Here is a 57671-nt window from a genome sequence, read left to right as displayed (position 1 = left end):
ATTAAAAAAATCAGAAAAAAAATTAAAACAGTTAATTAAACAATTTGGTAGTGAAAAAGATGTTAAAAAAGCTGCAAAACTAAGTTTACAAATTGAAACTTTACAAGAAAAAGTAGAATTTTTAAAAGACCAAATCGAAGTAATTAAAGAGCGTGAGCAAACTGCTAATTTAAAAGTTAAAAAATTACAAAACAAAATTAAATTATTAAAACAAGATTTATCTCAAGAACAAAAACCTTCTAAAAAATTAATTAATTGATACAATAAAAAAATTAAATACTTTGAAGAATGAATTATTGAACTTGAAGAAGGTAAAGATTATTACAAATTAAAATTAGTTGTTGAAAAATTAAAAAACTTACAAAATATTAAAAAGAATAAAATTAATGAATTGACTGATCAATTAAATATATTAATTAGTAAAATCTATATTCCTGTTTTAATTACTAAAGATATTGACTTAAAAATTCAGAGCACAACAGATTTAGAAGCTTTAAATAATTTAAATCAAAAAAGACAAGTTATCATTGATAAATTTACTAAAATCTATAGTCAAAAAATTGATAAAACCACAATTTTAATTCAAAAAATTAATCAAAAAACTGATAAGCTAAAAAATAAATTATTACCAAGTCAAAATGAAAATGTGTCTCATTTTAGATCATTTTTTTCAAGATCTTGAAAAGCTATTTTAATTTCATTTATTGGAATTGGAGCTTTTAGTGGGTTGACTGCTGCTTATGTTTTAAATAATATTTATGATTTAGTTGTTGCTAACTGAGGAGAATATATTGATCCTTCACTAATTGGTGAATTTGAACAACAAGCAAGTAAGAAACATAATAGAAGAATTAGAATTAATTATCAAATTTATAACTCAAATGAAATTTTATATAATAAACTTCATACAGTTGATTATGATATTATGATCCCAAGTGATTATATGGTTCAAAGACTAGCTTCAGAAAATTACTTACAAAAAATTGATTACAGTAAGTTAAATATTTGAGGAGAATTTAATAGTCAGAATTTCAATAAAAATCATGAAAATAATAATGATTATAAAAAACTAAAAGTAAATAAAAGCTTATTAGAATTAATGGCTAAATCTCCTATTAATAGAGAAGATGAAACTAAAGAAATAATAACAAATAACCCTAAAGGAACATATTTAAATACTAACTCTATTCTAGATTATTCAATTCCATATCTATGAGGTGATTTAGTAATTGTTGTTAATCCAACTGAATCAAATATAAAATTCCTAGAAGATTCTGGAATTAAGTTTAAAAACAATAATAATACTAGTGATAATAAAAATAAAATAGAAATTGATAACACTAGTTTATCTTGAGATATTTTATGAAAAGCTGCAAAAGTTGGTAAAAAAGTAGCTTTAAATAATGATCCAAAAAATGTATTTATGTTAGGATCACAAAAACTTTATCAAAAAGTTAACTTAACAAAAAAATCTGAAATTGATGCTGTTGGTAAAGAATTATCTGATTTATTATCAAATACTGGTGTTTCATTACATAGTGATGATCTAATAAGTTTAGTAGTTAGAGAAAAATTTGATTTTGCTGTTATGTATAATGGTGATGCTGCTTATGCCAATTATGTTCATAATGAAGGTGATGAAGATTATGAAAAAGCAGAAAAATCTATAAACTATATTTATGGAAGACCAAATAAAAAACATGATTCAAACAATAGATATGAATCAACTAATGTATTTTCAGATAATATAGTTATTTATAAAGATGCTCAAAATTTAGATTTGGCATATGAATTTATTAATTTCTTATATGATAATTCAACAAAAATAACCGAATATGTTGGAGTAACTTCACCATTAGATTCAACAATTGAAGAAATGACATCCGCTCCTTCTAGCAAAAATGAAGAACAAGAAGATGGTGAAGAAAATGAAGGTGGAACTTATCACAACTTCAAAAATCTTTACGATCCAATAACTCATCAAAATGCAAATAATTATCAAACTAATAATGAACAATTATCATTTACATATAATGGTAAGATTGATGAATACCTAGTTAATAGTTTTAATAATTTACTTGCTAATAAATAGAAAAAAACCTGGAAACTCCAGGTTTTTTATATGTTTTTCCTTTTATTTAGTAATCTACTGGAATCTAGGACCAATAAAAAATAGGAGAATAAAATACTTTTAAAAATAAAAAAAGGGTCGGGGTGACGTACACTTAGCCGACACTTGTTGCCGGGGTGACGTACACTTAACCGGCATGAACCTTACTTTTATACTAATATAATATGTAAAAAAATAAATACTTTTTTTACTTTTTATTAATAAAATTTTACAATTTATAAAAATCTTCCAATTTTATTCCCATTTCATTCAATATTTTATTAAATAATACAGTTTCAAATTTGTGATTAAATTTAGTAAAAAGCATAATTATTTCTTCTTTTAACGAGATAAAATTATTTCTAGTCAAAATCATTTTTAAAAATACAAAGACAATTGCTAGCTTTAAATCTCCATAAAAACTATAACCTATCATTTCTGAAATATCTTTTGTTGAAACTCTATCAAATTTTATGTTATACATTCTTTCTTCATGAGTACAAACATTTCTTACAATATTTAAAATTTTTAATAATGATAAAAAAGAATCACTTCTAAATCATAAATTATTTTCTTTATTATTTTGTTCTAAGAATCTATTTACATAAAAAAGTATAATATTGTTTTTGTCATCATCTTTTAGAATTCTAAACATATATATCATATTACCAAAAGATAAAATATTAACAACCACTCATAATAGGGCATGACCATATTGTTTTATGTAATGTTTAATATAATTAGTTTTTTCACTCTTTGAAACTATTGTTTGATTGATAGTTGATATAAAATTAAAACATCTATATAATTGTCTTTATAATTTTCTGGATATAAATATGTGTCCTATTCTATTATTTTTATTATATTTTTTACTAAAATTATATGCAATTATAGTCTTAAAATCTCTTTCAAAAATTAATATGTATTTTAATAAAATAGATCTTAATTCTCTATCAAATAAAAATAATGAATATAGTTCGTCAAAATTTGTATTTTCAATGAATATATCTTGATTATCATCTAAAGACTTTTTTAAAAATAAATCTTTATAACCATTAACAATATTATAATAATTTTCTTGTTTTAATATTTCTATTGATTTTTGTTCATTTGAAATTATTAATCCACGAGATTTTAAAATTTCAATTTGCTCTTCAAAAGTTTTAAATTCTTTTGGTGTTTTCATTTATATCTCCATTCTGTCAAACTATAAAATTTTATGTTTCATATTAAAAATATTTTTACCTTTTCTTTATTTACTATATTTAATAAATAGAAAAAAACAACTCCTAGAAGTTGTTTTAGTCAATCTTTTGATTAAAATATCTAAAATTTAAATTAATACAAAAAAATAATGTATGTTGCTAATTTAATATAAAAAGTTCTAGTTAAAATGTATTTTATGAACTTAATCAAGAATTATAGTATTATAAAATTTTAATATATATTTTTATACTTATCCTAATCATGGTTCAAATAATACTAAACAAAATATAATGTTTGCAAATATTAACCCCAAAATAGGAACTTTTTTAAGATATAAAAATAAACTTATAATAATTCCAATTGGAACATAACAATATAATGCAATTAGTCTTCAGCCTGTAAAAAACTTCATACTTTGATTTGGTTTATTTTGATTTATAAACTTTCAATATTCACTAACTGATTCATTAAATACAAAGTATGGAAACATACAACTTATAAATATTTCAATAGCCAAAGCAATAATAATTCCAGCTACAACTGGATTCATAATATCAATTAATTTTTTGAAAAATGTTGATTGATGAAATTTTTGAGAATATTTTATAGCAATCATCATCATAAAAATAGCAGGTAAAACGAATGCTAAATAAGTAAAAATCATTGCAACAAATCCTCATCATTGCCCTTGAGCGATCATATAACCAGTAATTGCTGCAAACTTTGGACTTAAAATTCCTGGTGTTGAATTTGATACAGCAAAAACTGTATTTATAAATTCTTCAGAAATTTCAATTTTAAATCAACTATTTAATGATTTTCATAATCACACAAATATTGGCATAAATACTTGGCCACCACCAAATACTGATAATGAAACAAATATTAATAAAACTAATGTAACTAAAAAAGCAATAAAACTTAACATTATTCTATTCCTTTCTTAATTTCATCTGAATCAACTTTTTTTGTGTTTTTACTTCTAATTATAAAAATAGTTGAATAAATTGCTATTACTAAAATCATTACTAATATTGGAACATTATAAGGTGTTGGAACAAATAATGAAAAAAGTAAAGTAGTTAAAAATAAAACTAATCATAAGCTTAAGTTCATTACTTTTTTTCCCTTTTTAAAATAGTTATAACCAAATCCTAATAACGCTCCTGTAATTGCAATTAATACCCCAAGTTGAACAACTATTAAATATTGAGTAGGTATTTTATTAAAAGCAAAAACTAATCCTACAGCAAAAAAAGTATGTGGCATTGAAGCTAAACTAACAACTAAATAAGCTTTAAATTTAGATAAAGATTTAAAAGCAATATATGCTGTTGTTTGAATAGCAGCTGGTCCTGGTAACATATTTGTTAAAACTACATTTTGATGAAATTCATCTTCATCTAGTCATTTATATTTATCAACTGCATATCTTTTAATAACTGGCATAATTGCATTACCACCACCAAAACCAACAAAAGTAATTAGTAGTATAAATAAAAAGATATTTCAAAATGTTGGTGGTTTTATATATTCTTTTTTATTCATAAAAAATCCTATGCTTTATTTTATCTATATTAAATATTATAAAAATGTAATATCAAATTGTTAAAAACATCTTGATTAATAGGCTAATACTAATATGTTTTTTAGATTTAATTTTAAATATATGCAAGGAAAAAGTGTGTAAATACACAGAAATTCCTTATACTTAAAACTAGCTAATCTTACTTTTTAGTATAATAATAAGGAAAAAGTGTGTAAATACACAGAAATTCCTTGAGGTGCTTATGATAATAAATAGAGATTTTTACTTAAAACAGTTAATAAATAAAATGAACAACAGCAAAGTAAAAATAATTACTGGAATTAGAAGATGTGGCAAATCATTTTTATTATTTAATTTGTTTTATAAATATTTAATTTCTATAAATATTCCATCTGATCAAATTATAAAAATATCTCTAGATGGCTATGATAATAGAATGTATAGAACACCAACTACTTTAAATAACTTTATACAAAGTAAAATAACAAATAAAAATAAAAAATATTATTTGTTAATTGATGAAATTCAATATTGCGAACCAGAAATAAATGAGTTTGCTCCAAATACAGAAAAAATTACTTTTGTAGATGTTCTTTTAAGTTTTTATAATAATCCAAATCTTGATGTTTATGTAACTGGAAGTAATTCAAAAATGCTATCTACAGATATACTTACTCAATTTAGAGGTAGGGGTGATGAAATATCTTTAAATACTTTATCTTTTTTTGAAATATATGATTTATTTGAAAATAAAGACAAAGCATTAAAACACTATATGTTATATGGTGGGTTGCCAGCTATTTATAATCTAAAAACAGACGAAGAAAAACAAAAATATTTAAAAAATACATTTGATGAAACATATATTAAAGATATATTGGAAAGAAATTCTCTTACTAGTGAAACTGGTGAAATTCTAGATACTTTATTAAATTTTATCTCTTCAGCAATTGGATCATTAACAAATCCCTTAAGACTTGCAAATCGTTTTATATCAGAAAAAAATATTAAAATTAATTCCACAACCATATCAAAATATTTAAACATCTTTAAAGAATCCTTTTTAATTAGAAGCTCTATTAGATATGATGTAAAAGGTAATAAATATTTTAACACTCCTTTAAAGTATTATTTTACTGATATTGGTTTAAGAAATGCAAAGCTAAGCTTTAGACAATATGAAGAAAACCACATTATGGAAAATATTATTTATAATGAACTTTATAGAAGAGATTTTAATATTGATATAGGAATTGTTGAAATACAACAAAATCAAAATAATAAAAGAACAAGAACAACACTAGAAATAGATTTTATAGCAAGTAAAAATCATCAAAAATATTATATTCAATCAGCATATAGTATTTGAGATTCTCAAAAAAAAGAACAAGAAACAAGATCACTAAATAATGTAAATGATAGTTTTAAAAAAATTGTTGTTGTATATGAAGATATAATTCCATGACATGATAATAATGGTATTTATTATGTTGGTTTAAAAGAATTTTTATTAGATGAATCTATTTTAAATAATTAAAAAACATATGTTAAAAAAGCACATGTTTTTTATATTGATTTTAACAATAATATTAAACTTTATAATACTAATTAAATTTCTTTATAATTAATGTTAAGGTCAAATCATTTTTAAAATAGATAGGAGAATATATGCTTAAATTTAATGATAAAAAAGAAGAATTAACTTTAGTTTGTTTAACTGATGTTAAAGATAAAAAGTATGTAGTAGATACTGATTTATCAACCTCATTTATTAGTGAAGAAAAAACTTTTTATATGGTAATTAAAAAAGATCAAAAGGATTTATTTAGAAAGCTAAAAATTGCTTTTAAAAATTTTGTTTTAGAAAATAAATACAATATTAATATTGATGTTGATTCATTTTTTAATTTATTAAATGAATGTGATTGTAAAGAAAAATTAATTAACACAATTTATGAAACAATTGCTTTTGAAACATATGATAAAGTAAGTTATAGAAAAGATAATAAGCCAAATCAAGTAGTATATAACTTATTAACTAGTTTTAATGTTAAGAATTTAGAACAAAAAGAAGCTATTAAAATGGAATTTGTAAACTTTACAAGAACTTTACAAGATACTCCATCAAACATTGCAACAAGTGAATATTTAGCTGAAAAAATAATTCAAAAAGCAAAAGAAATAGATGGACTTAAAGTTACTGTTTTAGGTAAAAAAGAAGCTACTAAACTAGGAATGAACTTATTTTTAGCAGTTAATTCAGGATCAATATATGAACCACAAGCTGTAGTTTTAGAATATGTTGGTGATGAAAATGAACCAAAAAAAGCTCTAGTTGGAAAAGGAATTACTTTTGATAGTGGTGGGTATAATTTAAAACCAACTAAATATTTAGAAGGTATGAAATTTGATATGTCTGGAGCTGCTATTATGCTTTCAACTGTTATGGCATTAGCTAAGATCAAAGCTAAAGTTAATATTGTTGGAATTGGTATGTTTACAGATAATAGAATCGGATCAACTGCAACCTTGCCTCAATCAGTTGTTAAATCTATGAATGGGTTAACTGTTGAAATCGATGATACTGATGCTGAAGGAAGATTAGTATTAGCTGATGGGATTACTTATGTGATAAGAGAAAAGCAAGCAACTGAAATTTGAGAAGCTTCAACTCTAACTGGATCTGTTGTTTCAGCTTTAGGAAGTTATGCTACTGGAGTATTTACTCATTGTGATAAAAGATGGGAAATAGTTAAAAATGCTTCAAAATTTAGTGGTGAAAGAATGTGAAGATTACCACTATATGAAGAACACTTAGAAGAAGTTAGAAATGACGCAATTAATGCTGATATTACAAACGCTACAAAAAACTATGAAGCAGAAAGTTCAAAAGCAGCTAGTTTTTTAAATGAATTTAGAGAAGATAAACCTTATGTTCATTTTGATATTGCTGGAACTGATAGTATTAAAGGTAGAGGTCAAGGAGTTTTAGTTAAAACTCTATTTGAAATATTTAATAAATAAATTAAGGAAAAATATTATGAAATTAAAAAACTGAACATTTTATAAAGCAAAACAATTTGTAAAATTAAACGAATCTAATCAAGTTTTAAAAGATACAGCTGTTTTAATTTTAAGACCAGATATTAATAAAGAAAAAACACTTCTAGCTATTGGTTTAGATAAAAAAGTAGTTAATTCATTAATTATTGATTTACAAAATAAAACATTTGAAGAAAATGAATTATTTGAAATTTTTAAAGAAAACATTGGATTTGTTTCAACTGAAGAGATTAGTGAAATTGATGCTAAGGGATTAAATTTATCAACTCCAATTCATCAAGATAACATTAAATCAATTATTAAAATTTATAACTTATTTTTAAATGTAGAACCAATTGAATTTGATACTAAAGACTATCAAGATTTAGAAACTATTCAAAACCAAGAAGATGTTTTTACTAATGTTGATTTTGAAAACATTCCATTACCTGCTTTATTACAAACTTTAAATGTTGGTATGAAAAATTATAAACAAAGAGTTGAAGAAATTTTTGAATTAGATGGAAAAGAATCTATAAACAAAAAATTAGAACTAGTTAATATTCAATCTAATTTAATTGCTTTTTTTGATCAAGCATTAAGAAAAATGGATGAAATTATTACTAAACTAAGTGAACAAAATGCTGAGTTAATTAAAAAATTAGAAAGTCAGGAAAAATAATGAAAAGACCTGAAGCCTTAAAAGAATATAAATGAGATTTTGATTATTTGTATAAAAATCAAGATGAATGAAAAAAAGATTTAGATTATTTAGTTGAGATTTCTAAAGAATTTAAAAATTTTAAAAATAAATTACATCAAAAAGAAACTTTTTTAAAATGCTTAGATTTAGATGAAAAAGTTAATTTTATTACAAACAAACTTTCAACTTATACAAGAATGGGAGACACTAATCAAGCTGATGAAGTTTATAGAACTTTAGAAGCTTTATTAATGAATGTCTTACAAGATATTGAAATTGAAACTTCTTTTATTTCACCAGAAACTAAAAAAATTGGTTTTGAAACTATTTCTAAATGACTAAAAGAAACTAAAGATTATCAAAAATATTTATATGGTTATAAAAAATTTTTTGAACAAGCAAAACACATTTTAAGTGAACACGATGAAGAATTATTATCAAAAATATCTAAAGGTTATACTGCAATTTCAGGAATGTATGATACATTAGCTTATGCTGATAGACAAGAAGAAACAATTAACTATAAAGGTATTAATCAAACATTAACTAATTCTTTATTTTTAGAAATTCTACAAGATTCAGATCCAGTTAAAGATCAAGATTTAAGATTAAAAGCAAGTGAAATATTTTCTAAAAACTTTAGTTCTAAAAAACATAGTTTTGCTTTAATTTATGAAGGAATTTTACAATCAGATCATCAAGATACTAAATTAAGAAATTATGACTCAAGTTTACAAGCTAGTTTAAGTTCTGATTCAATTCCTGTTGATATTTATTTAAAACTTTTAGAAATTGGTAAAAAATATATTAAACCTTTAGAAGACTTTTTATTACTAACTAAAAAACACTTTAAATTAGATAAATTTTATCCAAGTGATAGACAATTAAAACTAGTTAAAGAATATGATCAAACTTTTACAGTTGAACAAGCAAAAGAACATATTAGAAAGGCTTTAAGCATATTAGGTGAAGAATATTTAAAAAATTTAGAAATTGCTTGAGGACCAAACAAAATTGATTATTATGAAGATACTAATAAAAGAGATGGTGCTTATTCAACTGGTGGACATGGTGTTGATCCAATTATTTTAATGAACTGGGATGATAAACTAAATTCAGTCAATACTTTAGCTCATGAATGCGGGCATTCTGTTCACACTTTATTTTCAGAACAAAACCAAGTTTATCCACTAAGTCAATATCCAATCATTTTAGCTGAAGTGGCTTCAACTATTAATGAACATTTATTATTTGATTACATGTATAAAAATGCTAAGTTAAAAGAAGAAAAAATTTACTTATTACAAGAAAGAATATTTAATTTAGTTTCAACATTTTATAGACAAATTCAATTTGCTGATTTTGAATATAGAGCAAGTCAACTAGTAAGTAAACAAACTCCTTTAACTAGTGAAGTTTTAAATAATCTATTTAAAGAAGTTGAAAATGATTATGGTTATAAAGTATTTGACAAATTAGATGATAATACTAAATCAGGTTATGGATGACCTAGAATTAGTCATTTTTTCCACTCACCATTTTATGTTTATAAATATGCAATTGATGTAACTGCTAGTTATAAATTATATGATGATATTAAGAATGGAAATATTCAAACCACACTAGACTTTTTAAAAGCAGGTGGTCATAAAGAACCTTTAAAAATTATGCTAGATGCTGGTATTGATTTTAATAAAGAACAAACTTATTTACCTTTAATTAATGGAATTAGTGATTATATTAAAGAATTACAATCTTTATTAGAAGAATAATAAAAAATCTCGGGGGAGCCCCGAGATTTTTTTTACAAATATTTAATTGAAGAAGTTTCAAAATGATCTAGATTAATAGTATGTTGAGTAATTTCAATAATATTATTATTTTTATCATATAAAATTGAATATCTACAAATCACATAATCTTGATGATTATCAACTAAAAAATTTCTAGTCATTTGATCTTTTAATTTAGCTTCTATTATAGAAGTTAATTTAAAAGGTTTAATAGAATTTTCTTCAAGATATTCTATTAAAGACTTTTTAATCTTTTCAACATCTATATTGTTAGTAAAAAGATTTTTATTTAAAAATGACTTTGCATATCTTACTGGTAAATCATTTACATAAAATACTTTAATATATGAAAAATAATCATCAGGATTAAAATCAATACTTAAATGTAATTTATTCATAATAGCAACTAAATTACTAGTATCTAATTCAGTTTTAATAAAAACTTCTTGCTTATTTGTAAATAGTTGATTTCTAATTGATTTAATTCTATTAAATGAAAAGTCAGGATTTATAAAATAGCCTGCTCCTTTTTCTGATTTAATTAAGCCTTTTGTTTTTAAATCTGAAAAAGCACTTCTTACAGTTCCTCTACTTACTTTAAATTTAGTTACTAAAAAGTATTCACTTGGTAAAGGAGTTTTAAAATCAACTTTTTTATGCTCAATCAAATCTAATAAATAGTTAACAATTTTTTGACGTTCTGTAATTTCTTTATTTTTCTTATCTTGCATAAGTTTTATTATAAACTAATTTATTCAACAATAATTGTTTGTCAAGGTTTTAAAGTATTTTGATCAAAATCAATTTCAGTATTTAAAATAATCTTATTATTTTGATTAATTAAATGACTAATATTAACTTGTTGATCGCTTCAATTAGCAATTATTTTAATTGATCTATTTTGATCAATTCTACTATAAGCAAACAATTTATTATTATTTGGATCTAATAATTCAAATTCTGCATCAATAATTAATTGAGAATAATCACTTTCTTCTCTAAATTTAATTAATTTTTTTAAATAATGATAAATACCATTTGGATTATTTAACTCATTTTTAGCATTAATTTCTTTGTAATTATCATTTACATCAATTCAAGGTTGATAATTACTAAATCCTGCATATTTACTATCATCTCATTGATATGGTGTTCTTGCATGATCTCTACTATTTTCTAATATTCCTTCTATAAACTGATCATAAGTTAAGGTTTTATTTTTTAAAACTTCTGATTGATAGGTATTTTTAATTTCAACATCTTTATATTTGTTTAAATCAGTTCAATTAACATTAGTCATTCCAATTTCATCACCTTGATGAATAAAAGGAGTTCCTTGCATTAAAAAAATAGTAGTTAATAAAGTTTTTGCTGATTGAATTCTATATTTTTGATCATTTCCATATCTTGAAACCATTCTAGGTAAATCATGATTTGATAAAAATAAACCAGCTCAACCTTTATTATGTAAACCTTGTTGTCATTTTTTATAAATTTGTTTAAGTTCTAAAAAATCAACAGCTTTTTTCTTATACTTATTATCTTTATTAAAAAAAGAAGTAACTGGTTCAAAATTAAATATCATTGAAAATTCTTCATTTTTTTCATTTGAATATTGAATTGCATGATCAATATCTGCTGATCAACACTCACCAACTGTTAAAAATTCATTTGAATTTCAACTATTTTTTCTTAGGTCTTGAATGTATTTATGTAACATTGGACCATTAGATAAAATCTTTTGATCAATTCTTTTACCAAGCAATTCAATTACATCTAATCTAAATCCTATTATTCCAAAATCACATCATCACTTGACCATTTTTGCAATTTCTTCTCTAACTTTAGGGTTTTGTCAATTTAAATCAGGTTGTTCTTTTGCAAACATATGAAAATAATATTGGTTTGTAGTTTGATCATAAGTTCAAGCAGATCCACCAAAAGCTGATTGAATATCATTAGGCTGATCTCTTCAAATATAATAATCACGATATGGATTAGTTTTAGATGATCTTGATTGTTTAAACCATTCATGTTGATCTGAAGTATGGTTTAAAACTAGATCCATAATTATACCAATATTTAACTCATTAGCTTTATCAACAAATTTTTTAAACTTTTCTAATCCACCATAAATTTGATTAATAGATTGATAATTTGAAATATCATATCCATTATCTACAAGTGGAGAATCATAAATTGGAGTTAATCAAATAGCACCAATTCCTAGTTCTTTTAAATACTCTAATTTTTCTATAGCACCATCTAAATCACCAATACCATCATTATTTGAATCTTTAAATGATTGAAGATACATTTCATAAACTACAGTATTTTTTCATCAGTAATTTGCCATTTTAAACCTCTATTTTAATGTTTGATTCTAAAAGATATTCTTTATCAAATAAATTAATTTTTAAAGCTTGTCCTTTAATTAATTGAACTTCAACTTCTGTTTTATAATGTTTTACTTTTAAAACACTATTTCTAAAATTAATATTAAATTCATAACCATTTCATTGTTTTGGAAGTTTTGGAGAAAAACAAGGTATATTGTTTCTTACTAACATTCCACCAAAACCTTCAACAATTGCTAGATAACTTCCTGTCATACTTGTAATATGTAATCCATCATCAGTATCATTATTATAATTGTCTAAATCTAATCTAGCTGTTCTATTATAAAACTCATAAGCTTTATCCATTAAATCAATTCTTGCAGCAATTATTGAATGAACACAAGGACTTAATGAAGATTCATGAACTGTAAATTGTTCATAAAATTTAAAGTTTTTAGTAATTTGTTCTTTAGTGAATTTATCTCATAAATAATAAATTCCTTGTAAAACATCAGCTTGTTTAATATAAACACTTCTTAAAATACGATCTCAACTTCAATTTTTATTTAAAGGTCTTTCATCTTTACTTAATAAATTTTTATGTTTTAAATCTTTATCTAAAAATGTATCATGTTGAACAAATATATCTAAATCTTTATCATATGGTAAATATATCTTATTAATAATATCAACTCATTTATCAGTTTCATTAGTAGTTAAATTTCATTTAGACTTGTCTAAGTTTAATTTATTTAACATTTCTAAAGTATAACTTAATACTCATTGACACATTAAATTAGTTAATCAGTTATTATTAACATTGTTTTCATATTCATTTGGACCAGTGACTCCATGAATAAAGTATTTATCTTTTAAAGAATGATAATGAACTCTATCAGCTCAAAACCTACTTATTTGGATCATTACATCCATTCCAAATTCTTTAATATAATCAAGATCTCCAGTATAGTTAGTGTAGTTATAAATTGCATAAACCATAGCGGCATTTCTATGAATTTCTTCAAATGTAATTTCTCATTCATTATGACATTCAACACCATTAAAAGTTACCATTGGATATAAAGCACCTTTAAATCCTAATAACTTAGCATTTTCTATAGCTTTATTTAAATGATTATAACGATATTTTAATAAGTTTCTACTAATTTTTGGATCTGAAGTTTTTAAATATAAAGGTAAACAATAAGCTTCTGTATCTCAATAAGTAGCTCCACCATATTTTTCACCAGTAAATCCTTTAGGACCAATATTTAAACGATCATCATTTCCATAATAAGTACAAAACAATTGAAATAAATTAAATCTAATTGCTTGTTGATCTAAATCAGATCCAATAATTTTAACATCACTAGTTTGTCAACGTTTATCTCATAAACTAGTGTGTTTTTCTTTTAATTGTTCATAGTCAAACTGATTAATTTGATTATTTATTTTAATAGCATTTTCTTTTAATTTATCTTCTGAATAGTTTAATGAATGAACTAAAGTAACTAGTTTATAAAAAGTAAGAGTTTGATTTTGTTTTAAATCAAATTTATAAGTAGTTTTTGCATATAAATTAGATTGGTCAAAAACAATATCTTTAGCTTGTAAATTATAACTATTTGTTGCATAACAAGCATAACTAAAACGTTGTATATCAAAGTTATTTTCAATCATTTTTGAAACTACTAATTGAGAATGATCATTAGCTAGTGAATATAAATGAGTTCAAAACTTAGTTTTATAGTTTGAATCTCTATTAATCACATCTCCATTAATATAACTAGTTAAATCTAAACTTATGTCTTTGTTACTTGTAATACTATACTTAATTGCAACTAATTCTTTAGTATCAATTGAAACAAATCTTTCAGTTTGAACTTTAATTTCTTTATCATTAACATTAGTAACAAATTCTCTACTTAATACACCTTGTTTTAAATCTAATATTCTTTTATAACTGCTTGGAGCTTGTTTAAATAAATCTAGTTCTATATTATCTATAAATACATTTAATCCTAATAAGTTAACTGCATTAATTACTTTACCAAAATAATTTGGATATCCATTTTTTCATCAACCAACTATAGTTTTATCTGGATATCATAATCCACCGACATAACAACCTTTATGAGTATCACCAGTATATGTTTCTTCAAAGTTTCCTCTTATTCCTAAATATTCATTTCCTAAAGAGGTAATTGATTCACTTAATCTAAAATCATATCCATTATCTGGTAGTTTGTTTTCAACTAATAACCAAGGATCAACTTCAAATAGTCTTTTTATATTAACATCAATATTTGTTTTCATATTACTCCCATTTTATTAATCTTATTATCAATAAAAATAGACACATTATTAAATAATGAACTGTGTCTATTTTTTATAAAAGTAAATCTAATATATAGTGATTATTTAACCAATACGGTTTTCTGTAATTCCATTAAATAAGTGATATTTATGAATTTTAATACCGACTTTGTCATCAATTTTTACGTTATTATCTTTTGAAGTAGTAATTACAAAGTTATTATTTGGGGTTAGCTCACAAGTTATTTGTTTATTCATTCCTAATAGTTCAGTATTAATTACACTAGCAATTATATTTGCAGTTTTATCAGTTTTTTTAACTAGCTGAGCATCTTCACTTCTAATACCTAAATATAATTTAGTTACTTCTTCTTTTTTAATTAGTTGTAATTCTTCATCAGATAATTCAACTTTATAATTATTGATATTTGAAATAAAGTAATTGTTTTCAAGCTTACCTTCTAAAACGTTCATTGTAGGAGTTCCAATAAACTTAGCAACAAATAAGTTATTAGGTTTATTATAAAATTCTTCTGGTTTTCCTACTTGCTGAATAACTTGATTATTCATTAGAACAATTTTAGTAGCCATTGTCATAGCTTCTAATTGGTCATGAGTAACATAAATTGTTGTTGTTCCTAAAATTCTATGAATTGAAACTAATTCAGTTCTCATTGATTCTCTTAGCTTTGCATCTAGATTTGACAAAGGTTCATCCATTAAAAACAATTTGGGTTTTCTAACAATTGCTCTTCCTAAAGCTACACGTTGTTGTTGACCTCCAGATAATTCTTTTGGTTTTTTAAATAAATATTTTTCGATATTTAGTAACTTAGCAGCCCCTCTAACTCTATGATTGATAATTTCTTTTTTTTCTTTTTTCATTTCTAAACCAAAAGCCAGGTTTTTATAAACATTATAGTGAGGATATAAAGCATAACTTTGAAATACCATGGCAATATCACGATCTTTTGGTAAAAGGTTATTAACTTTAACTCCATCAAATAATAGATCACCTTTAGTGATTGAATTTAATCCAGCTATGATTCTTAATAAAGTAGTTTTACCACATCCAGATGGACCTAGAATTACACAAAAGTCATTATCATTAATTGTTAAATCAATATTTTCTAATGTATAAAACGAGTTACCTTCATATTTTTTTGATATATTTCTTAATTCAACTTTCATACTAACCTTTTACTCCTCCAGATAATCCACCTGTAATATTTCCCTGCAACATGATAAATAGTGTACTAATAGGAACTGCAACAAGTAGTGAACCTGCTGCAAATGCTCCTTGAGCAATTTCTCCAGATCTATTTAATAAGCTGTTTAATCCAGTAGCCATTGTTCAGTCTCTTTGATTATCTAATAGTAATTGTGGTAATAAAACATCACCAAATGGTCCTATAAATGATCATAAAGCAATAACTGAAAGCATTGGTTTTGCTAGTGGGAAGATAATTTTAGTAAACACTTGTCAAATACTGCATCCATCTATTTTTGCAGCATCATCAATGTCAGTTGAAATATTATCTAAATATCCTTTTAAAACAAAGACATTTCCAGGAATACCTCCACCAACATAAATTAGAATTAACATGATTTGACCAGTAATATGAACCGTTTCTTGTAATAATTGGAACATTACATAAAACACAATGAAACTTGAAACAGTAGGGATCATTTGAATTAACATAACAGTCATTAAACTAATTCTTTTTCCTTTGAATCTAAATCTTGAAAAAGCATATCCAACCATAGCTGTGATTAATACCATAAAAATCATAGTAATAGTAGCTATTACTAGTGAGTTTAATAACCAATATCCAAAGAATGTACGTTCAAATAAATAACTAAAGTTAGCAAAACTGAATGCAAATCTCTTAAAGTCAAATCTACCAAGTGTTCCTAATTTTCCAGCAGTTGAAGTTGATGCATTAGCTGAATACCAGTTAAATGCTTGTAAAACAACTTGAGTAATTGGCACTATTATGATTAAAGCTCATGCAATTAGAACTAGATAAATAAATGCTAGTCCAATTTTTCCATAAATACTCAGTGGTGGTTTATCTGATAAATAAAGTTTTCCAAATGTTTCTGTTAAAAATCTTACATATTTAACATAAGCATTGTTTTTTTCTTTTTTAAGTTCTTGTTCTATAATAAAGATTAACTCATTTTGATATTGTGATATTTCATTGTAGCTAACTAAATCTTTACTTAATAATGAGTCTGACTTTTTAATTGATTCTCAGACAAATATTTCATTTTTTAAAATTTCATAAATTGTAGCTGATTGAATAATTTTAGTATTTAAGTTTAATTCTTTATATACAGCAGTATTAATAGCTACAACTTTAGATCAATTCTTATAGCGATCTAATTGATCAATTTTTGTTTTTTTAAAAAACTCATTTTCTAGTTGTTCTTGACTTAAAATGATTTTTTCAATTTTCTTAGCAAATGATTCAGAAATTTCATAAGCTGTTTTTAAAATTAATAATTCAAATAATTCTTTTGCTTTATTAAAGTTTATTTTAGTATCTTTGTTTTTTAAAGCATATAAATAAGCTAAACTAGATAATTTAATAATGTATAAGTGATTGTAATATTTATTAAAGTTTAAATGTTTTGATCTAAAATAAGTTTCACTTAAACTAGCTTGAAAATCGATTAAATCCTTTTCTTTAAAAATTAACTTAGCAAATTTTAAACTTTCAGCATCGATTTTGTAGCTTTTATTATTAATTTTTAATGTGTTATAGTGAACAAATTTTTCGTTATGTTCTTCTTTTTTAGTTTCAGATTTATCTAAAACTTTAGGATTAGTTAATAAACGTAGTTCTTTTGCAAGTCTTTCATTTATTTCTTCACTACAATACAATCTAAATTTTTCTTTAGATTTTCTATTTTCAACAAGTTTTTCTCATCAACTTTTTTTATGAGTATCAACTTGATAAGTTAAAGATTTTTTTAAAGCTAAAATTATAGTTTCTTGAATAGTGATGTTTTCAACATTATTATTAACTAATTCATTAAATGCTTGTTCTAATAAATCATTAATTTTATTAAAAGCATAGTCTTCTGATAGATGTTCATGTTGAATAATATTTAATGAAACAAAGTCCATAGCTTCTTTGTGAGTCTCATAGGTTAATAAAAACTCACTAGCTAAGATTTTTCCTAATTTTTCAAGATTGATTTTTTTAAAATAAATTACAATAATAGCATCTATTTTTTTTCAACTATTTAAAAATTCGTATAATTCTAAATTTTTAAAATCAAAGTGATCAAAATCTTTTAAAGATCTTTGTTTTTCATAAACATTAATTTCATTAATAATTTCTTTTTCAACATACTTATTTTCGATGATTTGATTCATTGTTTTATTAGCAGTAGATGTATTGAAATTATTTTTATCATTAAATGTTGAAAAACTATTTGCTACTAATAGTAATAATAAACCTTCAATTAACTTAGAATCAGTTGTAAATTTTTTATAAATATCTACAATGTTTCCAACTATATAATTACTTTTAATAAATAATTGATAATCTTTTATTTTATTTGTGCTTTTAATTGCTTCATCTTCTAATAATTTAGTTTTAATAATATTTCAGTTATTAGATTTTTTAAAATTAGAAAAGTCATATTTTTCTACAGGTTTTAATAAACTAGAAAATACTAAAGCTTTTTGATCAACATTTTGTTTTACTTCTGTTTTCATAGCTATTTTACTCCTTAGTTTTTAAATGCTTTCATTTTTCTAAATCCATTAGCTGAAGTACCAACAACAATAAATGATGAAACAATAATAAATGAAGCAGCAATACCATAAGTATATCTATCAGGGTGAGTAGATAATTTGAACACAAATGAAATTAAAATATCTGTAATTCCTGGTTGACCTGGGTAAGGTTCACCTTTTGCATTTAAAGCTTGTGGGTTAGCACCAAATAGATAAATAATTCCAAAGTTACCAAAGTTAAAGACAAATTGTCCAACTAATAAAGGAGCTACTTGAGTAAGAATTAATGGTAAAGTAATTCTTGTTAATTGTTTTCATTTAGATGCTCCATCAATTGTTGATGAGTTATATAAATCTTTAGATATACCTTGTAAAACTCCAGTAATTAATAAGAACATATATGAATGTCCTAATCAAGTTTGAAGTAGAATTAAAACAATACGGGCTTGTGTTTGTTGAGAAGTTCAACCACTTACTCCAATCCATTTATAAGTAAAGTTATTAAATTCAATGCTTGATAGTAAAATAGCAAACACCATTATCATAATAAATGCAGGAACAGCTCAAGGTAAAATGTAAATTAATCTAAAAATACGTTTTCCTTTTAATCTTTCATTATTTACTAATAAAGCAAATAATGAACCAACAACAATAACTGATATAGTAGTAGCAATAACTCAAGTAAATGTTCAACCTATAACATATAAAAATGATGGGAAGTATTCTCCTCCAAAAATAGATTTAAAGTTATCAAAACCAACTCATTTAATAATTTGTCCTGGTCGTCCTGGGTCGTTTCCTTTTCCATAGTTAGTAAAGGCAATTAAAATAGTTGAAATGATTGGAACTAGTACTATAAACATAATTCCTATAATCGCTGGAATTGATAAAATATAAGGAATTCCATGTGATTTTAAGAATTTTCTAGTTTGACTAAAAGTACTTGCACGTGAACCTATTCGCATTTTTTTTGCATTATTTTTTGAATCCATTCACGTTGAAAAGATACTAATACAAATCCAAAAGGCAATTATTAATGAAATTATTCCTTCAATTAAATAAAAACGTCCATCACCATCAGGATTATCTGCTCCAAAATCAATTAGTCCTAATAAACCATTACCTCCAACATTACCAATACCAAAAGCATATGCTCCAAATATAGCAAACAATGGTAATGTTAAAAACATCACTATTGCTTTTTTATATTGACCATTAATTAGTGGACCTACTCCTGGAATTCAACCAAATATAATACTTAATACTTGTTTTCAAACAGGATATTCAATTGGTAAGTTATTTTTAATATTTTCTATTTCTGAAGTGTATTCTAATCTATTTTTATTTTTTTCAACTTTGTAATTATGTTTTAAGTTTTTTCAATTATCTTTAGCTTTTTTAACAGCATTATCTGATTTAATTTCTTTAATATTTTGTTTATGTTCTAATTTAAGGTTTTTCTTTTCACTTTTTGTTGTAGCAAATTCTAATTGAGTTTTAAAATCTTCATTAGCTTGTATAATAACTTTTTTAGTTAATTCATCATGTTGCTTTTTATTTTTTAAAATTTCAACATAATCTTGTTTAGCTTTGTTAATTTTATCTATAAAATCAGAATCTATTTGTTGTTTTTTAATTAAGAACTTTTCTTTAGCTTTAGCATTTAAACTAGCAACTTCTCAATCATAGTTATATTCAATTCCTTGTTGATAGATTTCACTAGTTCTTTTAGCTTTTGTAATTGGATCTAAATTTTTAATTTCATTTAGTTCTTTTTTGATTTTTTGACTAACAGCATTTTTTTCTTCTATAAAAGTAGTTGCATTTTTATTGTGTGATTTGATATGAAATGTATAATCGTTAGTACTAAATAACAAACGTAATTCTTGTACTTTTCTTTTTGCAATCTTATAAGTAGTAGAAATAAATTTCTTTTTGTATTTATAAGTAAAATCATTTAAAAACTTTAGATAAGCTACATAATAACTATTAGCTTTTGTTTTTAAGTTTTTAATTTCTTGATTTCTTGCATCATAAATAATTTGGCTTAATTGTAAACGTGCTTTGATTTTAAACATATCTTGAATATAATCTTCATCTTTATTAACAAAACTTTGTTCAATAGCTTTAATATCAAAAACAAATTTATTATCAGATGTTTTATTTAAATACATTGCAAAATTTTCTTTTAATTTGGCATACATATTGTTATGTATATTGTTTTTAGCAAATTCTAAAAAGATTTTTGCAAGTTCTTTATTTGAAAAAGTATAAGAACTATTAGTTACATTTTTTTGTGTTTGATCTAATTCTTCAAATTCTTTTTCAAAATCAGAGTATTTAACTTTTTTTAATTCATTAAAAACTTCTTCTTTAGTTTTTAAGCTTTTATAAAACTCTATATGATTCATATTAACCTCACTTTCTAAAATCTATATTCTCTTTTTTTCATTTTTTGATAACGCAAACTTCTTTTTAATTCAGAAATATCTTTTATTATGAAATAAAAACTTATAATCACTAGTACAAATAAAACAATACTGATTATGCTTGGATAAGTTATTTTTTTAGTTAATATTAGTTCTCCAAAAGCAAAACCAAATCAAATAATAAGCCATAGACCAATATAAACATAACCAACTGTTATTCTATTCATAGCTAGTGTTGTATAAATTGCAAAAATAATTACAAGTACAACATTTAAAAGATATCTAATCATTCAGATTTTTAAAAAATAAGCATGTGGATTTTTTAAAGCTTCTTTAGATAAATTTTGCTGTTTTACAACAATTAATCTATAATCAATTAACATTGCAGTACTTAACATTACTACAAATACTAAACAAATAGCTAAAATAAAATAAACGTTGTATTTTTTAATGTTTGTTTTGTGTCCAAAAGCTTGTTGAAAGTCCATTTGTACCTCTTGTTTTAAAAACTACCAATTTTAAAATTGGTAGTATTATTAATTAATTAAATTATATTAAACTAATATTTATTAGTGGAATTTGTATTGAGATTTTTCTCTCTTATAAGTTGATCTAAAAATTTCTGAGAATTTTTGTTTCATTCCTTCATTTTGTTTCTTATTAAAAGTTGAACCAAACGCAGTTCCATAAGCTCCTCAATAAATACCAAACATTTCATTATCAGCTCTTGGTGCTACATCAGCATCTTTTCCAGTTTTTTCATAACCTTTAACAATGCTTTCATAAGCTTGACCAATTATTTTTCTGTTTTCTTTTTCAGCCTCTAGTTCTTCTTTTGTTTTTTTAACACCTTTTTCATTTAGCTCTGGGATATTGATTCCTTCTTTTAATTCTTTAACTAAATTATCAGCAACATCTTTATAAGCACTAATTTTTCCATCAACAAACGCCATTTCAGTAGCATATTCTTTTTTAGAAATTTCTTTTATAAATTCAAGCGCTGCTGAAGTTTTATCCATTTCCTCACCCTTATTATTTTTTAGTTTTGTGTTTGAAATAGATGATTTAATACCTCAACCATATCCACCAGCAAAACCAGTTAGTTTACTATCACCGTTAAAAGTAATATCTCCAATTGAAGCAAATCCAAACTTAGCATTCTTGTTTTTAACAGCTTTTTTCATAGTTTCAAGTTTTGAACTTACTTCTCAAGGGCCAACTAAAGTCATTGCTGTTGTTCCATCTCTTAAAGCATCATCTAAAATTTGACCAATTTGTCCGGCCGCACCACCATAAATTTGATTAATGTGTCCACCTAATGATTTAACATAATTAACTATAGTTTCAGTTGTTTTATCAAAGTCATTTTTGAATTTATCGTTTTCTCAAATTGAATCAAAATCATCAATATTTGTTGTGTTTATAGGTTTACCTTTTTTAACTCAAACCATTCCTAAAGATGATTTTTCATCCTTTTCAGCTGATATTTCATCAGATTTTTTATTTATAATAGAGTTTAAAAACATACCTCCATGGAAAGAACCACCTGCATCAATATAAGCTAATGGGGCACCTTTATTAATATCAGTAACATTTTCAACATCTTTAGGGTTTGCAAATTTATAACTATTAGTTTGTACTTGATTTAATTTAATCAAGTTTTCAATATTTGCTTTTGGCTTATCCTTAAGTTTTCCATTAGCTGGATCTTTTTCTCCATATTTTTCTAAGGTTCCATTTTTGTTTAATTTATCTACTTCAGAACCTACCAAATATGAATATTCTTTACCATCAGAACCCTTTTCTTTTTTAATTCCTAATCTGTCTTCATTAAATATTCAAACCATATTTTCAATTGACATAGGAATCATTCCAAATTGACGCTTACCTTTAATATCTGTACCTATAGCTGTTTTTCAAGAGTTTTCATTTTTAGTTATTTCAATTCCGTCAACTCCTGATTTATTTTCAACAGCTTGTAAACCAAAGCGTTCACTAGCTTCTTTATCACTAGCTATACTCTTTTTAATATACTCAGTTAAATCTTTTAAGGTATTTTGATTTAAATATTGAGGGAAACGATCTAAAGGAACAGCAAAGACATCTGAAACTCCTTTATCTCTAACTCCTCTTGAATCAATTAATCCTTTTTCTGCAAAAATATCGATTTGTTTTAATTTAACTCTTCACTTATATCCTTGTTCTTCAAATTTTTTATTGACTTTATCAGCAGCTTTTTGATAAATTGGCATTCATTTATCATTTGCTTGAACAACTATATCTGTATTATTACGTGTTTTACATGCTAACACAGTTAAAGCAGATCCACCAACAACAACTAAACTAGTTAACATTGTTAATATTTTTTTCATAATTTATCATCTCTTTTAATAAGTTAATTTATCTCTATTGGAATATAATGCATAAAATATCTCGATTTTGCATTATTCATTTTTATTTTAATATTTATGAGAAATTCATTTTTAAACACTTGTTAAACAAAACCCATATCTTGTCTATACAACAATTGATTTTAGCTAAGTAAATAAGGGACTTTTTAAAATTTTACTAGTCTAAAAACCATTAAATTATTGCTCAAAATAAGATAAAAAAATTCAAGTTTTTATTACTTGAATTTTTGTATAAATTTAATTTTTAAAAGTTTTATTTTATTAATTAATGGAATTTATATTGTGATTTTTGTTTTTTATAGGTTGTTCTGAAAATATCAGCAAATTTCTCTTTCATTCCTTTATTTTGTTTTTTGTTAAATGTTGAACCAAAAGCAGTTGTATAAGCTTCTCAATAAATACCAAATAACTCATTATCAGCTCTTGGTGCTACATCAGCATCTTTTCCAGTTTTTTCATACCCATCAATAATACTTTGATAAGCTTCACCAATTATTTGTCTATTTTCTTTTTCAGCTTTAAGCTCTTCATCTGTTTTTTTCTTACCTTTTTCATTAAGTGATGGTATGTTATTTCCTTGTTTTAATTCTTTAACTAAAAAATCAGCAATATCACTATAAGCACTAATTTTTCCATCAACAAAGGCCATTTCAGTAGCATAGTCTTTTTTAGAAATTTCTTTTATAAACTCAATAGCTGCTGAAGTTTTATCCATTTCTTCACCTTTATTATTTTTTAATTTTGTGTTTGAAATAGATGATTTAATACCTCAACCATATCCTCCAGCAAATCCAGTTAATTTATTTTTACCTTTATTAAAACTAATATCTCCAATTGAAGCAAATCCAAATTTATGTCCCTTATTTTTAGGAACTTTTCTCATAGTTTCAAGTTTTGAACTTACTTCTCAAGGACCAACTAAAGTCATTGCTGTTGTTCCATCTCTTAAAGCATCATCTAAAATTTGACTAATTTGACCAGCAGCTCCCCCATAAATTTCAGTAATATGTCCACCTAATGATTTAACATAATCAACAATAGTTTGAGTTGTTTGATTAAAATCATCTTTAAACATATCATTTTCTCAAATTGAATCAAAATCATTAATGTTTGTTGAGTTTAAAGATTTATTTTTATTAACTCAAACCATTCCTAAAGATGAATTATCAGCTTTTAATTTACTAATATCATCAGCTCTTTTATTTAAAATAGAATTTAAAAACATTCCACCTTGAAATGAAGCACCAGCATCAACAAATGCTAAAGGAGCACCTTTATTAACGTTTTGTTTATCTTCAATTTCATTTAGATTTTCAAATTTATAATTATTAGTTTGAGCTTTATTTAAAATAATTAAATTTTCAATACTTGCTTTTGGTTTTCCTGATAGTTTTTTACCAGAAGGTTCTTTTTCTTCATATTTTTCTAATTGGTTTTCAACTTTTTTAAGTTCAGAACCAACTAAATATGCATATAATTTATTATCATCACCTTTTTCTTTTTTAATTCCTAATCTATTTTCATCAAATAATCAAATCATATTTTCAATAGACATAGGAATCATTCCATATAAACGATTACCTTTTAAATCACTACCTAAAACTGATTTTCAAGTATTAACATTTTTTTCTAACTTAATAGCATCAACTCCAGATTTACTATTATCGATTTTTATTCCAAAACGATCTTCATCTTCTTTAGTTTTTATTAAATCTTTTTTAATATATTCGGTTAGATCTTTTAAAGTATTTTGATTTATATACTGAGGATAGCGATCTAGTGGAATTGCAAAAATATCTGAAATTCCTTTATCTCTAACTCCTCTTCCATCAATTAATTTCTTTTCATCAAATAACCCAATTTCTTTTAATTTAACTCTTCACTTATATCCTTGTTCTTCAAATCTTTTATTTACCTTATTAGCAGCTTGTTGATAAATTGGAACTCATTTATCATTTGCTTGAACAACTATATCAGTGTTGTTAGTTGTTTTACATGCTAACACTGTTAAAGCAGATCCACCAACAACTACTAAACTAGTTAACATTGTTAATATTTTTTTCATAATTTATCATCTCTTTTAAAGTTTTAATTTATCTCATTTGTGTATATAATGCATATGATTTTTTCATATAGTCACTATTCATTTTTATTTTATTCTTTATGCTAATTTCTTTGTAAAAGCATATCTAACAAACTTACTATCTTGTCTATACAATAATTAGCATTAATTGATAAATAAACCTATACAATATATAAAAAAGAATTAATATTAATTAGGTATATTAGTAATTAGGTATATTAGTTTTTAAAAAGGAGAAATGATGGTAAATATAGAGCGTGCAGCTATTTTACATATACCAAAATCTAACATGGCCTATTGTTATGATAAAGACAGAATTCATATCGTTTTAAGAGCTAAAAAAAATAACTTAAAAGAAGTGATTTTTCATTGCAGTGAGCCTTTTGAACCAAAAGTTGTAGTTGAAACAAATAACTATGATTTAAACTTAGAAAAAACAGCTATGAGAAAGGTTGGATCAACTGAAATTTATGATTATTGATTTATTTCAGTTAAACCACCATTTAAACGTTTATCTTATTATTTTGAACTAGCTAGTGAAAATGAAAGAATCTATTATAGTCAAAAAGGGTTTTATCCACTTGAAAAAATAAAAATTGCACAAGCTAGTCAGTTTAGTTTTCCTTGAATGAATGAAATTGATATTTTTAATGTTCCAACTTGAGTAAAAGACACAATTTGATATCAAATTTTTCCAGAAAGATTTGCTAATGGAAATCCTGAAATTTCACCAAAAAATGTTTTAGCTTGAAATTCAGATGCTCCAGCTGCAGATAATTTTTTTGGAGGAGATCTACAAGGAATTATTGATCATTTAGATCATTTAGTTGAACTTGGTGTTAATGGATTATATTTATGTCCAATTTTTAAAGCAAGAACAAATCATAAATATGATACTATTGACTATTTTGAAATTGATCCACATTTTGGAGATAAAAAAACTTTTAAAAAGCTAGTCGAAGAATGCCATAAAAGAAATATTAAAGTAATGCTAGACGCTGTATTTAATCATTTTGGATATTGACATCCTTACTGACAAGATGTTTTAAAAAACCAAGAAAAATCAAAATATAAAGATTGATTCTATATTAACAAATTTCCTGTACAAAAATTAGATGAAAATCTAACTGAAAATACTAGTTTAGATTTAAACTATTACACATTTGCATTTACTGGATATATGCCAAAAGTAAATACAAGTAACCCTGAAGTTAAAAAATACCTTTTAGAAGTTGCTAGATATTGAGTTGAAGAATTTAATATTGATGCATGAAGATTAGATGTTGCTAATGAAATTGATCATCATTTTTGAAGAGAATTTAGACAAGTTGTAAATCAAAAAAAACGTACTTATATTCTTGGAGAAGTTTGAAGTGATTCTAATCCTTGATTAAAAGGTGATCAGTTTGATGGAGTTATGAACTATGTTCTAACAAGACAAATTATTGATTTTGTAGCAACTAGAGAAATTGATGTTAGAAGATTTAAAAATCGTGTTACAAACGTTATCTTTTTATATCAAAAAAACATTTGACCTGGAATGTTTAACTGTTTAGCAAGTCATGATACAGCTAGATTACTAACATTATGTGAAAATAATCCAAATAGATTAAAATTAGCTTATTCTATTTTATTTACTTTATCTGGTTCTCCAAGCATTTATTATGGTGATGAAATTGGATTAGATGGTGCTCATGATCCAGGTTGTAGAAAATGTATGATTTGAGATAAATCTCAATGAAATTTAGATATTTTTAATCATTTAAAAAATCTAATTAAAGTAAGAAAAGCTCATCCAACTATTGGATCTTATGGATTTTTAGAATTTAAATCATATGATGAAGAAAAACAATATTTAGAATATATTAAAACTGATACTAAAACTCATTATTTAATCTTAGTTAATAATAGTGATAATCAAATAGAAGTTGAGCATGCTGATTTAATTAATAACACTGAATTATTAACTAATGAAAAACAAACTAGTTCTAAAGTTGTTTTAAAACCATTATCTATGAAAATATTTAAACTAAAAAAAGCATCTTAGATGCTTTTTTTAGTTGTATGCACAATATTTTTTAATTACTAAAGAATAATATTTATTATTATTTAAAACTTAATTTAGAATTTTTATGTAATTAATTGCAAGGAGAGTTATGAAAGTAATAGATAGAGTTGCTATTCATCACCAACAAAGATCTAATATGGCATATTGTTATGATAAAGACTATATTCATATTATTTTAAGAACAAAAAAAGATGATTTAAAAAAAGTAGTTATTCATCATGGAGATCCTTTTTTACGTGGACATTATTTACTAGGTAATGATTATATTGACTTAAAACCAAAAGAAATGACTAAAAGTGGATCAACTAAGTTATATGATTATTGATTTGTTGAAGTAAAACCCGAATTTAAACGCCTAACTTATTTTTTTGAATTATTTGGAATAGAAGATGATCATTGTTATTTTGGTGAAAAAGGCTTTTATGAAACTGATGATTTTAAAATGATAAATACTGGAGGTTGAGGGTTTAATTATGCTTGAATGAATCCAAATGATGTTTATCAAGCTCCAGATTGAATAAATGATACTATTTGATATCAAATTTTTCCTGAAAGATTTGCTAATGGAAATAAAAATAACGATCCAAAAAACACTTTAGCTTGAAATTCTACTGATCCTAGTTTTGATTCTTATTTTGGAGGAGATCTACAAGGAATTATTGATCATTTAGATCATTTAGTTGAACTTGGTGTTAATGGATTATATTTATGTCCAATTTTTAAAGCAAAAAGCAATCATAAATATGACACAATAGATTATTTACAAATCGATCCTAACTTTGGAGATAAAAAAACTTTTAAAAAACTAGTTGAAGAATGCCATAAAAGAAATATTAAGATTATGTTAGATGCTGTATTTAATCACGCTGGGTATTGAAACAAATTCTGACAAGATGTTTTAAAAAACCAAGAAAACTCAAAATATAAAGACTGATTTTATATAAATAAATTCCCTTTACAAGAACAAATAGTTGATAAAAATAATAACAAAAAAACAGTTAATAATTACTATACTTTTGCATTTCATGAAGTAATGCCAAAAATTAATACAACTAATAAAGAAGCTAAAAAATACTTATTAAAAGTTGCTAATTATTGAATCAAAGAATTTGATATTGATGCGTGAAGATTAGATGCAGCAAATGAAGTTGATCACGAGTTTTGAAGAGATTTTAGAAAAACAGTTAATAAAAATAAACCAATTTATATACTTGGTGAAATTTGAGGTTATGCTCATCCTTGATTAAAAGGTGATCAATTTGATGGAGTAACTAATTATATGATTACAAGTCCAATTTGTGAACTTGTAACAAAATGAATTAAACCATCTAAGTTTAATGACAAAACTACTGAGGTTTTAAATAATTATCCTAGAAATGTTTTTAAAGGGATGCTAAATTGTTTAACAAGTCATGATACTACTAGATTATTAACTTTATGTAATAATGATGTTAGAAAATTTAAACTAGCTTATTCACTAGTGTTTATGTTAGCTGGAGCACCAAGCATTTATTATGGTGATGAAATTGGTTTAGATGGAGCTCATGATCCTTTAAATAGAAAATGTATGAACTGAAACAAAGATCAGTGAAATCATGAAATCTTTAATTATTTAAAAAAACTAATTCAAATTAGAAAAGAAAATCCAGTTTTAGGATCTTATGGAACTTTAAAATACACATTAACTGATGATGATAAAAACTATTTAGAATTTATTAAATATGATGATAATAATACTTATTTAATTTTAGTTAATAATAGTGATGATAAATTAGAAATTAAAAAAGAAGAATTAGTTAATAATATTGATTTAATTTCAAATCAAATTCAAACTAATAAAACTATTAGTTTAGATCCAATTTCTATGAAGGTGTTTAAAATAAAATAATGAAATTTAAAGGTGTTATTTTTGATTTAGATGGAGTAATTACAGATACTGCACCATTACATTTTTTAGCATGATCTCAAGCTGTTAAAACTATTGGAATTAGTAGTTTAGATAAATCTTTTTTAGATAAATTAAGAGGAATTAGCAGAAAAGAATCATTAGAAATAATTTCAGATTTTTATAATCTAAAATTAACTACTAATCAATTTAATAACTTATTAGAACAAAAAAATTTACTATATAAAAAGACATTACAAAGTATTGATAAAAGTTGAATATTACCTGGAATAATTGATTTTATTAAAGATTTAAAAAAGCATAATATTAAAATTTGTTTAGGTAGTTCTAGTTTTAATGCAAAAGATATTTTAACTAAATTAGAACTAATCAATGATTTTGATTATTTAGTTAACCCAAATGAAATTAAAAACTCAAAACCAGCTAGTGATATCTTTTTAAAAGCTAGTGAATTATTGGGTTTAGATGTAAAAGAGTGTGTTGTTATTGAAGATGCCATTGCTGGAGTTAAAGCAAGTCATAATGCTAATATTTTTTGTATAGGTATTAATGTTGATGCTGATATTAAATTAGAATCAACAGCTGATTTATCAATTAATTTATTAAAATAAACTTATATTTATTGAAAGAACTCTAGTTTTTTAACTAGAGTTTTTATATCTTGATAAAGTTATATTATTATGTTATATTATTGTGTTGCAATATAAAATAAGGAAAAAATATGAGAAAGTTTAACAAATTATTTTTAGCATTTTTACCAATTTCAAGTCTTAGTGTTTTTGGTGTAGTTTCATGTACAACAAATAATAAAAATAATAAACCGGATAAAATTCCACAACTACCAAATAGTAAAAAACCAGATAATAGACCTGAATCAGCTAACAAAACAGAAAATAAAAAGCCAACTGAAGGTTCAAATAGTGAAAAACAACCAGAAATTGAACCTATTCCTGGTGACCCAGAAACTGTACCAGATAATTCTAATAATCCTAAACAACCTGAAAATAATGATAATTCAGATTCAAATAATAATTACAATAATCCAAATAATGAAGAACCACAATCAGATGAACAAAATGATTCTAAAAATAGAGTTGATTTCCTAGATATAGAAAAAATAAATAAAAAAATAGACTTTAAATACATTACAACCTATAATAAAACTGCAAATGCTGCTTGAGTTCAAATAAAAAGTAGGGGGCAAAATATATTTAAAGAGGTTATATTCAATAAAAATAAAGAAATTTTAGAGACATATCAAATTGAATTTGATAGTGAGTCTTTGCCTGAAATAATTGATGAAAAAGGAATAATTAACAAAGTTAAAATTAAGTTCACTAAATTTAATGAGTCTAAAATTTTTATATTCAGTTTTATTGGTTTTAAAAAAGAAGCTAAAAGTGAAAAAGACAACAAAAGTAAAAAGAATGAATACATAAAGGTCAAGGATAAAATAAATGAAAAAATAAAAGGCTTATATCCTTCTCTTGTTGCTTATATGCTTTTATATGTAGAGGATCAAAATAAATATAACAAAGACATAAAACAATCTGGCAATGTCATTAATTTCCAAGATCTAGAAAATAAAAATGATTCTTTATTTAGTAGTGATTTTCCTGGGTTTAGCATTGGAACAAAAGAATTATTGTTTGAATACAAAGAAGAGTATAGACAAATTTATAAGGACGAAATAATAAGTGCTGCATATGATGATCTTAATGGAATATTGCAACTAGAAGTACAGATTAGAAATACTGATGATCATACAAACGATAAAGGCGATCCATTAATAACTAAAAAATTTAAATTAGAAGGATTTAGAAAAGTTGATATAAAAAATGAAAATAACAACGTAATTTTTGTAGATTTATTAAAAAATGATTTCAAAGAAATAGTAAATAAGGGAAGTCTTACAAAAATAGTAAAACAATTTATTACATATGGTGCATATAACAAAAAAATAGGTCTAGGCAATTCTAATCAAACTAGAATTAAGAATGAATTATTTAAAAAACTAATAGTAAATATAAACGATAAAAGTAATATTTATAGAACAACTCAAACACTAAGTCTAGATAGAAATAATGGAAAAAAATATAAATCTATACTTGGCTTAAAAAATAATATGTCTTTATATCCTTTTCATACAAGAGTCAATAAAGATTCAATTAAAAATATTTATTTAACAATAACAAATGAGAATGGAATAAAGGAAGCAAAAATTGAATTTGAACTTTACTTATCTGTATACGCATCAACTTTTACTGATTTGACCGATAATACTTATGCTAGCGAAAAAGATATTAAACTAACAATCACTCAAACCGCACAAATTAATCAATAAAAAATAAGAGACTTTAGTCTCTTATTTTTTTAAACTTCTTTTCCTTCTAATAATAAATTTAAATAATGACCTAAACCACCTTCATCATTAGTATAATGAGTAATACCCTTAGCTATGAATTTTAAATTATTTACACCATTTTTCATAGCAATTGAACAACCAACTGTTTTTAACATTTCATAGTCATTTAATTGATCTCCAAATGCTATTACATCTCTTATATCTTTATTATAATATTGAGCTAAAAAAATACTTGCAAAACCTTTATCAGCATTTTTATTAGTTAAAGTAATTACTGGTTTTGTTTTACTTGTAGTTATTCCATATAAAATATCGCTTTGAATTTTAATTGCATCTTGATATTTTGTTAAAACTCTAATTACTTCGTCTTTGTGCTTATCTGATTTTAATTTTAAAACTAAATTATTACTTGGTGATTTTCAATCTGTATATGGTGAAGCTTTAATAAATTGAAAGTCTTTTGAATTTTCAACTTTATTTAGATGAAAAAAATCTTCTAATTCTTTATCAGTTTTTCATAATAAAGACTTATCATAATATTCAATTAAAATATTTTCAACATTGTTTTTAATAACTGGTTCATTAATAATTTGTTTAATTATTTCATAATTAATTGGTAGAACTACTCTTTTCATTAATTTATTATTTGGATCATGAATATGTGCACCATCAAAATTAGCTAATAAAGTAGTTAGCTTTAATTCTTTATAAATATGTTCAACTGCTCTAAAAGGTCTTCCAGTAACTATACAAACAATATGTCCATTTTTTTGAGCATCAAGTATAGCTTTTTTTGTTATTTTATGAATTTGATCATTTTGATTAGTTAAAGTAGTTCCATCTAAATCTATTAAAATTAAGCGTTTTAAATTTAAGTCTTTTAACTTCATAATAAAACCTCTTATCTATAGTAGTACTTATTATTAATTTTAATTTATTATTTAGATAAATAAAAATTAGCTAATTTTTAGTTAATTAAATTTAAAATAAACTGTGAAAAATAGGGTTCGAATAAAAAAGGTGGAAATACACCTTAATTATTCGTAGGTATTTTTATGATAAAATTATAATGAACAAAAAAAGTGGAAATACAACTTAATTATTTTAATAGGTGTAAATGTTATGAAAAATATGATAATACCTCGAGATTTTTATTTAAATCAGCTTTTAGATAAAAAAGATAATGGCAGAGTAAAAGTTATAACAGGTATAAGAAGATGTGGAAAATCAGAACTATTATTTACTTTATACAAGGACTATTTATTATCTACAGGGGTTAAAAAAAAGCAAATTATTGCTTTACAACTCGATGGAGATGAAAACATTAAATATAGAGATCCTTTAGCATTAGGTAGTTATATAAGAAAGCAAATAAAAAGTAAAAGTAAAAGATATTATGTTTTTATTGATGAAATTCAATTTTGTTATGCAGTATTTAATCCTTATATAAAAGAAACAGAACCAAGCATTACTTTTATTGATACTGTTTTAGGGTTAATGAAAATACCAAATATTGATTTATATATTACTGGGAGCAATTCAAAAATGTTATCAAGTGAAATTCTTACTCAATTTAGTGATAGAGGAGATCAAATTCATGTTCAGCCATTTTCATTTAGTGAAATCTATCATTTATTTGATAATACACAAGATGCATTAACTCATTATTTAAACTATGGTGGAATGCCTGAAATTTACAAATTAAAAACTGAAGAGCAAAAAGTTCAGCATTTAAAACAACTTTTTAAAACAACTTATATAAGAGATGTACTTTTAAAATATGATATTAAAAATGAAGAACAAATATTAGATAAACTATTAGATTTTGTATCATCAGTTGTAGGTTCTTTAGTTAGTTTTAATAATTTATCAAAACAATTTGCAGCAAATGATCAAATAAAAATATCACCTAATACTATTCAAAAATATTTAAGTTATTTTGAAGAATCTTTTGTTTTATCTAATGCTAGAAGATATGACATAAAAGGTTCAGAATATTTTAGAAGTCCATCTAAATACTATTTTGCAGATATTGGTTTGAGAAACGCTAGATTAAATTTTAGACAAATTGAAGATAATCATTTAACAGAAAATGTTATTTATAACGAGTTAATAAAAAGAGGGTATAATGTGGATGTTGGAATGGTAGAATATGAAGTTAATAAGGCAAATACTAGACAAAAAAGACAAGCTGAAGTTGATTTTGTTGCTAATTTAGGTCATAAAAGATATTACATTCAATATGCAGATAACATTAATACTAGAGAAAAAAGAGAACAAGAAACTAATTCTTTATTAAGAATTAAAGATAATTTTAAAAAGATAGTTGTTGTTAAAGACAATATTATTGCAAAACATGATGATAATGGAATACTTTATTTAGGTTTAAAACAATTCTTATTAGAACCAAATGCAATTGATATTTAAAAGATAGGTAAATCCTATCTTTTTATTTAATATTTATATAAAGCATTACATTATTTTTATTAAATATTATTATTCAATTACAAGGTTTAAAATTATGTAAATAAATAGAGATTATTATTTAAATAAATTAATCAGTAAGAAAAATAATAACAAAATAAAAGTAATAATTGGAATAAAAAATGTCGGTAAGTCTTGTTTACTTTTTAATATTTATAAAAATACTAATTGTTTATGATGATATTGAACCTAAATATGATGAAAACGGAATTTTATATATAGGTTTAAAACAATTCTTATTAGATGAAAATATTATAGATTTTTAATAAAAAAACAGCTTTAAGCTGTTTTTTTGTTTATTCATCTAATGTCTTTAAAAGTTCTTCAAAACTTGAATAGTATTTAGTATTTGGATCTTTTAAAGTTCTTCAGCTTCTTTAATAGTTTGTAATGTATCTTCATTAAATTCTAGTTCAAAAGGCAAATGATTTTGTTTAATTGTAGCTTTAAAAAATAAAGTTATCGCTTGAGTTGGAGTTAAACCAAATTGTTTAAATATAGTTTCAGCTTGCTGTTTTAGATTTTTATTAATCTTTATATTAAAACTCATTTTCATTTTAATCACCTAAAATATGTATATCATATTAAATTTATATGCTCGATAATTAATAATAATATTTTTACTGTTCTTAAATTTCTATTTTGATAAAAAAGCATTACCTTGAGGTATTGCTTATAAAATTATTTATTTAGTTTTTTGTTTTTTTCATACTCTTTTTTTCATTCTTCTCTTCAATTTCCTTTAAATTGATCAAAGTAGATATTTTTATTTGATTTTTGATCAAAAGTTTTTGGATATACAGATCTATAACCATTTAAAGTTTCTTTGTCAAAATTTTCTTTTTGTTTTTTAAATTGTTCTTTTGTAACAATTTTGTCAAACATTCTAACTCCAACTAATCTTCTTGCATGAGAACCTGTTGGTCAAGTTGGTTTTGAAAATTCATCAAGATAAGAAATTATTGGTAATGTGTCTGCTTGATGAGTATGAGTAGGAATAATAATGGCTGATGATAAAGTATAGAAGTTTTCTAGTTGAGCTAGTCTAGTATATCTTTTATATATATCAACTTCATTTTCATCAATTTCTGTTAATTCGTTAGTGAAGAATTGTAAAGCATCTTTTAATTCTTTAAATGCTTTTTCTGAAGTTTCATCACTTTTCTTTAAGGTTAATTTAATACCTTTTTTATTTGAACCATTTGTAGAATTTAATTCAGATCCATTAAATAGTTTTTTTCAACCTTGAATATGTTCATAAACACCACCATATTTTAAAGTTGCTAAATAGTTAGTTGGATCATCATAATCTGGAGATCATCCAAATGCACCTAGACCAAATTTACTATCTCTTCTTTGTTTTAGATATGCAGATTGATCAATTGGTTTATCTATATCAAATACAAACGGAGAATCAATATCGCCATTTCCTTTATTTCTAACTAAATAGTTAAATGCTCCAAATAGACGTTGAATTTTAATTTTAAAATCATCTGCTCCTGTTGGATCTAATAAGAAAGGAATAGTGATAGGCTTGTTACTTGTAATACCTGAAGTATTTTTTAAGTCTTCTTTTACTTGTCTTTTTAACAGATTTATTTTTTTATATAAAGTAGATAACTTTGAATCTTGATTTTGATAATCTTTTTTAGGATCAAAGTCCTTGTCATAAACTCCGATTAGGCTACCAAATTCTTTTGCTAACTCTGGATTTTTAAATTCAACTTTGCTAGGGTCTCTTTTTAAATCAAAAGTACCATCATCATTGCCATTTTGTGATTGTAATTGATCTTCTTTTAAGAATGCAGTAAATGCCAGTAAATCATTTTCTAAAAATGCATCATTACCTTCACTATATACACTTACTTTTTCAGTATTCTTTAAATCTTTTTTATCTTTTACCTTACCAAAACGATTTGCTCAACTGGTTAATCTACTTTCCTCATATAAGTTATGTTTTTGTAACACTTTAATCATTCAATCACTTCATGATTGTTCTTCTGTAGAAGTAGATGAAGTTCCGGAACCACTAGGTGTTGCTCTTCTTGTTCTTGCTGGAGTAGAAGATACGCTATTAGTATTATTTAGTTTTTTATTATTATCATCATATTTAGTTATGTCATAATAATTTTTTGCTAAAAAATCAGCATAATCAGCAACTGTTTGTTTAGAATTTTTATCTAATACTTTCTTTTCTTTGTCTTCATAAGTTGAAACATACTTACTTGTAAAAGTATTTCTTAATTGTGAGCTTACAGGATGATTATTACCATCTTTAGCTTCTGAGAAAAACTTAGCATATAAAGATCTATTTAAAACAAATCTAGTCATTATCCTTAAAGATTTTAAAGCAATAGCTCTATTTAAAATGCTATCTTCTTCAGGTGTTCTAACTCTTCTTTTTGTTGGAACTAAGCTACCTTCTTGATCAAGTTTAATATCATCATAAATACTTGTTTCTTTAGTATTAAAGTTAAATCCAAATGCTCAAGTAGTTGTTGGTTTTTGTTTTAAAACATTAGTTCCTTCAAATACAGGATTACTTTCGTCTGTACCAACATATTTTTTATAACCAGCTAAATCGTTTGCATTAATTCTAGTTGAAGAAACATCGCCAGTTTCAAATAAAAATCTTCTAGTTGCAGCATCAGCTTTATTAACATAACTATAAAGAATTTTTTCAATATGAACATTTTCTTTATTGTAATAAAATTCATTTTTAGTTAAATTTAAATTTGAACCTGGGAAATAGTCTTGAATAACATAAGGTCCTGAATATCATAAACCATTATATCCAGATTTACTTGCTAAAGGTTTACCATAGTTAGTTCCAGCATAAATATTAGATTCTTGTCCACTATCTTTAGCATAAAGAAGTGCAATTTCAGGAATAGGAGCAAAAGCTAAATAAGAAATTACTGATTCAAAATATGATATTTTTTTAGATAAATGAAAACCTATATCAAAAATACTTGAATCTAATCCATTTGAATTATCGTTTTTTTCTTTAGACTTACCATTATCAACAATTTTTCCTTCTTCAAATGATTTTTTAGCTAATTGCTTTGTTGACATTGATAAATCTAAAGCTAAATTTTTAGCTTTTTCTTCATCTGTTGGTTCAATATTGAACGCTAAAATAGCTCTATCAATTCAATAGCTTGATCTTAATTCATTTGTTCTTAAATCACCAGGAAGATCTTTATTAAAACGAGAATCATATAACTTATCAGGTTTTGCTTGTCCGCTACTTTTATCATATTTTGGATCAGATAATTTATTTATAAAATCCATCAATTGGGGGACATGTTTAAATTTGGTTAGGAAGTGCTCAGTAGTTAATGCTAGGTTATTTTTATTTAAAACATATCTAAAAGTATTAAAAAGATCTTGACCTGTGATTAAATCGCCTTTAACTTGCTTACCATTTTCAATTTTAGTTCAATAAGCATTTTTTCTAAGTCTAAATTTTCAATAATCACTATCTTTATTATGATCTCAATATTCAGCTAAAGCTCCTTCATAATGATCGTGATTATTAACTGCTAATAATACATCTTGTAAATTAGCAATAATATCAGCATCATTTGAAGTATTGTTTGTTGCTGAGTTTAAATTAGCTAAAGAATAGTTAGTAAGTTCACGTAAAACTTTAGTGTTAGAATTTTTTCTATTTAAAATTTTATCTAAACTAATTCCAACTGAACAACTTACAGCTGAAGCTGCAGCAGTAGCTATTATAGAACCTAGCAATGTCATACCTAAGACTTTTTTCATAAAACTTCCTCCTTTCTTATTTATTTTTTAATTGTTCTTTATAAGCTTTGATTTGTTTTTTATAAGCTTTGATTTCTCTTTCATTAGCATAAACAAAGTGATTTTTAGAAACTTCTACTCATTTTGGAAAATCAACTAAATAATCATGATGTTCAACTTCTGGTTGATAAACAAAGTGAACTTTTTTACTTTCTTGAATTGGATCTGGTAAAGGAATAGCACTTAATAATGATCTAGTATAAGGATGTAGTGGTAAATCAAATAACTCATTAGATTCAGCTAATTCAACAATATCACCACGATAAATAACAGCAATTCTATCTGTTGCAAATCTTACAACTGATAAATCGTGAGCAATAAAAATATAAGTTAAATCAAATTGTTTTTGAAATTTAGCTAATAAGTTCATAATTTGAGCTCTAATTGAAACATCTAAAGCTGAAATTGGTTCATCAGCTACAACAAATTTAGGTTTCATAATTAAAGCTCTTGCAATACCAATTCTTTGACGTTGACCACCAGAAAACTCATGAGGATATCTTGATAAGTGTTCAGGTAATAATCCAACAGTTTCTAATAATTGGTTAATTAAAAATCTCTTGATATCTTTTTTATCAATTTCTGAGATTTCAGCTATTTTATTTTCTGGATTTTTTTGATTAAATCATTGTTGATATGCTTTTTTAACTTCATCATTTGAATAAAGTTCAGGAAAGTTATCTAAACCTTCTTTAATGATTTCTTCAACAGCCATTCTTTCATTTAATGATGAACTTGGATCTTGAAAGATCATTTGCATGTCTTTTTTATTTTCTTTTAGTTCTTTTTTATTTGGTGATTTAAAAATTTCAGCAGTTTTTAAATTATCATAAAAATCACTATTTTCAACAGTTTGTATAACTGATTGATATTCTTCAGCTAGTTCAGTTTTATTATTTAAATTTAAATAGTCAATTCTTTGTTTTAATTTTTTTAAATAATAACTGTTTTTGTATTTTGGACAAGTTAAAGCTAAGTTCATTAATTGATCATGACTAGCATCTTCAAGTTTAGGAGTAATTAGTTTTTGACTTTTAATAACTAATTTTAATCTTGAACCCATTTCATCGAAAAACTTAGTTACTGAAGTATATTTACCTTCATTAACATTATTTCTAATAGCTAGCATTTCTTGTAAAGTATTATAAATAGTATTTTCTAAATCTTTAACTTTTAAAATTGAATCATGAACAAAGTCTTGATATTTGTTAATTGCATCTTGTAATTCTACTTTAACACTTGTATGTTTTGAAATGTTTTTAGTAATTCTTGCTGCTTTTTCTTGTAATCTAATAATTTTTAATAAACGTTTTAAATTATCAGTAATTGCTTGAATAACAATTGATAAATTAGCATTCTTTTTAACACTTACTAATTTAGTTGTATTTAAATTAACCCCTTCTTTAATAATTCTTGACTTACCATCTTCATAATCTTTTAATTCTTGAGTTTTAAAGTCAAAAAACTTAGATTGAACATATTTATAATAAACTCTTTTAAATTCATTAGAATAATCATTTAAACTAAGTGAAGTAGTTAATTGGTTTTGTTGCATGATATATAAGTGTCTTGCAATTTTTTGATTAATTTTATAAACATCAGGAGATTTACCTCTTAATAGTTTATTTTCAAAATAAATTGCTCCATCACTTACTGGTTGAATTCCAATAATTGCTCTTCCAATTGTAGTTTTACCAGATCCAGATTCACCAACTAATCCAAAAGTTTCACCTTTATAAACATCAAAAGTTACTCCTTTAACAGCTTTTAATTTATTTCTACCGTTTCCAAATTCAATCAAAAGGTCTCGAACTTTTAAAATTGCTTCATTTTTCTTTTTTATCATTTTATTCACCAACCTTTGAATCTGAAACAGCTTTTTTTAGATTATTTAACTGTTTTGGACGTTTAATTTTTGGAGCACGTGGATCTAATAATCAAGTTTTTGCATAGTGAGTATCTGATATTTTAAACATTGGTGGTTCATATTTATAATCAACTGCTAAAGCAAATGTGTTTCTTGGTGCAAATGCATCAGCTTTAATTTCTTTAAATAATGAAGGTGGAGTACCACTAATTGAATATAATTCTTCACCTTTAGTTCCTAATTGTGGAAGTGATGATAATAATGCTCAAGTGTATGGGTGTTTTGAATTAAAGAATACATCTTGTGTAGTTCCATATTCAATAATTTGACCAGCATACATAACAGCAACTCTATCAGCAATATTTGCAACAACTCCTAAATCGTGAGTAATAAAAATTACTGTAAATTTATATTCTTCTTTTAATTCTTTAATTAGATCTAGAATTTGAGCTTGAATAGTTACATCAAGTGCAGTTGTTGGCTCATCACAAATTAAAATCTTAGGTCTACATGCTAAAGCAATAGCAATAACAACTCTTTGTCTCATCCCACCTGAATATTTACCAGGTAAATCTTTATAACGCTTTTCAGCATTAGGTATTCCTACTCTTTTCATTAAATTAATAGCTTCAACTTTAGCTTCAGCTCTATTTAATTTACTATGATTTCTTAAAACTTCACTAATTTGATAACCAACACTTAATAAAGGGTTTAAAGAAGTCATAGGATCTTGAAAAATTGTAGCAATAGTTCCACCACGTAAATGTTGTAGATTTTTATCAGTACTTCTTTTAATTCAAAAATTAAAACGTTTAATAAAATCTCATAACTCTTTTAAAGTTTCTAGTTTTTCTTGATCTAGTTTTTTAGTTTGATTAGATTTAATATCATATAAAATTTCTAAAGCTAAGCTTTCAAAATTATTTTTATATTCGATTTCATCTAATCACTTAATATGTGGTTCTAATTTATTTATATCTTCTAGTTGATTATTATTAACTTTATTAATTAAATTAATAATTTGAAAATATCTAAATTTTTTATAAATATTAACTGTTTTAAAATTGTAAATTTCTTTTTTAACAGTTTGAATAGTTTTTTCTAGTTGTTGAATTTCAAAGTCTAATTTCTTAGGATCTTTTTTTCATTCAATTTGTTCTCTTAATTGTTTAATTTGTTCTAAATACTCATTTCTTTTAACTAGTTTTTTTGTACTATTAGTAAATTCGTATTTTTTTAATAAATCTGCTTGTTGTTGCAATTCATCAATTTTTAAATTTAAAGATTCAATAGTTGATTCTTTTAATTCTTCAATAACAGCTAAAGCATCTTTAATTTTTTTATTATTGTATTTTTTAATTCCTTTTCTAGATTCACTTTCTAAAGAATTTTTATGAAACTCAACTAAATCAGTATCTTTTTTAAAAACAGCTGATTCATTTTCTCTAGTAGCTTTATTTGGATAATACATAATTGATCCATTAGCAATATAACCATTTGACTCTAACATATTAGTTAAAGTTTTAGTTAATACTGATTTCCCTGATCCAGATTCACCAACTATAGCAACAGTTTCACCATCATAAATATCAAAACTAATATTTCTAATAGAAGTTAAAACTTTAGAACGGACACGAAATTTTACTACTAAGTCTTTAATTGATAAGATAACGTTTTTCATAAATATGTCCTTTCTATCTGTGGTTTTTTGGATCTAGTGAATCAGCAAATACTTTTAATACTAAGAAAAATAAAGTTGAAATAATACAAATAAATAAAATTGGTAAAACAATTAAGTGTGGATAAACTTGTCATTCACTTGATTGCATGATTGATTGTAAAATTTTTCCAAGTGAAGTATTTACTTTACCATCAACAAATCCTCTATCAAAATAAGCTAGAGTTGATTCAATTGCAATTGCTGTTGGAATTGAAAATGTTGATACTTGAATTAATACTGGTAAAATTTTTGGTAAAACATTTTTTCTAATAATTTTATCTGATCTAGTTCCTAGTGTAATTGAAGCAATATTATAATCAGCATCTCTAATTGATAAAACTAAAATTCTAATACTAAATGCTGGACCAATTCAAGCTTGAATAACAATCCCTAAAATCATTGGTCAATATCCAATACCAAATACTGACATAATAACAATAATTAAAATTAGTTGTGGAATAACTAGAATTAATGAAGTTAATTGGTAGAATAGAATATCTAATTTTCTATAATATCCTCAAATTAATCCCATAATAATTCCAATTGATAATTGTAAAAAGGTCATAACAAAAGCAAAAGATAAACTACTTCTTAGACCTAATCAAATCTCAATTCAATAATCTTCACCATTTCTACCTAGTCCAAATCAATATTTCATAGATGGGTGTTCTTGAGATGTACCAGGTGTTTTCAAAGGAATTGCTTCTTTTCCATAAGGAACAATTATTGAAGTTAATAATAAAGTTAATAGAATAATTGAACAAATAATAAATACTTTACTAGTAATTAAAATCTTACCAACAGCTTTTCAATAACTATATGGTTTTGTAATAATAGTTTCACTAGTTTGAGCTTGTGAACCAACTAATTCAAATAAAGAGTGATCTATTTGATAAATATCTAAACCATGTCTTTTAAAAAACGCTTCTCTTTCACTATCTAAAAGTGCTGAAAAATCTGGTTGTTCTAATTGTTTTGTTTTCATATAAATCACTCCTTTCTAGTCTTTAGTTAAACTTACTCTTGGATCTAATAACACGTGAACTAAATCAGCTAGTAATTTTGCAAAAATACTTACAAATGAAGATAAAACTGTAAATCCTAAAAATACAAAAAAGTCATTTCCTCCAGCTGATTCTTTAATTAATCTACCCATTCCAGGAATAGCTCATTGAGTTTCAACAATCATTGAAGATCCAAATACTGTTAAAATAATTTCACTTGGAATACTTCTTATAATTCTTACTCCAGCATTTCTAAAGATATGTACATAATAAGTTTTATTTGAACTAGTTCCTTTAGCTAAAGCAAATTTAGCATAATCAACAGTCATTTCATCAACTATGTATCTTCTTACAAATGTAGCAATACCTGGTAAATTAATTACAACAATTGCAAAAATAGGTCAAAATCTAGTTGCAAAACTTCCTGTATTATAAATTCCTGAATTTCCTAAAACAGCTACTGAAAAAATAAATGTTCCAATAATAATAACAATTGATGGAATTGCTAATAATAAAGCTGAAATTCCATTAAATACATTGTCAAATAATTTTCCTTTTTTCTTAGCAGCTCTAACACCAATTAAAATTGCTAAAGCATAACTAATTAAAACTGAAACTGAACCAATAGCAAATGAGTATGGCATTGCTTTTAAAAATATTGATAAAGCATCACTACCTTCTTCAGCAATAGTTGTAGCTGTTGTTACACCTAAATAAACTCATCTAGTTTCAGTAATTAGTTTTGATGAATCAATAATTGCATTACCATTTTGTAAAATAGTTACTTCTGAACCTAAAACAATTTGTTTAGGAATAAATGGTGTGATGTTCTTTAAATATGTAAGAATTTGTGGAATTAAAGGACCATAAACTCCAAAGCGTTTCATACGATCTTCTAATAACTTATCTTGTTGAGCTCTAGATAAACCAGTTTTTTCAATGTCTGGTGGTAGATATTTTGTATCCGGAGTAATCAAACGTATCACAACATATAAAATAATGATCGATAATAATAAAGTAATTAAACCATATAAAATACGCTTAAATGAATAACCATATAATGGATGTCTTACAAAATACTTATAAATATTTGCTGATGTATCATAATATCAATATTTAAAAGTAGTCCATTTACTTACTTTATGTTGTTGATTAGTTTCATTAAGTAAACTAAAATCATCAAGAAGCAATTCAGAATTTAAATCAAACGCTTCTTGTTTAGTTTTTAATGTTGATTTCATAAAGCTTTTCCTTTCTATTAAAATATATTAAAAAGCAAAATAAGTTAATCAAATTAACTTATTTACTAGAAATATAGTTCTATTAAAACCACTCAAAAATTTATTAATATATTTTTTTAATAGTATCAAAATATTTTTCAAATTTAATAAAAAAATAAAAAAAACTCTATTTTTTTATTTGATTTGTTATATTCTAAAAATGAAAAGGTATGTTTAATATGCAAAAATCTAAAGTATTTAAAGAACTAAAAGAAATTGACAAGTACACTAAAGAACAACATAAAAAACAAGTTAATCAAACAATTGAAAGCGTTTATGATTCTAGTGAATTTAAAATGAATTTTTATGAATATCAACAAGAAAAAAAACTAGGATGAATTGGTTGATTAATTGTTTTTTTAATATTTATAATTGGATCTTTAATTAGTGTTTTAGTTGGGTATTTAACACTAAATATTAGTCATTTAAGTAATTGAAAAGGAATTAATTACTTTAATGTTTTATATACAGCAATTTTATTTTTTATAGGATTTATAATTGGGTTTATTAAAAATAGACAAGCAACAAAATTTTTTAACGACAGAAGAAGAAGATATCAAAAAACATTAGAATTAAAAGAAGCTAAATTAATTAGATTAAAAAAAATTTTTTATTTAAGTGGATTTTTAATGTTAATTTTAACAATTATTTTATTTTTAGTATTTAAAATTTAGATTTTAACTAATAGGTAGTTATTAAATACTCATATATCTATATAATCTATTTATTATTAGGAGGTTTTATGAAAAAATTGTCAACTAATCAAATAAGAAAAATCTGATTAGATTTTTTTATTTCTAAAAATCATTATTTTTTAGAGCCAGTATCTCTAATTCCAGTTGATGATCCATCACTATTATGAATTAATTCAGGAGTTGCTACTTTAAAACCATATTTTGATGGTAGAAAAACACCGCCTTCACCAAGACTAACTAACTCTCAAAAAGCGATTAGAACTAATGATATTGAAAATGTTGGGGTTACAGCACGTCATCATACTATGTTTGAAATGCTTGGTAACTTTTCAATTGGTGATTATTTTAAAAAAGAGGCTATTCAATTAGCTTGAGAACTTTTAACAGATAAAAATTATTTTGATATTGATAAAAATAAGCTATATATTACTGTTTTTAATGAAGATATTGAAGCTTACAATATCTGAAAAGATGTTATTAAAATTGATGAAGATCACATTTTTAGATTATCTAGAAAAACTAATTTTTGAGATGTAGGTCAAGGACCTTGTGGACCAAATACTGAAATTTTTTATGATAGAGGTGAAGTTTGAGATCCAAATAAAATTGGATCTAGATTAATTAGTGATAATATTGAAAATGATCGTTATATTGAAGTTTGAAATATTGTTTTTTCTCAATTTAATAATGATGGAAACAATAACTATGTTGAATTACCTAGAAAAAATATAGATACTGGTGCTGGATTAGAAAGATTTGCTTCAATTTTTCAAAACACTCCTACTAACTTTGAAACTGACATTTTTTATCCAACTATTAAAAAAGTTGAACAACTAACTAATAACCAATTTAAATACTCAATTGATAATTATTTTAATCCTAATAAAAAGCAAACTAGAATTAATACTGCTTTTAAAGTAATAGCAGATCATATAAGAGCTACAGTTTTCGCAATTTCTGATGGTGTATTTCCTGGTAATAAAGATAGAGGATATATTATTAGAAGATTAATTAGAAGATCTTGTGTTTTTGGAAAAGAATTAGGAATTAAACAAGCATTTTTATATAAATTAGTTGATAGTGTAATTGAGTCAATGAAAGAATTTTATCCTTATTTAATTGATAGAAAAACTTTAGTAGAACAAACTATTAAAGATGAAGAAGAAAAGTTTTTAAAAACTTTATCAAAAGGATATGATCTTTTAGAAAATATTATTAAAACAAAAAATATAGTTAGTGGTAAAGATGCTTTATTATTATTTGAATCATATGGTTTTCCAATTGAGCAAACTATTGAGATTTCTGAACTTTCTAATGTACAAGTTGATGTTGAAGGATTTAACAATTTATTAGAACAAGCAAAACAAGCAACAAGAAACGCTAGAAAAGATCTAAAAGCTTGAGATAAACAAAATGAATTATTTACAAAACTAAAAGTAGAATCTGAATTTACTGGATGATCTGAACTAAGTAGAGATAATGTTAAAGTTATTTATATGTTTACAGATCAAAAACAAGTAGAATCAATAACTGATCAAGAAGCGTTTGTAATTTTAGATAAAACTCCTTTTTATGCTGAAAAAGGTGGACAAGCTGCTGATAGTGGAATTATTTTTAATGATCAAATGAAAGGTTTTGTAATTGATGTTCAACAAGGACCTACGCATCAAAATATTCATAGAATAAAAGTTCAAGGTACTTTAAAAGTAAACGATTTGATAAATTGTAGAGTTGAGGAAGAAAAAAGAATCTATACAATGAAAAATCACTCAGGAACTCATATGATCCATTATGCTTTAAGAGAAGTTTTAGGAACTAATGTAATGCAATCTGGTTCATATAATGATGAAAATGGTTTGAGAATGGACTTTACTTATCACAGATTACCAACTAGTGAAGAACTTTTAAAAGCTCAAAACTTAGTATTAGAAAAAATTAAAAATAAAATTGATAGACAAACTTATTTTTGTAGTTTAGAAGAATCAGTAAAAAAACACCAAGCCTTAGCATTTTTTACTGAAAAATATGATCAAATAGTTAGAGTTATTAAATTTGGTGATTTTTCTTCAGAGCTTTGTGGTGGAACTCATGTTAATAATACTAGTGAAATAGAAGATTTTATTATAACTGGAATTGAATCAAAAGGTAGTGGTCTATATAGAATTAAATGTTTAACTTCATTTAGAGCAGTTAATGAGTATTTAAATGAACAATTTAAAGCATATAAAGACCAAGCTGAATCTATTATTGATAAATATAATCAAAATAAAGATCTATTAAAAAATGATCAATTAGAAAATATTTATTTACAAATAAAAAATATTACTATTAATAAAGACAATTTATTAGTAATAAAAGATTTATTAGATCAATTAAAAGAAGTTAATAAAGATTATGATAAAAAAGTTAATGATTTAATTACAGCTAATAAATTATTAAAATATAAAGACCTAACTCCTAGTTTAAATAAAGATAATATTAATGAAATTCGATTAGAAACTACTGATTTAACTATTAAAGATTTAAAACAACTAGCAGATGATTTAAGAAATAAATACAATGATTTAATTGTTATTTTATTAAGTAGTACAAAAGAAAATAATTTTATAGTTGTTGCAGTTGGTCAAAGTTTACAAAATAAATATAAAGCAATTGATATTTTTAACAATTTAGAAGGTTATGAAACTAAAGGTGGAGGAAATGCTAATTTAGCTCAAGGTAAATTTGTTAAAAAATAAAAGTTAATATATTAATTATTAATAAGTAAATTGTTTTATTATTTTTTTAAATTTAATATTAACATTAAAGTGAGAGCAATCTCATTTTTTTATTGGTATTTAGTGTTTTTATTTATTAATAATTGCTATGAATGTTATGAAAAATAACGTAAAAAAATCTTGATTTTTTTTTTTTTTTTTATATTAAAATTAAAATGTTTAAATCAAATTCATCTATTTAAAAAGGAAAAGAAATGAAGAAATTATTAACAATTTTATCATCACTTGGTTTAATAGCTACATCAAGCTTATTTGTAATTGGTTGTAAAAATAATAATTATAAATCTGACAATCAAAATAGAGAGAATACAAATTCTGATCAAATGTCATCAGATCAATCAAATAATTCTAATCCAAAAAAAGAAAAACCTAGAAGACCAGCAACTGAAGAAGAAAAAAATAAATTACAAGCAATTTTTAAACAACAAGAAAATGGTTTTGCAGCATTTCACACCTATAAAGATGTTTTAGATCAATTGTTAGTCTATGCAAAAGAACAAGATTTAAATGAACTTGAACTTGAAAATGGTGTTAATGAAAATGAAAATCTAAAAGAAGATAAGAATAGCGCTAATAAAAATACTATTAAATTAAGACTTTATGGTTCTAGTGTGATTTTTACTCCTAAAAAAGTTTTAAATAATGAAGTAGAAACGATTTATTCTTCTGATAAGAAAAAACTAATTCAAATAGGATATAAAAAGAATTCAAATACAAATGTACAAATTAATAAAATTCAAGAAACTATTACAGAAGTTCCAAAGCACTTGCCATTAAAAATTAATTCACTTAAAGATGCTTTTTCTAAATCTAAAATATCAAAAGTAGAAAACTTAGATTTATGAGATACTAAAAATATTAAAAAAATGTCTACTGTTTTTGATGGTGCATCTAATTTTAATCAGGATATATCAAAATGAAATACTTCAAATGTTGTTGATATGAGTGGTATGTTTAAGGATGCTGCAAAATTTAATCAGCCTTTAAACGAATGAAAAGTAAACAATGTTAGAGATATGGATGATATGTTTGCAGGCGCAGAGAAATTTAATCAAGATTTAGATAAATGAGAAACTTCTAGCTTAGCTAATATTAATCAAATGTTTTGAGATGCTACTAATTTTAATGGAAATATTGCAACTTAAGATGTGTCAAAAGTTAAAAGTTTATACAATACTTTTGCAGGTGCAGTATCATTCAACCGAAATATTTCCAATTGAGTTACTTCTAATGTTGAAAATATGCAAGGAACATTTAGTAGAGCCAAATCATTCTCACAAAATTTAAGTAAATGAGATGTAAAAAAAGTTATTATAACTAAAGACTTTAATAAAGAAGTTCAAAACACATTTGGAAATGAAAATCTTCCTAAATTTAACATAAGCATTACCTATTCAAAATAAGATTTTATTTTTTAGAAATCTTATGATTTTTTTAATGTTATAACTAAATTTACAAGTAAATGTATATTATTATTTTTGTAATTTTTTTTTAAAATAAAAAAATATTTACAATTATTGAAAAAAAGGATCTTTAATAGATCCTTTTTAATTTAATTATTAAATTGGAACTGTAAAATAAATTATTTCTAATTATTTTGCACAAAATGATTATTTTTATTATTTATTAAATATTTCAAATAAAGTTCTAACTAGAACTGCTTGTCCTCTACCAGCTTTATCTGCAGTTCCAGCTATATCAAAGTGAACAAATGGTTTTTCTTCAGCAAATGCACTTAAAAAGGCTGCAGCAGTAGAACTACCAGCTTCCCTTCCTTTAGCAGCATTAGTTAAATCAGCATTTACACTATCTGCTTTAACTTTTTCTAAGTGTTCATCAAAGATTGGCATTCTTCATACTCTTTCACTAGTTTTGTGTGATGTTTGAGAAATCAATTCTCATCTTTTATCACAATTTGTAAATACTCCAGTAGCATAACTTCCTAAAGCAATTACCATAGCTCCAGTTAAAGTTGAAGCTTCTCAAATTTCAGTTGCTTGTTTTTCTCTAATTACATAAGTAATTCCATCAGCTAATACTAATCTTCCTTCAGCATCTGTATTGTCAATTTCAACAGTTAATCCATTCATTGATTTTATTACTGATTGAGGTAAAGTAGCAGTTGACCCAATTCTATTATCTGTAAACATACCAATTCCAACAACATTAACTTTAGCTTTCATTTTAGCTAATGCCATAACAGTTGATAACATAATAGCAGCTCCAGACATATCAAATTTCATACCTTCCATAGCACTTGAAGGTTTTAAATTATACCCACCACTATCAAAAGTAATTCCTTTTCCAACTAGAGCTTTTTTTGGTTCATTTTCATCACCAACATATTCTAAAACTACAGCTTGTGGTTCATATGGTGATCCTGCATTAACTGCTAAAAATAAGTTCATTCCTAATTTAGTAGCTTCTTTTTTACCTAAAACAGTAACTTTAAGTCCATCAATTTCTTTTGCCTTTTCAACTACTTTTTCAGCTAAATATTCACTTGTTGCAATATTTGGTGGAGTATCTTGTAAAGTTCTTGCAAAGTTTACAAACTCCATTTTAATAGCTTCTTTTTCTTCTAGTTCTTTAACATCTTCATTTGTGATAAGATTATAAACTACTTCGTTTGGTTTACTATCTTTTTTATAACTTACTTTATCAAATGTTTCAAAAGCAATTGTTTCATAAATTGCTTCAATAGCATCTTTTTTACATCCACACATATCAAAAAATACTAAAAATGAATCAACGTCAACATTTAAATTAAATTTATTAGCTAGAACAAATTTTTTAAAGGCATTTCTAATTTTAGTTTTTAAACATTTATTATCTTTTTTAATTACCATATAAATGGTTTTATCTTCACTAATAAATGTAGTTGATAAATCAGTATCTGATACATAAGGTTTATCATTAACTTCAGTTAAACAAACTAAAGTTAATTCTTCTTTTTTATCATTAAATTTAATCATATATATCTCCTTTAATTCTAAGTATATAATAACATTTTAAACTATCTAATAACTAATATTTAGACACATAGATATTAATAACTAGTATTAAATTTTATTATTTTAAATTACTAAAAAACTGAACTAATTAACTTGTAAATAAGAAAATTGTTCAGTTTTTTCTTTTATTAAAATTTATTAAACTAATATTATTTTTTTACAATAAATTTGTGGTTTGAATTAGGATAAATTTGATTATTAATAATAGATATTTTATTTAAAACATCACCTATTTCAAATTGATACTCTAAATTATCAACTTGACCATAAATATCAATTTCTATAACTTGATCTTTAACATTTTTAAAATTATAATTACCATTATCAAATCTTAAAATAGCTGAATTATTTTTAACAAATATTAAAATCTCATCTCAACATACATCAAAACTATATAAACAGTTACCTTGATATATTTTTGATTTGTCATCTAATTTATATCAAGATCCATCTGGTAAGAAAACTTCTCTATTAGTTGAATTTTCTTTTAATATTGGACACACTAAAATATTTTGACCAATATAATATTGATCATCTATTAATCTAGCAATTTTATTATTTTCATTTTCTAAAACCATCGGTCTTAGTATTGGTAATCCTTTTTTAATTGATTCTTGTTCTCAAACTTTAAATTCTGGTAATAAAGTTTTTTTAAATCTAGCTCATTTAATTGAATTATCTAAAGTGTTTTTGTCAAATCTTCAAGGTTCTCTTTGACCTAAAGCATGATATCTTGAAAAAGTATTTAACATTCCTACTTGAGTTCAACGATTATATAAATCTAAACTAAAATCTTTAGATTGAACAAATCCTCCAATATCAGTTCCTCAAATCACTTCACCAGCTAAACTCAAAGAAAGACCTGCTTGTAAATGATTTTTTAAATCACTAAAACTAGTTATACTATCTCCAGATCATTTACCAACAAATTTTTGAGTTCCAATATATCCAGGACGACTAACTACAACATTTTTACCAGATCCAAAAAACTCTTCACCAGCTTCATAACAACATTTAACATATAAAAACATAAAATATTGTTTAAAATCTTTTGCTTGATAATTATTAAATAAAATAGCATCTTCAGGTAAGCCATCACCATAATCAGGTTTAACAAATCTTAAACCTAAGTTAAATAGTTTTTTGATTTGATCTTTATATCACTTATAAGCTTTTGGATTTGTAAAATCAATTATGTAATTATTTTCTTGATATGTTTCAGTTCCTGTTCAAGGATGAGCATAGCCACCATTTTTACTTTTAACTAGCAAATTATTTTCAAATAAAAATTTAGAATTTTCTAACCCATCATTTTGAATGTATGGATTAATTCAAAAACACATTTCTAAACCATTAGCTTTAACATCATCAAATAGTTTTTTAAAATCACCAAAAGCATCAGTATTATATTCAAAATTACAACTTTTTGTATATCTATTTTTTAACCATTTTGGATCTAAAGTAATAACATCTAGTGGATAATTTAATTCTTTTACCTTATTAATTGCTTCAAATAATTCTTCATAGTTATGATAATAAAGTCTATTTAATCAAACTCCATATCCAATATCTGGAACTTTTGAAATTCTATTAGTTAATAAAGTATAACTTGATACTAATTCTTTTAAGCTTTGATTTGAAAATAAATATAAATCTAAAAAATCTTGATCAACTTTAAAAGATAATATATCAGTTGTTGGAGAACCTATTTCAAATGTAGTTTTGCAACTTGTATTAACTAAAAATCCTCACTTATTAGTTGAATATAATAATGGTAAACCATTATAGGCTAAATCATTATTTGTTACACAAGAATTGTCAGAGTTTCAAATAACAGACTCAACTCCATTTTTAACTAAAGGTCTAAATTTTTCGCCAAGTCCATAGAATTTTTCATCATTTTCAATATCAAATGACATAAAAAATCTCTGATTTTTATTTTGATCAATTTCAATTCCTAAATTAGGATTAATAAAGCCTTCAAAAAATTGATATCCAGTTCTTAAAGTAGTTCTAGTTTTAATATTTTTTTTACTATCTAAAATCATTAAAACAAAAGGGTTGATGTTAAAAACTAACTTTTCATCTTTATCTAGATCAATAATTATTTGATCTTTAGTTTTTATAAACTTAATTGGTCTTTGTTTTAAATTACTATTTAAATGTTCATTAAATAAAGTGGGTATTATCTTTTGTCATAGCTTTAGGTTAATAATATTTGATTCAAAAAGTTGAATTTGAAAAGTTGCTTTTTGTAAATTTGAAAAAGTGATCTCAATAAATAAATTATTATTAGTCGTTCAAAGATCAGAAACTTTAGTTGTTATTCAATATTCATTTTTAGGATCAAAAATTCTTTGTTTAATTGGAAACGAATATTTTAACATTTCTCTAGTGATATTATTTGGTTTTGGCATTTTTATTTCTTTCTAATAACTCTAATATTTCACCTTTATATATGTCAGCTTTTGGACCATAAACAATTTGTAATGAACTTCCTTTATTTAAAACACCAACAGCTCCAGTTAGTTCTTTAAATTTATTTTCAACTTTTGTTTTATCTTTAACTTTAACTCTTAATCTAGTCATACATGCATCAATATCTTCTAGATTATCTAATCCACCTAATAAATCAATTATAACTTTAACAGTTTTATCTGTTTTTATTGTCTTTTCTTTGACTTCTTGTTTTTCTTCAATATTAGTTATTAATTCATCATTAGTAAATCCAGGTATTGCTGGTTTAGTTTTTTTAGTAAAGAAGTAAAATACAACAAAATAAATTCCACCAAAACCAATAGTTACTAATAATAATCATAAACCTTGAATTCATAAAATACCTTTAATACCAATTCCAGTTATTGAAGTTGGACCAAATACAAATAAGTATTTAACTAATGTTTCAATTCCTCCAAATGCGTGAATTCTCATTGGAATAAAATCACTAATTCCAAATGCTATTCCAGTTAAAACTGCATGTAAAACATATAATAAAGGAGCTGAAAACATAAAAATAAATTCAATTGGTTCAGTAACTCCAGTTAATAAACAAGCAGCTAATCCTGAAAAATAAATTGAAGAATATTTAGCTCTTTTTTCTTTGGGAATTGCAAATGCCATACCTAATCCAGCACCAACTAATGAACCTGATGAAGTAATCATTTGTCCAACTTTAAATCTTACTGATACAACTGAATCTAATACTATTTCATAAGCTTGCTGCATTGATAATCCACTAACATTACTATGGTTTGCTGCATAATCAGTTCATCCACTTTTTATATTTCCTAAAGCAGTAATTCAACTCAATCAGATTTTTTCTTGTCCTTGTGCTTTTAAATCTTCCTTGTTTGATAAACTGTTAAAAAATTCAGCAATAATCTTAGCATTTTGTTCATTTGTATTAGTAAATTGACTTGAGTTTGTAAAATCTACATTTCCACCTAATTGACTATAATTCATAGGAATTGTAATCATATGGTGTAATCCAAATGGCAATAATAATCTTTCTGAAGTTCCATATAAAAATGGAGCTAGGAATTTTAATTTTTGTTCTTTTGCAAAAAAATTTCCTAAATAATTAATTACAGTTTGAAATAATGGTCAAATTAATCCAATACCAACAGATATTGGTAATACAATAATAATTACCATAAAAGGAACAAATCTTGCACCATTAAAAAATGATAATGCTTGTGGTAATTTGTTAAAGTTGTAATACTTATTATAAATTGTAGCACCAACAAATCCCATTATAATTCCACCAATAGCATCATATCTAATAGACATAACTCCTTCTTGGCTACTAAAAAATAATTCATGTTTTTCTCATCTACCTAAAATGTAGTTTAAAAATTGTAATTCTTTAGTATTAGGATCGGTTCTTGTTATAAACATTGAAGAACCAACAGCTAATAAAATAAAATATGCAAACGCAGCAGCAAATGAACCACCATATCTATTTTTAGATCAAGTACCACCAATTGCAACAGCAAATAATAAACCCATATGACTAAAAACTGCTCAACCAACAGTTTCAATAACACCACCAATCTGATTAAACACTTTAGCTGAAGCCTTAATTTGTCCTAAACCTAAAGGACCAATTATTTTTCCTAAAATAATTGTCAATCCAGCTGCAGGTAAAAGAGCAACAAAAGTCAAAATTGATTTAGCAAATTTTGAAAAAAATTCGTGTAAGTTACTCTCTTTAGCCTTTCTAAAATCTAATATTTTTTTCATTCTTTTTCCTTTCTAGCTTACAAAATATATTTTATATAGTTTATGATTTAGAAAAATACTAGATTTTAAAAAATAAAAAGAACTAGTATATACTAGTTCTTTTATAAATTATTTAATAAATTATTTTTCAATTGAGATAACTGTTCCAGCACCAATTGTTCTTCCACCTTCACGGATTGAGAACTTAGTTCCTTCTTCAACAGCAACAGGTTTAATTAATTGAATTTCCATTTCAACATTGTCACCAGGCATTACCATATCAGTTCCTTCTGGTAAAGTAACTTCTCCAGTAACATCAGTTGTACGGAAGTAGAATTGAGGGCGGTATTTATTAAAGAATGGTTTATGACGTCCACCTTCTTCTTGAGTTAAAGCATAAACTGAAGCTTTTAATACAGTATGTGGTTTAATAGTTCCAGGTTTTGCTAAAACTTGTCCACGTTCTACTGAATGTCTGTCAACACCACGTAATAATGCTCCAACATTATCTCCAGCCACAGCAAAATCAAGTAGTTTTCTAAACATTTCTAATCCAGTAACAACAGTTTTAGTTGGTTCTTCTTTTAATCCAATAATTTCAACTTCTTCGTTTACTTTAACAGTTCCACGTTCAACACGTCCTGTTGCAACAGTTCCACGTCCAGTAATTGTAAATACATCTTCAACTGGCATTAAGAAAGTTTTATCTGCATCTCTTTGTGGAGTTGGGATGTATTCATCAACTGCTGCCATTAATTCATTAATTGCTCCAGTTCATTTTGAATCACCATTTAATGCTCCTAAAGCTGAACCTCTAATAACTGGTGCTCCTTCTCCGTCAAAGTCATATTCAGTTAATAGATCTCTAATTTCCATTTCAACTAGATCGATCATTTCGTCATCTTCAACCATATCACATTTGTTTAAGAAAACAACAATTTTTGGAACTCCAACTTGTCTTGATAATAAAATGTGTTCTCTAGTTTGTGGCATTGGTCCATCAGTTGCAGCAACAACTAAAATAGCTCCATCCATTTGCGCTGCTCCAGTAATCATATTTTTAACATAGTCAGCGTGACCTGGGCAATCTACGTGTGCATAGTGTCTGTTAGCTGTTTTATATTCAACGTGTGCAGTATTAATTGTAATACCACGTTCTCTTTCTTCTGGGGCATTATCAATATTTGCATAATCTTTGAATTCTGCATTACCTTGTTCAGATAAAACTTTAGTAATTGCAGCAGTTAGTGTAGTTTTACCATGATCAACGTGTCCAATTGTTCCAATATTAACGTGAGGTAAACTACGGTCAAATTGTTCTTTTGCCATGTTTTTTTCTCCTTAAAATTTCTATAACAAATCAAGAATAATAGATATATTTCTACTATTTTGTTTGCCCCTTTTGGGGCGTTTTTACTATTATATATTTTACACTTATTTAATACTTAATTCAAAAAATATTATTTACCTGATTTTTTAATAATTTCATCAGCAATTGCTTTTGGAGCTTCTGCATAATGACTAAATATCATAGTGTAATTTCCACGTCCTTGAGTAAATGAACGTAATTCAGTAGCGTATCCAAACATTTCAGTTAATGGTACTTTTGATTTAATTGTTTGAGCATTTCCTCTTTGTTCTGAACCTTCAATCATTCCACGTTTTGAAGAAATATTTCCCATAACATCTCCATAATATTCATCTGGAACTGTTACTTCAACATTCATAATTGGTTCTAAAACAACTGGATTCATTTTTTTAGAGGCTTCTTTTAAAGCCATTGAAGCAGCAATTTTATATGCCATTTCATTTGAGTCAACTTCATGCATTGATCCATCAACAATTGTTGCTTTAACATCAATCATTGGATATCCTGCAATAACTCCGTTTCTTAATGCATTTTCTAAACCTACACGTGCTGAGTTAATATATTCTTTTGAAACACGTCCTCCAGTAATTTTATCAACTCATTCAAATCCTTTGTCTTTGTTTGGTTCAAATTCAATCACAACATGACCATATGAACCACGTCCTCCAGATTGTTTGATATATTTACCTTCAGCTTTTCCTGGTAATTTAATAGTTTCACGATATGAAACTTGTGGAGCACCAACATTAGTTGCTACATTAAATTCACGTTTCATACGATCAACAATAATGTCTAAGTGTAATTCACCCATACCAGCAATAATTGTTTGTCCAGTTTCATCGTCTGTATAAGTTCTAAAAGTTGGATCTTCTTCAGCTAATTTTGATAAAGCAATACTCATTTTTTCTTGATCAGCTTTAGTTTTTGGTTCTAATGCTAATTGGATAACAGGTTCAGGAAATACCATTGATTCTAAAATTATTTCATGTTTTTCATCACATAAAGTATCACCAGTTGTAGTATTTTTTAATCCAACAGCTGCAGCAATATCACCAGAATAAACTTCTTCAATTTCAGTACGGTTATTTGCATGCATTTGTAAAATACGACCAACACGCTCTTTTTGTTGTTTAGTTGAGTTTAATATATAACTACCTTTAGTTAAGATTCCTGAATATACTCTAAAGAATGTTAATTTTCCAACAAATGGATCAGTCATAACTTTAAATGCTAATGCTGAAAAAGGTTCAGTATCACTTGCATGTCTTTCAACTTCTTCACCTGTTGGTAAAATTCCTTTAATTGATGGAATATCTATAGGTGATGGTAAATAATCAACAACAGCATCTA

38 protein-coding genes and 1 pseudogene (2 of these 39 only partly in view) are annotated in these 57671 nt (G+C 24.6%); 15 read left to right on the top strand and 24 right to left on the bottom strand.

Features of this window, described 5'->3' with window-relative positions:
• Positions 1 to 2092 carry the 3' portion of a spermidine/putrescine ABC transporter permease/substrate-binding protein gene (gene potCD / locus MSB_RS01175; protein ID WP_013447555.1) on the top strand. The gene continues 1034 nt to the left of window position 1, outside the view, so 2092 of the gene's 3126 nt are visible here — the last part of the coding sequence; the start codon falls outside the window, past its left edge; its stop codon occupies positions 2090 to 2092.
• Between the two features lie 247 nt (positions 2093 to 2339).
• Here the strand turns inward: potCD and MSB_RS04570 are convergent.
• From MSB_RS04570 to MSB_RS01155, 3 genes and pseudogenes are all read right to left on the bottom strand, one after another.
• Positions 2340 to 3296 (bottom strand): annotated as a pseudogene (locus tag MSB_RS04570) (Abi family protein).
• 270 nt (positions 3297 to 3566) lie between these two features.
• Complete coding sequence (locus MSB_RS01160; RefSeq protein WP_013447552.1) at positions 3567 to 4244, bottom strand: chromate transporter; 678 nt, start codon at positions 4242 to 4244, stop codon at positions 3567 to 3569.
• Positions 4244 to 4864, bottom strand: a complete 621-nt coding sequence (locus MSB_RS01155) for a chromate transporter (RefSeq protein ID WP_013447551.1) — start codon at positions 4862 to 4864, stop codon at positions 4244 to 4246. The genes MSB_RS01160 and MSB_RS01155 overlap by 1 nt, the downstream gene beginning before the upstream one ends.
• Before the next feature lie 242 nt (positions 4865 to 5106).
• Here MSB_RS01155 and MSB_RS01150 point away from each other — a divergent pair, with 242 nt between their 5' ends.
• From MSB_RS01150 to pepF, 4 genes are all read left to right on the top strand, one after another.
• Positions 5107 to 6402, top strand: a complete 1296-nt coding sequence (locus MSB_RS01150; protein WP_013447550.1) for an ATP-binding protein — start codon at positions 5107 to 5109, stop codon at positions 6400 to 6402.
• 131 nt (positions 6403 to 6533) lie between these two features.
• Positions 6534 to 7889 carry a M17 family metallopeptidase gene (locus tag MSB_RS01145; RefSeq protein WP_013447549.1) on the top strand — a complete coding sequence of 452 codons (1356 nt, stop codon included), beginning with the start codon at positions 6534 to 6536 and terminating at the stop codon, positions 7887 to 7889.
• Positions 7890 to 7905: 16 nt separating this feature from the next.
• Positions 7906 to 8589: a restriction endonuclease subunit S domain-containing protein gene (locus MSB_RS01140; protein ID WP_013447548.1), complete on the top strand. Its 684-nt coding sequence runs from the start codon at positions 7906 to 7908 to the stop codon at positions 8587 to 8589.
• Positions 8589 to 10382 carry an oligoendopeptidase F gene (gene pepF, locus MSB_RS01135; RefSeq protein ID WP_013447547.1) on the top strand — a complete coding sequence of 598 codons (1794 nt, stop codon included), beginning with the start codon at positions 8589 to 8591 and terminating at the stop codon, positions 10380 to 10382. Before MSB_RS01140 ends, pepF begins: the two co-directional genes overlap by 1 nt.
• 32 nt (positions 10383 to 10414) lie before the next feature.
• Here pepF and MSB_RS01130 read toward each other — a convergent pair whose 3' ends face one another.
• From MSB_RS01130 to MSB_RS01090, 9 genes are all read right to left on the bottom strand, one after another.
• A complete protein-coding gene (locus tag MSB_RS01130) occupies positions 10415 to 11134 on the bottom strand; it encodes a GntR family transcriptional regulator (RefSeq protein WP_013447546.1) in 720 nt (239 codons plus the stop codon).
• Positions 11135 to 11154: 20 nt separating this feature from the next.
• Positions 11155 to 12759: a glycoside hydrolase family 13 protein gene (locus tag MSB_RS01125; RefSeq protein WP_013447545.1), complete on the bottom strand. Its 1605-nt coding sequence runs from the start codon at positions 12757 to 12759 to the stop codon at positions 11155 to 11157.
• 1 nt (position 12760) lies between these two features.
• A complete protein-coding gene (locus MSB_RS01120) occupies positions 12761 to 15058 on the bottom strand; it encodes a family 65 glycosyl hydrolase domain-containing protein (RefSeq protein ID WP_013447544.1) in 2298 nt (765 codons plus the stop codon).
• A gap of 105 nt (positions 15059 to 15163) precedes the next feature.
• Positions 15164 to 16249 carry an ABC transporter ATP-binding protein gene (locus MSB_RS01115; protein ID WP_013447543.1) on the bottom strand — a complete coding sequence of 362 codons (1086 nt, stop codon included), beginning with the start codon at positions 16247 to 16249 and terminating at the stop codon, positions 15164 to 15166.
• A 1-nt stretch (position 16250) separates the two neighbouring features.
• Complete coding sequence (locus MSB_RS01110; RefSeq protein WP_013447542.1) at positions 16251 to 18791, bottom strand: sugar ABC transporter permease; 2541 nt, start codon at positions 18789 to 18791, stop codon at positions 16251 to 16253.
• Positions 18792 to 18805: 14 nt separating this feature from the next.
• Positions 18806 to 21223 carry a carbohydrate ABC transporter permease gene (locus MSB_RS01105; protein WP_013447541.1) on the bottom strand — a complete coding sequence of 806 codons (2418 nt, stop codon included), beginning with the start codon at positions 21221 to 21223 and terminating at the stop codon, positions 18806 to 18808.
• 14 nt (positions 21224 to 21237) lie between these two features.
• Positions 21238 to 21729, bottom strand: coding sequence for a hypothetical protein (locus tag MSB_RS01100; protein WP_013447540.1), 492 nt, complete (start codon positions 21727 to 21729; stop codon positions 21238 to 21240).
• 81 nt (positions 21730 to 21810) lie between these two features.
• Positions 21811 to 23613, bottom strand: a complete 1803-nt coding sequence (locus MSB_RS01095) for a hypothetical protein (RefSeq protein ID WP_013447539.1) — start codon at positions 23611 to 23613, stop codon at positions 21811 to 21813.
• A 304-nt stretch (positions 23614 to 23917) separates the two neighbouring features.
• On the bottom strand, positions 23918 to 25717 hold the full coding sequence (locus tag MSB_RS01090; protein WP_013447538.1) for a hypothetical protein: 1800 nt from the start codon (positions 25715 to 25717) through the stop codon (positions 23918 to 23920).
• A 259-nt stretch (positions 25718 to 25976) separates the two neighbouring features.
• On the opposite strand from MSB_RS01090, the gene MSB_RS01085 reads away from it, so the two are divergent.
• From MSB_RS01085 to MSB_RS01070, 4 genes are all read left to right on the top strand, one after another.
• A complete protein-coding gene (locus MSB_RS01085; protein ID WP_013447537.1) occupies positions 25977 to 27782 on the top strand; it encodes a glycoside hydrolase family 13 protein in 1806 nt (601 codons plus the stop codon).
• 109 nt (positions 27783 to 27891) lie between these two features.
• Positions 27892 to 29691, top strand: coding sequence for a glycoside hydrolase family 13 protein (locus MSB_RS01080; protein WP_013447536.1), 1800 nt, complete (start codon positions 27892 to 27894; stop codon positions 29689 to 29691).
• Complete coding sequence (pgmB, locus tag MSB_RS01075; RefSeq protein WP_013447535.1) at positions 29691 to 30320, top strand: beta-phosphoglucomutase; 630 nt, start codon at positions 29691 to 29693, stop codon at positions 30318 to 30320. Before MSB_RS01080 ends, pgmB begins: the two co-directional genes overlap by 1 nt.
• Before the next feature lie 110 nt (positions 30321 to 30430).
• Positions 30431 to 32053, top strand: coding sequence for an LppA family lipoprotein (locus MSB_RS01070; RefSeq protein ID WP_013447534.1), 1623 nt, complete (start codon positions 30431 to 30433; stop codon positions 32051 to 32053).
• Between the two features lie 29 nt (positions 32054 to 32082).
• Here MSB_RS01070 and MSB_RS01065 read toward each other — a convergent pair whose 3' ends face one another.
• Positions 32083 to 32964, bottom strand: coding sequence for a Cof-type HAD-IIB family hydrolase (locus MSB_RS01065; protein ID WP_013447533.1), 882 nt, complete (start codon positions 32962 to 32964; stop codon positions 32083 to 32085).
• A gap of 232 nt (positions 32965 to 33196) precedes the next feature.
• On the opposite strand from MSB_RS01065, the gene MSB_RS01060 reads away from it, so the two are divergent.
• On the top strand, positions 33197 to 34501 hold the full coding sequence (locus MSB_RS01060) for an ATP-binding protein (RefSeq protein ID WP_013447532.1): 1305 nt from the start codon (positions 33197 to 33199) through the stop codon (positions 34499 to 34501).
• 179 nt (positions 34502 to 34680) lie between these two features.
• A complete protein-coding gene (locus MSB_RS01055; protein WP_013447531.1) occupies positions 34681 to 34824 on the top strand; it encodes a hypothetical protein in 144 nt (47 codons plus the stop codon).
• Between the two features lie 92 nt (positions 34825 to 34916).
• On the opposite strand, the gene MSB_RS01050 is transcribed toward MSB_RS01055, so the two are convergent.
• The 6 genes from MSB_RS01050 to oppB all read right to left on the bottom strand — a co-directional run bounded on the left by MSB_RS01050 (position 34917) and on the right by oppB (position 44206).
• Positions 34917 to 35114 (bottom strand): type II toxin-antitoxin system RelB/DinJ family antitoxin, encoded by a 198-nt coding sequence (locus tag MSB_RS01050; protein ID WP_013447530.1) that lies wholly within the window; start codon positions 35112 to 35114, stop codon positions 34917 to 34919.
• Positions 35115 to 35239: 125 nt separating this feature from the next.
• Complete coding sequence (gene oppA, locus MSB_RS01045; protein WP_013447529.1) at positions 35240 to 38335, bottom strand: oligopeptide ABC transporter substrate-binding protein OppA; 3096 nt, start codon at positions 38333 to 38335, stop codon at positions 35240 to 35242.
• A 16-nt stretch (positions 38336 to 38351) separates the two neighbouring features.
• Positions 38352 to 40220 carry an ATP-binding cassette domain-containing protein gene (locus tag MSB_RS01040; protein WP_013447528.1) on the bottom strand — a complete coding sequence of 623 codons (1869 nt, stop codon included), beginning with the start codon at positions 40218 to 40220 and terminating at the stop codon, positions 38352 to 38354.
• A gap of 1 nt (position 40221) precedes the next feature.
• Complete coding sequence (gene oppD, locus MSB_RS01035; protein WP_013447527.1) at positions 40222 to 41922, bottom strand: oligopeptide ABC transporter ATP-binding protein OppD; 1701 nt, start codon at positions 41920 to 41922, stop codon at positions 40222 to 40224.
• 13 nt (positions 41923 to 41935) lie between these two features.
• Positions 41936 to 42946: an oligopeptide ABC transporter permease OppC gene (gene oppC / locus MSB_RS01030; protein WP_013447526.1), complete on the bottom strand. Its 1011-nt coding sequence runs from the start codon at positions 42944 to 42946 to the stop codon at positions 41936 to 41938.
• Positions 42947 to 42961: 15 nt separating this feature from the next.
• Entirely contained in the window at positions 42962 to 44206 is a 1245-nt protein-coding gene (oppB, locus tag MSB_RS01025) for an oligopeptide ABC transporter permease OppB (RefSeq protein ID WP_013447525.1), read from the bottom strand.
• Positions 44207 to 44424: 218 nt separating this feature from the next.
• On the opposite strand from oppB, the gene MSB_RS01020 reads away from it, so the two are divergent.
• The 4 genes from MSB_RS01020 to MSB_RS05135 all read left to right on the top strand — a co-directional run bounded on the left by MSB_RS01020 (position 44425) and on the right by MSB_RS05135 (position 49120).
• Entirely contained in the window at positions 44425 to 44919 is a 495-nt protein-coding gene (locus MSB_RS01020; RefSeq protein ID WP_013447524.1) for a hypothetical protein, read from the top strand.
• A 68-nt stretch (positions 44920 to 44987) separates the two neighbouring features.
• Complete coding sequence (gene alaS / locus MSB_RS01015; RefSeq protein ID WP_013447523.1) at positions 44988 to 47678, top strand: alanine--tRNA ligase; 2691 nt, start codon at positions 44988 to 44990, stop codon at positions 47676 to 47678.
• 233 nt (positions 47679 to 47911) lie between these two features.
• Complete coding sequence (locus MSB_RS01010) at positions 47912 to 48862, top strand: BspA family leucine-rich repeat surface protein (RefSeq protein ID WP_013447522.1); 951 nt, start codon at positions 47912 to 47914, stop codon at positions 48860 to 48862.
• Between the two features lie 3 nt (positions 48863 to 48865).
• Entirely contained in the window at positions 48866 to 49120 is a 255-nt protein-coding gene (locus MSB_RS05135) for a DUF285 domain-containing protein (RefSeq protein WP_238523225.1), read from the top strand.
• A 216-nt stretch (positions 49121 to 49336) separates the two neighbouring features.
• On the opposite strand, the gene MSB_RS01005 is transcribed toward MSB_RS05135, so the two are convergent.
• The 5 genes from MSB_RS01005 to fusA form a co-directional block, all read right to left on the bottom strand.
• Positions 49337 to 50692 (bottom strand): M17 family metallopeptidase, encoded by a 1356-nt coding sequence (locus tag MSB_RS01005; protein WP_013447520.1) that lies wholly within the window; start codon positions 50690 to 50692, stop codon positions 49337 to 49339.
• Positions 50693 to 50880: 188 nt separating this feature from the next.
• Positions 50881 to 53148 carry a glycoside hydrolase family 31 protein gene (locus MSB_RS01000; protein WP_013447519.1) on the bottom strand — a complete coding sequence of 756 codons (2268 nt, stop codon included), beginning with the start codon at positions 53146 to 53148 and terminating at the stop codon, positions 50881 to 50883.
• Positions 53132 to 54973, bottom strand: a complete 1842-nt coding sequence (locus MSB_RS00995) for a PTS transporter subunit EIIC (protein WP_013447518.1) — start codon at positions 54971 to 54973, stop codon at positions 53132 to 53134. The genes MSB_RS01000 and MSB_RS00995 overlap by 17 nt, the downstream gene beginning before the upstream one ends.
• Before the next feature lie 120 nt (positions 54974 to 55093).
• Positions 55094 to 56281, bottom strand: a complete 1188-nt coding sequence (gene tuf, locus MSB_RS00990) for an elongation factor Tu (protein ID WP_011166362.1) — start codon at positions 56279 to 56281, stop codon at positions 55094 to 55096.
• A gap of 131 nt (positions 56282 to 56412) precedes the next feature.
• On the bottom strand, positions 56413 to 57671 hold the 3' portion of the coding sequence (fusA, locus tag MSB_RS00985) for an elongation factor G (RefSeq protein WP_013447517.1). The gene runs 811 nt beyond the window's last position; 1259 of the gene's 2070 nt are visible here — the last part of the coding sequence; the start codon falls outside the window, past its right edge — the gene reads right to left on this strand; its stop codon occupies positions 56413 to 56415.

It is taken from the genome of Mycoplasma leachii PG50, assembly GCF_000183365.1.
Taxonomy (GTDB): Bacteria; Bacillota_I; Bacilli_A; order Mycoplasmatales; family Mycoplasmataceae; genus Mycoplasma; species Mycoplasma leachii.
Note: the sequence above shows the minus strand (reverse complement) of the source record. Positions and strands in the feature narration are given on the sequence as shown.